The sequence below is a fragment of the Noviherbaspirillum sp. genome, from assembly GCF_035254685.1.
Lineage (GTDB): Bacteria > Pseudomonadota > Gammaproteobacteria > Burkholderiales > Burkholderiaceae_D > Noviherbaspirillum.
The window spans coordinates 226,028-283,698 of sequence record NZ_DATFAI010000023.1 but is presented as its reverse complement, the minus strand read 5'-3'; the positions used below and the strand labels follow the sequence as shown (position 1 = coordinate 283,698).

Below are 57,671 nucleotides of genomic sequence, written 5' to 3'. Positions count from 1 at the left end.
CGGGTATCTTTGGTCAGAAGGCGCTGGCTGGCGTCGGAGGCGTGTCGTTCATGTCGCAACTCGTAGGAACCGTCATGGGAGCCTCCATCGCATTCGCCGGAGCGTTCATCATCTACGGCACTCTGAAGAAGCTTGTTGGCATCCGGCTCGATCCCGAGCAGGAGTTCGATGGTGCGGATTTATCGATTCACAAGATCTCCGCTACTGCGGAACGTGAAACGAGCTGGTAATAGGCATCGACTGTTTCGAGCTAACAAATTCTTGAAAAAGATAATAAATTCTTGAAATTTTGGAAACTCAAAAATAATAATTTCTTGAAAACGCAAGCGCGTCGCTATCAATTGACGTGCTTGCATTCATTGCCAAGCAGGTACAAACGGCATTGGAGAAAAATTTCCAGATGGCTATTGATTTCTAGCAGTTAGACCAAATATCGCGTCTAACTGACTTCAGAGTCGATCGCCAAAGGATATTCCGATGCGCCTGCTTAAATATCTCGTTACCGATTTTCGTTCAGTGGAGAACAGCGGGTGGATTGACGCTGATTCTGCCACTGCATTGGTTGGGGTAAACGAGTCCGGTAAGACCAACCTCCTACTGCCGCTCTGGAAGCTCAACCCCGCAAGAGAAGGCAAGCTGGAGCCGACGTCGGATTATCCAAAGAAGAAATTTGCCGAGATCCGTTCGAACCCGGGGAATTACCGGTTTATTCGTGCCCAGTTTGATACCGAGGAATTGGCGGGCAAGCTAGCAGAACTGACTAAAGCCGACTTGGCTGCACTGTCAGTTGTCACCGTCGATCGCTACTTCGATGGCAAACACCAGATCTCGTTTCCAAATCATGTTCAGGAAAGGGATCTTGATCCAACTGTTGTCAAGGAAGTGCTGGCGCATGCAACCGAAGAGATAAACGCGCTGGTCACGCTCAAAGCCGAAGAGAAGCTGAAGGCTGATTTGCTGGACAAGTTCAACGCATTTCAGCTCAGCATATCAACAGGATATCGGGTCAATGCCGACCAGATTCATAGGTTCCGTGAAGAAATTTCGGCGCTCGTACCAACCCCCCCAGCCAAGACCAGCACGATTGTTCCTCGGGTCGAGCTGGTGCTTGAGTGGCTGGCGAATCAGCATGCCAAACTTGTTGCGCCACCGCTTGAGAAAGCCGAAGGCGTCGAAAAGGCCGTGTTGGACGCATTGCCGAAGTTTGTCTACTACTCCAATTACGGCAATCTCGACTCCGAAATATATTTGCCGCACATAGTCCAGAACCTAGAGCGGACTGACCTTGGCGAGAAAGAGGCAGCTAAAGCAAGAACGCTGCGAGTGCTCTTCAAGTTCGTTGGCCTGCAACCAAAGGAAGTCCTTGAGCTTGGCCGTGATTTTAAAGATCCAGGCAATCCTGGCCGCGAACCGACACAAGCGGAAATCGAAGCCATTGCCGATAAAAAGCGCCAACGCTCGATCTTGTTGCAATCGGCTAGCGCAACGCTGACAACAAAATTCAAGGAGTGGTGGAAGCAAGGCGACTACCGGTTCCGCTTTGAAGCAGATGGCAATCACTTCCGGATTTGGGTTTCCGACGACCGCCGACCGGAAGAAGTCGAGTTGGAAAGCCGCAGCACCGGATTGCAATGGTTTTTGAGCTTCTATCTGGTATTTCTGGTTGAAAGTGAAGGTGGTGAGCATCAGAGTGCAGTTTTGCTGTTGGACGAGCCGGGGCTCTCTTTGCATCCGCTTGCGCAGCGGGATTTGTCTGCTTTCTTCGAAGGGTTAGCCCGAACGAACCAGCTGGTGTACACGACACATTCTCCATTTCTGGTAGATGCCGACCGCTTGGAGCGTGCGAGAAAAGTCTATGTTTCAGAGAACGGCACAACAAAGATCACGGCAAATCTTCGCCACGGCGAAGGGCAAGCAAGCCAAGCCGGCGCGGCCTATGCCGTACACTCAGCGTTAAATCTGAGCGTTGCGGAAAGCTTACTGCTAGGCTGCCAGCCAATCATTGTTGAAGGTACGTCTGACCAACTGTACCTGTCGACAATTAAAACGTTGTTGATCGGGGCTGAAAAGATTGCGCCGAAACGCGAATTAGTGTTCCCGCCTTCAGGTGGGACAAAAACGGCCCGCGTGGTCGCCAGCATACTGACGGGGCGTGATGAGAAACTACCGGTCATGTTGCTTGACGGGGACGAGAGCGGCAAACGCATGGCGAAAGAGCTACGTAGTAGTCTTTACGCAACCCATGCAAATAAGCTGATTACCTTGGATTCGGTTCTCGAATTCGATGGTGCCGAAGTGGAAGACCTTTTTCCGGGAGCTTTCATTGCCCAAGTGGTCGATCGCTGGGAGCGCAGGCCAGAAGAACCGTTTTCTGATGTGTTCCAACCCAAGCAACCGCTGGTCAATCAGGTCGAGTCTTGGGCGAAAAAACACGGTGTGATATTGATCGAGGGGTGGAAGGTTGAATTGGCCAAGCGTGTCAAACAATATGCCATTTCGAAAGGCATTGCCGCTTTTGACGATGACACGATCCTACTATGGACCAAGTTATTCAATGCCTTGATTGCTGCTGACGCTGGTGAATGACGCATAATGGCGTCAATGCGATCTTGGAGTGATTTTCGGCCAACGCCTGCAAGGGCGCATCAAAGGATTGGGAAGTGCCGTCTGCGTATTCCGGGAAAGGTATGCAGTATTTCCAGTAAAGTCTTCACCGCTCCGGCTACGTCTCCAACCGAAGCAAGTCATTAGCAGATTCCGTAGGGGGACAGAAGCGAATGGCCGGCAACGCGCCAGAAAGCAGTCGTAGATGACTTTCAGTTGACCGGCGGAAATCGACCCATAGCGGCCACTGCCTTCATTTAAGGCGCGCGATTAGCGCCCAGCTTAGTCGCACCGATTTTTGCCGAGGGGTTGAGAACATTGTCAGACGACGACCCAGAGGTGATGAATAGTGCAATCCCGATAGCGATGCGGGGTAGCTCTCTAGCACTTTCCCTGTAGCGCCTTCTTCATCAGAATGATGAGGTCATCGACCCCGAACGGTTTGCGGAGATGGCAATTTACCCCGACCGATAAAGCCAGGTCTCTTATTTCATAGGCTGCCGAAACGAGTACTACCGGCACGCGATTGCCGCTATCACGCAGCCGCCGTATAACCTCCGCACCGGTCAGACGTGGCATGCGGTGATCAAGAACCACGACATCCGGCTTCACTTTGCTTGCGCAAACCAGTGCTTCCTCGCCATCGGATGCCTCCCATACATGCCACCCCTCAAGGGCAATAATCTCCGCCAGTGCTTGACGAAACTCATCATCATCGTCCGCAACAAGGACCGTCGTTTCCTGCAGCTCTTCAGCCTTATCAGCCTGGATGTTCATTTTTCGCTCCCACTTCGAAGTTGCCTACGCCTTTCACGAGAAGCGCAGCTGGATGCTGACTTACGGTAACGACCACATCCGGAAGAGTCGGGAAGCGTACGATGCCCATCGCCAAGCCGTCGTCGACCACGACGTCGACTGGCAAAGTGGTTTTTGGTGTCGCTGATTCGAACGCACGTAAGAACGCCCGGAACAAGGTACGCTGTAAATCGAACCGATCTGCATAGATCTGCACAGGAGTAGCACAACGGACTTCAATATCAAGTCCGTGCACGGCTGCCTCCGTCGCCAGCAACGTCGACATTTCTTTGACGTGGCGCCCAAGATCATGAAAATTCGGTGCTTCGGCACTAGGCGAGGCGATCTCGCGCCACAACCGGGATTGATTCTGGAACCGCATGATCAGTTCGTTGGCCGCTTCGATTTGCTGCGACACTTCGGACTGGCGCGTGGCGCGTGCCAGACGGATTGCCTTTTCGAGCCGCAAACGTGCCGCGCCTTGGATCTGAACAATATCCTGCTGCAATCGATCCAATAGGGAAGCGTCCGGGGCGCCAGCCATCAAGTCTTGCAATTCCGACGACAGTTGGCGACGAATCAGCTCTGCTTCGATACCGCGTGCAGCACAAAACAGGATTTCCCGGATGCGGTGCGACGCTTCGACACGGCGCACGGAAGTGCTTAAGACGCCGGCAGTCTCGCCATCAGGCCCCTTTAACGGCAAGCCTTGGCATGTGAAGAGATGGAATCCTTCAATGAAATGCTCCGGACCGACCAGTTCAATATAACCACCTTCGGCGAGCGGGCTGCCAATGCCGTTTGACCCTGCTTGCTGCTCCGCGAGCAGAGCACCGGGCCCCGGAACGCGCTGTGGGCCATGCACGCTTTCTTCATCGCCCAGCACGTCAATCACAATGGCGTTGCGGTCGCCCAGCATTGCCGCATGTCGCTCGTCTCCCGCCGATTTCGACAGCGCTTGCATGTACGGGCGAGCAGCTTCAATCAGATTGTTTTCCCGCGCAAACAGCGCACGCGCTTGATAGGTTCGCAGCTCGCGCGCCTGCATGACAAACGGGCTCGCACCGACCTGGTCGCAACGTCGCCACGCTCGCTCAATCGGCTTGCGCAGCACGTCGTCGGGGATCGATTTTGTGACTACGTAATGGCGCCAGACTTCCTCGTTGGTATACCTGTTTGGTTGCATGTGGTCCTCCGTGCGATCTAGCCTCCGTTGCGCCTAATGTCCGAACCGGTGCAACAGAAATGCGTGGATTATGGCTTCGAGGCTGCCCTTTTGTTCCACCAGTCAATAAAGTTAACTCCAGGCATCGGCCGCCCAATTAGGAAGCCTTGCACCTGATGACAATTCCGCTCACGCAAGAATTTCAAATCGCTCTTGGTCTCAACGCCTTCGGCGACAACTTTTAGGTTCAGGGTACGCCCGAGGGCAATGATTGCTTCGACAATGGCTGGGCCTGGCCCGCCGTGTTTAATGCTTTTTACAAAGGCGCGGTCAATCTTGAGTTTATCGAGCGGCAAGCGGGCCAGTTGACTCAGGCTGGAATAACCGGTCCCGAAATCGTCCAATGCGACAGAAACCCCGGCGTCCCTCAAGGTCGAGAGCGCTTTTACGGATTCGTCGATATTCGTCATTAATGCGCTCTCGGTGACCTCCAGCGTGATGCATTCCGGGTCAACGCATGTGTCGCGCAATATATGAATGAGTGCGGGCAGAAAGTCTCGATGCCGGAATTGAATCGCTGAGACGTTGACCGCTACCGAAAGTGGTGGCACGCCATTTTCTCGCCATTCGTGGAGCTGGCGACAAACCTCTTCGAACACCCATTGCCCCAAGGGCTGGATGACCCCGACAGATTCCGCTATGGGAATGAAGAGATCAGGGCCGATTGCCTGGACATCGGGGGGCTGTGGCCATCGCAGCAATGCTTCAGCTCCACTTAAACTTCCCGTGGAGGCGTCAAGAATTGGCTGATAAAACACCTGAAACCCTTGTCCTTGAACGCCCCTGCGCAAACGCTGTTCTATCGAAAGCGCTACCGGGGTGCGGTCGCTCGGCGACATCGTGTAAAAGTGGTAATTATTGCGACCGCTATCCTTTGCCTGGTACATCGCCACATCCGCGTTCTGAATCAACACGTCGAGAGATTGGCCATCTTGCGGAAACAAGCTGATACCAATACTGGGGGAGCAGTACAGTTCCGTATCTCCGATCCAGTAAGGCTGTCGAAGCTGCTCCAGCAAATTCGTCGCAATGTGAGCGGCGTCAGTTGCGCTGTTCAGGTTTGGCAGCACGGCCAGAAATTCATCTCCGCCAAGACGCGCCATCAAATCTTCCCCTCGCAACGCGTGTCGAAGGCGCTGCCCCAACTGCTGCAATAGCTGATCGCCCATATCATGGCCGTACGTGTCGTTGATCGACTTGAAACGGTCAAGATCAATGAACAGCGTAGCCAGCATCTTCCCGGAGCGGCGCGTCGCGGCCAGCAGAAGTCCACCAAATTCAAACAGCGATGCGCGATTATGCAGCCCGGTTAATGGGTCGTGGTGCGCCATATGGCGCATGCGTTCTTCCGCCTCCTTGCGCTCTGTGATTTCGCTCGCCAACATGACAAGCCCCTCTGGCGATGGAAAAATCCCTATATTCCACCAGCGTTCATTTCGAACGTACTCCAGTTGCGCGGTACGGCGCTGTCCCATTGCATGTTGCAAAGCGATCCGCAGATCACCCTGCATACTGTCGGGGAAAAACTCTCCTAGCGGTTTTTGAATCAAGTCTTCCACTGCCGATTCGAGCAAATGCGCCGCTTTACCGTTCACATAGGTAATTCGCCATTGTCGATCAACTGCAATAAAGGCTTCGCTGACACTTTCCAGTACCATCCGCATCCGTGTGCGCGCCGCTTCCGCCTCCGCCCTTAACGTCCGTTCATGCCGGTTGCGCGCGGCCTGTTCCACCAGGATGGTGACGCGCGCCAGCAGTTCCCGTGCGCTGAATGGCTTCACAAGAAAGTCATCGGCACCGGCTTCCAACGCAATGCTTCGTTGCTCATCGTCAGCCTTGCCGGACACGATGATGATTGGCAGAGCCGAGACCATTGGATCGGTTCGAATCGCACGTACCAGATCGAGGCCGCCAAGTCCGGACATCAATAGATCAGTGACAAGCACGTCCGGCGGTTTCTGATACACGCTCTCCAACGCACGCGCACCCACCGTTTCTGTCTGGGTCTCAAAGCGCTCACCTAGTAGACGTGCGATGTAATTGCCCAAATCTACATTGTCATCGACGACCAGCACACTTGCTCGTTCCTTGGTCGCACCAGGAACGCTGGGTTCATTGTGCGTTTCGGTGTCAGTCTCATCAATCCAGTGCTTGATCTCTTCGACATAGCTATTGGCTTGCCATGAATCGTTGGCCGACGCATCTTCCAATACTGAGCTGGCCGGCAAATGTGTACACCCGAGGGGAATCTCCACCGTAAAGGTACTGCCCTTGCCAACAGTGCTCTCAACGTGCACGTCGCCGCCATGTAAGTGGACCAGTTCCTTGACCAGCGCCAACCCAATGCCGGTGCCGTCTTCACCGCGTGCTGCGGCTCCCTTGGCGCGGAAAAAGCGGTCGAAAACCATCGGCAGATCTTCGGGCGAAATCCCGCTGCCAGTGTCTCGCACCGTCAATTCCGCACGGCCGTTGCGCTCCTTGAGCTGGACCTGAATTTCCCCCTGTTTTGTGAACTTGAAAGCGTTGGAAAGCAGGTTGAGGACAATTTTTTCCCACATCTCCCGATCAATGTATACCGGTTCCTGCAGTGGCTGTGATTCAATGGAAAAACGCAAGCCCGCCTGTTCCACTGCCGTACGGAACTGGCTGGCCAAGTCATTCGTAAAAGAAACCAAGTTTGTTGGTTGGTATTTGGCCCTGATGCGGCCGGAATCTGCTCTGGCGAAGTCGAGCAACGTGTTGACCAGATGCAGCATCCTTTTCGCGTTACGTGTCGCGGTCGCAAGCGCCTTTTGCCGGGCCGGCTCGCTTTGTTCGCCGGAGCGCTGCATCTGTTCCAGCGACCACAGCAACAGGGTCAGGGGAGTTCGAAACTCGTGACTGACGTCATTAAAAAAATCCGTTTTCGATTTGTCTAGTCTCGCAAGGGCATCATTAGCCTCCCGCAACCGCGTATTCATCGCCTCGATCTCCCGGCCACGGCGAAACAGCTCTACCGCGAGCGCTTCAGCGCGCATATCGCCGGCGCCTTGCGGTGGATTTTTGACGAGATCCGTGACGTCTTCGACGCGGTGGATGATGCAGCTGATTACCCCGTCCTCATCAAGGACGGGGACATTAACCGGGCTCCAGTGGCGTTCTTCGAACTCGCCGCCAGGAGTGGGAATGTCGTACTTCTGCAGCGGCATCGTATCCGGTTTTTTTTTCGTCAACACACGTTCCAGCGAGGCACGCAAGCGAGCGACGCTGTTGGACTTTGGATCGGAGGGATTTTCGGGGAAAACTTCGAAAATGTGGCGGGCAAAAATCGGCACACCTTCGGTATGCGTGGCTTGGCGGTACGCCTTGTTCGCTGCAATAATTCTTAGGTCAGGTCCAAGGATCAGGCACGGAGATGGCGTAGATTCGAAGATTTTCTGAAAGTCCAGGGAGGCGATGGCTTTCTTATCCATCATCAGTGTTCCGGTGTGGCCTACGGGTACGGTAGACTGGCCGACACCTCCTAAGTTCATTGCCCAATAAGAAATTGTTCGCCAGCCTCACTGTTGAAAATTCACTTACTCTGCATTGAATTGGTCGGCTGCGGCAATAGCTACTTCTGGCCGTTATTGCTTTCTCGGCACTCTTAAGGAGCCGGCTGCTATCGGCTGCCTTTCAGACGATCAAAGAGGTGGGGTGAAGGAGAACATCCGACCCGTTGCCGTCATTCACCTCCGTGATTTAACGGCAGATAACACAGTGGAGCAACCACCCGGCGGCGCCACTCACGGATAGTAGTCGGCCAAAGCGCCGTCAACGCACCTGCCTCTCCCGGCACCACTGTGCAAATTCCGTCGCTGGCAAAGGCTTGCTGAACCAGAATCCTTGGGCTTGATCACAGCCATGATCTCGAAGGTAGCGCAGAGCGTTTTCAGACTCGATCCCCTCGCCAACGACTTCCAGGTTGAGGCTGCGGCCTAAAGCCAGGATTGCGTCCGTCACGGCCCTGCTGGCGTGGTCGCTTTCGATGCGTTGTACGAACGATTGGTCGACCTTGAGCTTGTCGAAGGGCAAGCTGCTCAGCGTGTTCAGACTCGAATAGCCGGTCCCAAAGTCGTCAATGACGGTCTTCACGCCGATTGACTTTAGCTTGTGAAGAATCTCCACCGCTTCGTCGACGCTTTCCATCACCGTGCTCTCGGTCACTTCCACCTGGAGTGAGCAGGAGTCAACACCCGCAGCGGAAATGATAGCGCCTAAGCGCTCTGCAAAATCACGCTGCCTGAACTGCAGGGCTGAAACATTGATTGCAATCGGAACCAGCAGCCCATTCTTGCGCCAAGCCTCATACTGGCGGCAAGCTTCGGCCGCCACCCACTCACCCAGTTGACCGATCAAACCTGCCGCTTCGGCTATCGGGATGAAAGTGTCGGGTCCGACTTGCTCCCCGGCGTGGTCGGCCAGTCGAACGAGCGCTTCCGCTCCGACCAACCGGTTTTGCGTGATGTCCATCACTGGCTGGTAGTGCAGGATAAACCCATTGTTCTTGAGCGCACTTTTGAGCCTGGCTTCAATTGAATACGCTGCGTCCGCACGATGGTAAAGATCGGGCGTGAAGAACTGGAAGTTAGCCCTGCCAGCCTGCTTAGCCTGATACATCGCCAGATCCGCGGCATGAATCAGTTCGCTGACGTCGGTGCCGTGCTCCGGACAATAGCTGACGCCGACCGATGGAGAAAGGGATAGCTCCAGGTTATCGATAAGGAATGGCTTGCTGACAGTGTCAATCACGTGGCGTGCTACTGCCGCTGCCCGATGACGCTCTGTGTCAATATGCGGCAGCACGATCAAAAATTCATCACCACCAAGTCGCCCAACCAGATCTTCCCGCCGCGTGCAGCCGACGAGGCGCTTGGCAACCTCCTGGAGCACCCCGTCGCCGACTTTGTGTCCATAGAGGTCGTTGATCTGCTTGAACCGGTCGAGGTCAACGAACAAGACGGCGCCGCAGCTGTGGCGGCGCCGAGCACCGGCAAGCAGGTGTTCTGTGTACTCGAAAATAAGCGCCCGATTGGGAAGGCCGGTTAGCGGATCGTGCAGTGCGGCTTCCCGGACTTGGTGCTCGGCGAGCTTGCGATCATTGATGTCGGTATGTGTTCCAACCAGCCGCCGGGGTCTGCCTCGCGCATCGCGATCGGCACCGACCGCCTGGCACAGGATCCATCGCCAGGAACCATTCTTGTCGACGAACCGCAGCTCCACCCAGTAACTGTCACGCTTGCCCTCAAGCACGTCATCGATCAGTTCATGCGCGCCGGGGCGATCTTCTTCATGAATGATTGAAAGCCAATTGGCTACTGTGGGAAGTTCGCGCGGGAAGTAGCCAACCATCGTGAAGAGTTCGTCATCAGGACGAACTATTGTCATCGTCTTAACGTCGACTTCCCAAACTACTGAACGGCCAGCACGCAAAGCTAGTGCGAGCCTAGTTTCGCTTGCGCGCAGGGCCTCTGCGGTCTTCCGCAGCTCGTCAGCTTGCTCGCGAAGCTTCATCTCAGCGTTCCGCCGCTCCGTGATGTCGGCGGAGAACACGACCAATCCGTCGGAGGACGGAAACACGCGAATGTCCCACCATCGCCCTCCGACCGTATCGCGCGCTTCCACGCATTCAGAGGTCCGCCCGCTCATTGCGCGTTGGAGAGCCTCGGATACTGCCCCGTTCGGATCCACGAAATAGGCGGTTCGTACATCCTCTCCAATCAGTGCTTCCCTGATTCTGCCCACCACACTTGCCGCCTTGCTGTTCACGTAGGTGATTCGCCAATTCCAATCGGCTGCGACGAACGCATCGTTGACACTTTCCAGGACCATCTCGAGCTGGGCTTGCACCGCCTCCGCATGGGTGCGCAATGCCTGCTCGCGACGGACGTACTCAAATTGCGCGAGCTGCCCCGCAATTCTCGCCAACAGCTCGCGGCCGCTGAACGGCTTGACCAGATAATCGTCGGCGCCCGCCTGGATGCCTTCGATCCTCGCTTCTTCCGTGGCGCTTGCGGAGAGAATGATGATCGGTAGCGCGGTTAGCCGTGGATCCTTGCGGATTTCGCGCACCAGCTCAACACCGTTCAGGCCGAGCATGAATACGTCCGTGAGGACCAGATCTGGAGGCGCGGCGCGTACCGCAGCCAGTGCCGCGTTGCCGTCAGCTACCGCCTCCACGTCGTACTCCTTGCCGAGCAGCCGCGTGATGTAGCCGCGCATGTCGGTGTTGTCTTCTGCGAGGAGAATTCTTGGCCGGGGCTGCGGGGAACGGGCAACGTTCTCACCGCGCGCCTCCTCCGGGAGCCAGCTGAGTGCTTCCTCGGCGTATAAGCCCGCGTTGCTGGGATGTGCCGACGGAGATACCCCATCCCATACCCTGTCGGGCGGCAAATGCTCCCGCCCGAAAGGTACGGTAACCGTGAAGATTGTCCCCTCACCTTGTCTGCTTGCGACGCGAACTGTTCCGGCGTGCAGCCGAACCAGCTCATGCACGAGCGCCAGGCCGATTCCAGCTCCTTCGGCAGTGCGACCGTGTGTCCCCTCGATACGGTGGAAGCGCTCGAACAGCCGCGGCAGTTCATGTTCAGGGATGCCGGTTCCGGTATCACGCACCACCAGCTGCGCGCCTTCGTCCGTCGGCCGCAATGACACTTCGATCTCTCCCCGCAGGGTGAACTTGAAGGCGTTCGAGAGCAGGTTGAGAACAATCTTCTCCCACATCTCACGGTCGATAAAAACCATCTCAGACAACGGAGGGCACTTGATGATCAACAGCAGCCCGGCCCGCTCGATGGCACTACGAAAGACGCCGGCTAGCTCGCTGGTGAAGCTTGCCACATCTGTCGGTTCGTACGCCGCATCGAGCCGGCCAGCCTCGATGCGCGTGAATTCGAGCACAGCGTTGACCAGCTTATGCAGGCGCTGGGCATTGCGGTACGCGAGCGAAAGGTCCTGGCGCTCCTGCTCGTTTAGTTTTCCGGAGGAGTGCATCAAGTCCTGCAAGGGGCCGAGCATAAGCGTCAGTGGGGTGCGCAACTCATGATTGACGTTGCCGAAGAACGTTGTCTTGGCACGATCCAGCGTAGCCAGCGCTTCGTTTGCCTCGCGCAGTCGTTTGTTCGTTTCCAGCCGTTCACGCGAACGCTGGAACATCTCCGTTTCCAGTTCCTGGATTCGCTTGCTCAGCGCTACCGCGTCCTGAACGCCTTCCGCAAGCTGCTGCTTCATGCGGACGAAATCCGTCACGTCTTCGACCCGATGAATGATGTACGCCACCTCGCCTTCGTCATCAAACACCGGAGAGTTGACCGGGCTCCAGTAGCGCTCCTCGAAACCGCCTCCCCGTTCAGCCGGTTTCTGGATATCGTACTTCTGGACCGGCATTGTGTCGGGCGCCCGTGTTGCCAGGACGCGTTGCAGCGATGCCGTCAGTGCAGCGACGCCTTGCGCCTCCGGGTCCTGCGGGTTGTCGGGGAAAACGTCGAACATATGGCGACCGACGATCTCCTCTCGCCGGGTGAGGGTCGCATGCAAGTAGGCATCGTTCGCAGCAACAATGGTGAAATCCGGAGACATGACGAGGTATGGTGCAGGTGTGGCGTCGAAGATCTGCAGGATTTCTTTGGCCGGCAGGGAGGGAGGAGGATCCGAACGGTTCATGATATGAATGGGTAACTTCAGACGAGTTTGACGTAAAAGGCCGGCTGGCTGAAGTAATTGACGCCAGAATTCTTGAGACAGCGAACGTCTTCCCCTTGTTCATATTTCCCAATGCATCGAGATGGACTGAGTAACCATATGGACGATCCGTATTGTCAGACCCGGCATGCCTCGCTGTCCGCTTGAGACGCCCCCAACGTTCTCTTTGGCCGAACTTTCAACCCATAACAGTTTTTCAGTATGGGCGCTGGTTAAGACTGCAGTGAGTACAAAACAGTCATTTGCCGATTACGGAAAAACAATGGCAAGACAAGTTGATCATTTCTGCGACGTAAAAGTCACAATACGACTGGTTTGTCGAGGATCTCTCGGATCTTCCTTGCCAACTCTTGCATCCGATACGGCTTCCCAATGAAATTCGTGTTGACCGACAGCCCCTCTGCGGGGGTGCCGGCCTTGAGCGCAAAAGCCGAGGTGAACAGGATGCGAGCCTGCGGACGCTTTCTGGATATTTCTTCAGCCAGTTGAAAACCGTTCATTCCGCCGGGCATGACGATGTCGGTGAAAACGATGTCCACTTTTTCCTGGCCCGCTTCGATAAGGTGGAGAGCATCTCGCGCAGTCGACGCTTCCAGAATTTTGTAACCCATCTCGCTTAACTGAAGCTTTGCCACGCGGCGAAGCGCGTCGTTATCTTCAACAATAAGTATGGTTTCCGAACCAACAGGTGGTGTCGATATCGTGATCGCTTCACGTTCCGGGGCATGCACTTTTGCAGTTGATTTCGGTAGGTAAATCTTGATTGAAGTCCCGTACCCGACCTCGCTGTAGATCTTCACATGCCCACGGGATTGCTTCACAAAACCGTAGACCATGCTTAAGCCGAGGCCGCTTCCTTTATCCGGCGTTTTCGTCGTGAAAAATGGTTCAAACGCACGGCTTAACACTTCTTTTGGCATGCCGGTTCCGGTGTCCGTCACCGCCATCATCACGTAGTCACCTGGAACGACTTCCACATTTTCAGCACAGTAGCTTTCATCAAGGGAAATATTGGCAGTTGCGATCATGAGAGATCCGCCGTTGGGCATCGCGTCACGCGCATTGATGCATAGGTTGAGCAGCGCGTCCTGGAGTTGCGAGGGATCAGCTTCGGCCAGCCACAAGTCCTTGTCGAGATTCAATTGCACCGCGACGTTGTCGCCGAGCGTTCGCTGCAGCACCGGTGCCAATTCCGAAATCAATATATTCATACTGATCATTCTTGGCTGCAGCGACTGTTGTCGTGCAAAGGCAAGCAGCCGGTGCGTGAGTTCCGCACCACGTTGCGCGGCCTCAGCCGCTTCCGCAAGCATGGCAACTACTTCCGGGTTGTCCCTGGTCTCCTCGCTCGCCATGTCCACATAGCCGAGAATGACGGAAAGCAGATTGTTGACGTCGTGCGCGATACCGCCGGAAAGCTGGCCTATTGCCTCCATCCGTTGCGCTCTTCGCAGCTGATCCTCCAACTCTTGTTGCTTTTTCATTGCTTCAGCGATTTCGGAGGCGTGCTTTTCCGCAGCTTCTGCGCGGGATTTGGCTGCCGCGGCTTCAGCCATGTCGTCCCGAGCCTTCACGAGAGCGTCATAAAGCATGTTGATTTCATGTATCGGTGTCGACTGGTATGACGAATGTATGCCGGCGGGCCTGGCTTCGGAAGAACCGCTGGCAAGGATGCTGATGGCTCTCGTGATTCGGCGCGCGTAGAGCAACGCAAGTCCGCCTGCGACGGCAGCAAGGAGAAATCCTGCTCCGAGTGTGAACCCCGCTGCTTCATGCAGAGGTTTCTCGAACACGGAAGTGGGTGCTGCAAATGCCACTGTCCAGCCGCTTGCAGCCGAACGGCTGAATACCAAAGCGAGTGGTTGCCCTCAAACGCTGGCCCTTCCAGCTTTCCTTCGCTGTACTTTACGATTCCTTCACGCACCCATCCTGGAGCCGGCTTTCCGACAAACTGCTCGGCACCCCGCGACCGGGCGATAACAATTCCTTGCCGGTCAATGATTCCCGCTACCCAGCCGGGAGGTATTGCCCGCGATTGCAGGAAGCGGGTCCAGTAAGTACTTTGTATGAGTGCTCCGATCGTACCGCGAGATTTGTCATTCGCGTGGTCCGGCACAGGTACATAGACAAGTGCCGCCGGCGCGCCAAATACTTCTTTCCGTAGAAAGTTGGAAACAGCCAGTTGTTTCGCTTTGCCTTCCGTTGTGACCGCCACAGGTTGTCCGGGGTTTAGAGCCCTTTTTCCCGGCCAGATGAACCAAACGGACTTCCCATCGTCGCTTGTACGCAGAATAGCCGACCAGTTTTGATGATTGGCCCCCATCGCCCTTGCCTGGTCCTCGAATTGGCGCTGTCCAGATTGAGCAGGTGAATCCAGAAACGCCAAGCTTTGCAGCGCAGCAGCACTGGCCTGAAGTTCCTGGTCGAGCGCATAGGTGACCGCATGTATCGTCTGGAGCATGCTTTCTTCGACGTACTTGCGCTGAATCTGTGCATTCCAGTATATAAGGCCTAATGCCAGCGTCACCATTGGCAGAAGTGTAAGCAGGACAAGAATGAGCAGATGCCAACGGAGTTTCAAATTCCACCTGTGTTGCATCAATACATGCCGAACCATTTTAGACAGTGCTTTCCTGACCTGATTCGACAGCGCAGTTTCAATCACATCACTGGCGGAGATATTCTGAACAGCATCTCCTTTTACCGGTCAAATCAGCTCACTGCTTAATGAACTGTCAAATATGCTTGGCACACTGCCCCAAAGGCACATGAGCATCGGCGCAGTTCCACCTTAAGGCAAAAAATGATTCATGAGAACCGCCTGCTCATTCTCGACGATGACACGGAAATGGGGAAAATGATTGGCCTGGTTGCACAAAAAGCAGGGTTTGTCGTGCGCATATGCGTTGATGCCGAACAGTTTTTTGCAGAACTCGGCTCGTGGGCACCATCCCATATTGCACTTGATCTGGTGATGCCCGCTGTTGACGGAGTGGAAGTGCTGCGTCGCCTGGCAAATCATCGCTGTCGCGCACGCATTATTATCACCAGCGGTTTGGGGGTCAGGGTACTTGAATCAGCCAGTCGTTCGGCTGCCGAGCGTGGACTTGATATTGCGGGCGTTCTCCCAAAGCCCTTCAAGCCCCAGATCCTGCGCGAACTGTTGCAGATGCCGGGGAAGGAGTCAGGGGCCATCGATGCGAGATCGCCGGATCCAGGCTTGGCGCTCGCTGCGAAGGATTTTGATCGCGCTCTCGCAAGGGAGGAGTTCGTGGTCCATTACCAACCGAAGATCCAGTTAACCGATGGCCGTGTCATGGGGTTTGAGGCACTCGTGAGATGGCAAGTCCCTGACATCGGCCTTGTCTACCCAGATCACTTTCTTCCGGCTGCCGAGTCATTGGGAAAGATCGATGACATAAGTCAACAGGTCATTTCGACAGGCCTAGACTGGCTGCGTAACGTACGCACCCGGCATGACATCATTCTGGAAGTCAATGTATCGGCGAAAAGTCTGAGAGATATCGGTTTTGCGGATTTCATTGCGAATGAATGCGATGCACGCCAGGTCGACCGAACCGCAGTCGTAGTGGAAATCACGGAATCGAGTGCTATAAAGGATACTCATGAGACAGCAGACATCCTTACTCGACTGCGTATCAAGGGATTCCAGGTGGCTATCGATGATTTTGGCATTGGCTACTCGACTCTGAGCCAACTATCGCAACTGCCTTTTTCAGAGCTCAAGATCGACAAGTTCTTCGTTGCGCACCTTTTCCATTCAGATGACGCGCGCACGCTGGTCGGTTCGACGGTTAGCCTGGCGAAAAATCTTGGTCTCACGACCGTTGCAGAAGGTGTCGAAAATCAGTCGACAGTCGAAATCCTGAGCGAGCTGGGATGCGACACGATTCAGGGTTATCACATCTCCAAACCGCTTCCGGCCCATACGGCCAGCGAGTGGCTGGATCGGTTTACTGTCATTTGAAAGGATGGGGAACCGACAAGAAGTTGGAATACTGGACCAGCATTGCCATCCCCCGCCCGATTCAACCAAACGAACGTGCATCCATAGGCGATATGAACGGCATTGGTATATGGTGGCATGTTTAACCTTGGACAATCCAAATCTTCCCTTGGAAAACAGCAAACTCTGTAAGAGTGCCGAAACTAAATTGATTTACCAAGTAATGCCAGAATACGAATGGCTGTGTTTTGTCTGAACCGGCCGGTTATGCTGTCGCAACGGATGTCCGCTCATGGCCGATTGTCGCCAGTCAATATACTTCAGCGACTGGCAGCTTTCGTAAACAAGCTTCCGTTCACAAAAACTTGCCGGCGTGCAGTTATAGGCCAGAAGCGGCAGTCCTTGGCTTTTGCAATATCCTCAAAAGCAGTCGCTGCAGGTTGGGCCGTTACTTCATCCGGTCAAACGGTGAAACAACGCTGCGGCAACCAAGTTTCAGTTATCGGTAGCAAAGCGATAGCTATCAAGTCGCTGATACCGTCAGCAAAGTCACAATTGAAATTTATCAAAAGTAGCGAGATTCAATCGGGATACATTCATTTCATTGGCTGACCATTTGATTCGTACCGGCTCATTTGTGCGTATCCGGAAGATTATCGAATTCCCTATCAAAATCACCGTGAGGTCAACGCATGCAAGCGTCGATCAATGCCCACGTAGCTATACAGTGCTTTGGTGCCAGCTCTTTGAATTCGGGAAATCCGGATGGCGCGGGAATGCCAGACTTCCAACCGCTCGAACCAAAAGAAAAAGCTCGTCGTATACGCGGCATGACATACGAGAAGCTATATCAACGATTGTGCTTGGATACGGTCAAGGCAGCGGACCTCACTATCAGCCGTGGCTGCAAATACGCAGGAAGAATCCGTCGCCAAATTCCAATCAAGTCGTCACAACATTGGCACCGCTAGGTCGTGTTGGGCACTTTTTCTCACGAGGGGAATACCACACAGCATTACTTCTTCTCTGGTTGGGCGTGAAGGATCTGCGAGAGCAATATCCGATTTGGCCAACTGCTCACCCTCATCCGCTCGACAGTAACGAATATAGCGGCACAAGGCCTTGGTCCAGGGGGCTGTTGGCAATTGCCGATGAGGCGGGAATTGACCATGGATGCGAGATCGGGTCCCGTCAGCCTTACGTTGCTACGATAGACATCGCGGCTACTATAGAAGTCGACCGTCAGGAGAAGCTGCTGATGTTGTCATCAAAACCGATTACTAATCCAGATGACGATGTCAAATGGAGAACTCTTGAGCGGCTTGAACTGGAACGCCGCTATGCCGGGGAAATCGGTGCTGCATACCGGGTTTCGACTTCGGCGTTGATTCCGACGTTCATGGCTGGATATCTTGAATGGTGGATGGACGCGGCTTGTCTGCCAGATTCAGCTTTGGTTGGGCGAGCGCCGGACTTTTCGGACATCGTCATGGCCCAATCTTCGGAGTCGGTCTCCGATGCTGTACAAGCCGCCGCCTCTCGCCTGCGCCTCGACCTCGACTCAGCGTGGCTTCTATTCCAGCACTGCTGTTGGACACAAGCCATTGACATTGATCCTACCAAACCATTACTTGTTTCCTATCCGATTAAGAAAGGAGGAAGAGCATTGCGCACGGCCCTACAGAAAGAAATTTTCCTGTCTTAGTATGATTCAGAATGGCGCCATTCTCTCAATACTGGCCGGCAAAGTAACGACGCCGGTTCTTTTTCGTTTATTGGCTCATTGTCCACTTACCGACAGAGCGGTCCTCATTGAAATTACCAGCGGTCCACGAAAGCGGGAAGGCAGCAAGCAACCCAACTACTACTGTCCTGGATTCGTTGAAAAAACTTGGTCCAAATTGTTGCAAGAGATCGATGAGGGGACGATACGTGAGACCACTATTGCTCTGCCGGGATGGTGGAACTGGAGTGACGACGATATTAGAAAGTCGTATCCGCCGCGAGACGCTGACAAAGATTCTCCCATGTTGGAATCCAGGGAAAGCAAGTTAAAGCTGATTCAACCACTGATCAAGCGTGCAGAAGAGGAAGATGTAGACGTTTTCCTTCAGCTGGATAGGGAGGCGACGAGGTTAGCCAGGCAGCTTAACGAGCACCCGGTAAAAATGAAGGATGCGCTTCATCGATATCTCGCCTTCGGCAGCGTCCCCAACGCGCTGTTGTCCAACACGCCGCGACAGGGCGCTCCTGGAAAACCACGTATAGCTAATGAAAAGAAACTCGGTCGAAAAAATGCTGCTGCCAAAGCGGGCAATGAGGCGTTGGCGGGAAAAGCGCTTACATGGGAGGATCGGCAGAACCTAGCTGACGGATGGTTGTTATTTATGCGATCGGGAACCAATCGTGAAGAGGCATATCTGGCGACGATGGGCGTCTTTTACAGCAGCGGTTACGAGCTCAAACATGGTGTATGGACGCCAAATCTTTTGCCGGCCGAGGTGCGACCAACGTATGCAAACTTTGTTTACCACGGTCCAAAAAATGACGAACAACTCGCCGCGGCACGGCGATTGATGGGCGAAGGTAAATGGGAACGAGACTATCGTCCTCTTATAGGATCCGCAACTGATGGAATCGTTGCTGCAGGGCAGGTCGGCTCCATTGACGCGTCTCCCATCGATGTGAATCTCAACGCTATTTTCAGTCGTATATGCCCAATTGGAGTGGGGCGTGGCATTCTGGTACGCGACGTCCGGACAGGAATATATTGCGGGTGGCATATTGCCATCGGTGGCGTCAGCACTGCAGATGCAAATCTGGCCATCTTGTGTGCCGCGACCGATAAGACAGAGCTGCTCAAGCGATATGACCTGCCTTATCTCGATCCACAAGCCTTTCCACCATTATTCTTTCAGAAGTTATATAGCGATAACGGCGAACTGCGAAGCATCGAGGGCATCGACGCGAACGTGAAGACGCTTGGCGGTTCGATTGAATTTGTACAAAGCACCCGTGCGGATCGCAACTCGGTCTCGGAGTCTGGTCATCATCAACGTCACCGGCGGCTGGATCACCACCTAGAAGGAGCCACGTTCGGACGAGCCGCACGGCGTGGAGAAGTATTGCCTATCAAGAACGCGCTGTTGACGCGTTTCGAGTACGTGCGGCTCCTGTTACGATGGATGTATTGGGCTAATACGCAGCAACGGGTTCCTCACTTACTGACGACAGAGATGTTGCGCGCCAACGTTGAACCGACACGTATTGCAATTTTCCGGTGGTATGAGAATAATCGCCTTGTACGCCGCAGAAGAATTGACCCTGTACTGTTGCAGGCCAAGCTACTGCCCAGTTTTACCGCATCCGTCCAACGAAACGGGTTGGTACTCCATCGACCGGGAACGGGCAAGGCAGTGGAACTGCTGCCCCATGCACAGTTCAATGACAGTTACCTGGCGACGTCTGGTTTGATTCGCAGAGCATTAAGCGGCGGTAACAAGCATGTTACGGTCAAAGCCCACCCAGAGGATCTATCGAAGGCCTACCTGCTGGACATTCATGGCGTCCACGAGCTAAAAAACACGTCTGACGACGTAATAATGATCCATGAGGGCAGCATCCCTGATCTGTGCGCGTTAAGGGATTCGAATCGCCTTCAAACCGTCCAGACCGCTAGCAAGATAGACCAAGATCTGTCTGACATGCGCGCGTATCGGGAGGAAGAGCAGGAACGCGCCAGGCAGGAGCGTAAGCGCGAACAGATGCAACAGGCGGTTCAGAAGAAACCATCCACCGACCGCAGCAGTGTGCGCAAGAATCAGGCAGAAGAAAAGCGTAGGAGCCTTGAAATTGCCGCGGAGCGCACAGTAAATAATAGAGAAATTGACGAGCCTGCTCGCTCAAGCGCGTCTCACGCAGCGCACGCACCTACTGACGATACGTCGAGTGCCGCTCGCACAGGCGAGGCAATCAAACCCGAACTAAATCTAAGCAACGTCATACCGCTGGACCGTCAACAGGTGCTCAGGAAGCGTCTGAGCCAATATCATCGAAGCAGGAAATGATAATGGATAGTCCACTGGCAGAACCGCGGCGCGTCAAGCAAGCAAATCCATTCTATGAATGTGTCAAGGATTATTTGCAAACCTCCTCCTTGGAAGAGCGGCTGAACTCGTCTCCTTTGGGGCAAACTCCAATCCAAAGTTTGTCTATTCAGGAGCGGTTTGAACTGCTTGATCGAATGCAAGACGAAATGTTTGAGCCGACGACCACCGCCGTCGATATCGCAAGCAGGATATGCAGAATGTTGAGCCGTGGATTGCAGTCGATGGATCCAACCAATGCGGGTGTACGCAAATTCACAATGACGTTGGCACGCAACTCTGGCGTAGAAATGAGTAAATTACCGTGGTTTTCGACCTACGCTATGGGCATGACCGTGAAAGGCCCGACGGGTGTCGGCAAAACATACGAAATCCAAAGGGCACTGAAGCTCATACCGCAGAGAGTAGACCACAATGCCTCTGAGGCTGCGGGCTGGACGCATATTCGTCAGGCAGTTTGGTTATTTGTGCCGATGAGCCACGACGGCTCGCTTGGCGGGCTACTGTTTCAAATACTTTGTAGCCTTGACGAAGCCATTGAAACTGGCTACTCGTCGGATAAAAGCTTGACGAGTCTGACCAATGAAAAATTGGCGGTACGCATCGGTATTCTTTTACGAAAACATGGTGTTGGCTTGCTAGTTATCGATGAAATTCAGTCTCGGAATTTCTCGGATAACCCTAGAGGAACGCTTGCCGCCACTTTTTTCCTTCGGCTGCTGAACTTCGGTATCCCCACTGTGCTGATTGGCAATCAGCTGGGATTTGCCGCACTTGAAAAGTTTTCTCAGGATATTCGGCGCTTGAGCGCAGGCGGCGTCATCTCAATGGATCCGCATTCGGTCGACGACTGGGACTGGGAGGAATGCCTGACGCCTGCAATCTGGAAATTTTGCGTCATGCCGAATCAGGAAGACAGATCGTTTATGCGGCCGGACGTATTGTTCAAATTTTCGGGCGGCATTCGTGACTATGCGTGTAGATGCTGGATCGCAGCGCAAAGGCTAGCACTCGAAGCGGAGCGGAATGCAGTGTCTGAGGCAGACTTGGAGATGGCGTTCATTGGATCGGATTTTGGGGAGCGGGATCGACAGATTATTGCTGGGTTTCGTGACAAGAATCATCAACTGCTGAGTCATTTTTCCGACATTGACTGGGAATACTACGGCAAAAAATGGGGCCATCTGAAAGAGCCGAAAGCGTCTACTGCCGGACGGTCAGGTAAGCAGGTCACAGAAAGTGGCGAAGCGAATCAATTTACGGAATCGGGGAGCGCAGCTGAGCAACGCCCCAAACCGGAAAGGGATAAGAGCCGCATTCAGCGCAAGCGTACTCAAGAGAGCCGTCAAAAGGAGAGGCGCAAGCAGGCAAAGCAGGACTTGAATCCTGATGACATTCGTGGCAATGGATTACAAAAGTCTCTCATTTCCGGGTTCGAAGCAATTCGGAAGAAGAATGCTTGACTCGCCAATTTGAGCACACTCTCAGGAGGCTTGATGACCGCATATGCTGGGGCTCAACGCAACGGGCCGTCAAATAATTTGGACCAAACATCTCAGTCTTCAAGTCACGGCGTCACCTGTTTTCCGTATGGCGAAGCTGACGAGCGGATTGATTCACGGGTAGGTCGTTTTCATGTGCTCGAAGGCTACCGCGGGGAAGATATGACATACCGTCGCATCTTCAATTCAGCACCTTTCGTGTTGGGAGTACCGCTTCCATCTCGGCTTGACCGGTTGGCAAAGAAGCTTCCTGGTGATTATTTGAGTCAGTTGGTAGATCTCTATCAACGCAGCACCTTGATGCCGCTATACCAGCAATTTGGCGGTTCACACAGTGTGTCTAATGGTAACAAAAAGGTGTATGCCGCCATCTCCAGCAACGCGCAGTGGAAGCAGAACGCCCCCGAGACCCAGCTTTGCTTGCAGTGTCTCGCTGAGGATGAGGAAACTTTCGGATGGCCGATCATCCGTCGGTCACACAACATTCCGGGTGTTGCTGCCTGTTGGAAGCATCGAACTTGGCTAGCCAATAAGTGCTCGCACTGTGGGTGCCCATATCAGCCTCCTCATGGATTCTCGTTGACCCCGTGGAAGGGGTGCGTCAGTTGCAACGCATTCCCGATACAAGGGGCAGGGCAAGAACACGGTGTTCCTCCGGAGATTGAGATCGAATACGCGGTCTTCGCGAAAACTCTGCTAGATGCTGCGCCGATTGAAGTGCCGTCACAAAAGTTGGCCCAGCTATATCGACACCGAGCAGTGTCAATGGGTTTTTCTAGAAAGTCGCTGGTAGATCGTGCAATGCTTGCCGCAGCCATCAGCCAGCGATTTGGTAAAACAGTCCTCGGTCGGGTTGATCCGGATTTCGATCCTGTGTCACGCAAGCATAGCTGGTTTCACATTATTCAGATGCAATGTAACGAGGCTCCGTTCACTCGTCACCTACTGGTTGCGATGACGCTTTTTGAGGATGCGCCGTCATTTATTGAGCAACTCCGTCTCTTGAAGGCAGGGAAGCTGGATGATCAACTGGAGCGTCGCCGCACCGAGGTAAGTAGTGATCGTTCGATTAAGGAGTTGCGGAAAGCTGCCGCTCAAGAACGGTTCAATGAACTTGTTACGTATGCCGTTGAGCAAGATCTCGACGTCGAAAGCCTTTGGAAGCGCCGTTACGGCGACATGAAAATTTTGGCGAAGCACGCCACAGATAGCGTGCAACGGTTGCGCGACGCAATTACCAAACGGCGTAAACGATTGAATTCCAAGCAGGGAACAGCGTCACGGTCATGTTCGCTGAACAAAGCAGATGGGGAGTGGGCCAGTCGAATTACGGAGGAGGCGGTAAGGCTGTACGCAAGTGCGGAAAAGCCGTTTCGCATATCAATGAATCGGCTGAAAGCTGAGGCAGGAATCCGCCAGAACATTGACAGTGCTACATGTCCGTTGGCCTATGCCGCTCTTCAGTCCAGTATCGAATCAGTCTGGCATTTCTATGCCAGGAGACTGATATGGATGGCGCGGCTGTATCGCGGAGATTTGGCTGCGTCAAATAAAATTCGTCGTGGCGTTGACTACTATCGGATGACCGAAGTGTATCGATATTTTGAGCCGAGTCTACCGGCTTACGCCAGTATTGACACTCCAATAGATAGTCTTCTTACTGCTCTGGGAATTGCGCGGGATTGGGAGGGGCCTTGCCCAGGAAAGTATATTCGACCTGTCGGACGTGCATGCTACAGGGAGAACACCTTGCGGCTGGTAGCAACTGGTCCCGGGTCTGACCATCAACGGGAGAACAATGGGAATGCGGATTTATAATGAACCCCATCAGCCTCCCGGCATCCTTGTCGTACTTGCCCGCGTTTTATGGAAGCGAAACGCTGTATAGCCTGGTCTGTCGTTTCCATTTTCTGAGCGGCCATCTTTATTCCACCGATACAAGCTTGCTGCTATTTGCCGACCGTGTCGCCGGGTTTCGTACTGATTTCCCCGGCAATCTACAGCGATTTTCGAAGGCAACGGGCGAGCTGCTCGGTGATGCACCGAAGCTGTCCCGCGAACGCACTGTGTGGGGATTTTACCGGCCTTTTGTTAGTGAAACAATGCAGGTACACATTGAAGCGCAGATGCAGGGGGTGTTGAAGCGCGACCTTGGACATTCCCTTGGAATCATGCCAAGCCGCGTAAGCTTCCCGCATTTACTGAAAGCATGTAAGAAGTGCATGCGTCGCGACATTCAGAACTATGGCGTAGCGATTTGGCGTGTAGAGCATCAATGGCCCTCGTCTTGGATCTGTGAACGACACGGCTCGGTGCTCCAGTACGTACCATTGCGAGTCAAGCGGGTCCGGGCACAAAAATGGGTGCTGCCAGAAGACGTTCAGAAAGATGAGTGGAGTGCTTTTCGGCTAGCTCAGAGCGCAAAACATAAGCTTAGAATGCTTTTCAAGTTGTCTTCCGCCATATGCAAATCATCCCATGGCCATTTCAGCTCTGGAGCACTGAGGGTCTGTTATCTCATCGGCGTCCAACGCCGTGGATGGATGGCTCCAGACGGGTCGATCCGTTTCTCGACATTGCGGAAAGCGTTCTATGAGTATTACCGAGAGCTTGCCAAACTGCCTGGTTTTGACATCGTTCTTGGGGCGCAATTGGAACACGGAGGAATGCTCGGGGTATTAATGCGACAGTACCCGGGCACTCGCCATCCTCTGAAGCACTTGTTATTAATTGCGTTTCTTTTCGAGTCGCCTGAATTGTTTTTCGCGTCCTATGCCGAAGCCTTCTGGCAACTTCAGCAGAATGATTGCGATGTCCGTCTGGTCGGGAAGGAAATTGGCGGGGCTTGGAAAGATGCACTCCGCTACCTGGTGGAATCGGAGAAACTGTCTGTAAGCGCTGCCGCCAAAAACCTTCGTATTCCTCTGTCGCAAGCAGTAAGACAGGCACATAAGGACAAGCTTAGCTTCGCGGCTCGGCCACGTGTACTGAATACGGAAGGAACCCGTGCGATACAGGAATTGGCGCCAAAGGGAATGTCCTATTCGGAAATGTCGCTCCGACTGGGGATAAAGGCGAGTTCGATTCGTCGCTACATGGCGAGTAACACCGATGTGCGGGAACTTTGGAAGCTTGCTGGAAAGCTGGAGCGTTAGGCTAACGGTGCACCAGCACTATTACCGCAGCGCCGAAAAGCAAACCTCTTCTGAAGACACCTGCTGGCCCGTTGCATGCATTCGACATGGGACAAATCCAGGAAAGTAGATCCAAGGGGCAAAATCAACTTAGGTTATTGGCTGAGCACCGAGGGGCGACGCACCACTTCGATCACGCTCGGCAAAGAGTTTGTCTGTTCAGCATCCATTGCTTATTTCCTCCTTTCAAAAGTATTTGTATTTATGCGCATCATTCAGCAACAAAGGCGAAGGCGTTTGAGAAAGGCCAAGAATTAGTGCTTCGTGTATTGCCGGACAGGTGAATCGATGCCGGATGCAAATCAATACCTATATAAATTATAGAAAAAGCAGGATATTGATTTTCTGTTCAGAGCGGTCAGTTTTCTTGAAAGGAAATAGCCACTAGGGGAGCGATACGAAAATTTTTAAGAAATTATTATTTTTTCGATAAATTATTATTGTTGCTATGTGCGATAGCTTTCCAAAGCCCAGTTTTTCAAGAAATTATTTCATGCCTCAACGACTAGTCTTGCCTGGAACCGGCCAAAATACGTGATATTTTTTCAAGAAATTATTAGTTCGAAACATCGACTTCGGCAGTAGCGAAAAAGGGCGGCGTGTTGCCGCCCTTTTGACATTTGCGGGGTCTCGGAAGGGGGGGGGTTATTCGCCCGATCGCATCGGCTTGAGGATATCGCGTGTGTGCAATGCGTATTCGCCGCCGTCGCGCCGGATGCGCGCGAGGTCCGAGAAGAAGAATTTCAGGGTGTGTGCAACCGTGGGAAAGGCAATGTCGTCCCATGGTATCTGCATCTCTGAGAACAATTCCACTTCCAGGCTCTCGGTGCCCGCCTGGTAATCAAGATCAAGTAGTGTGGCGCGATAGAACATATGCACCTGGTGCACGTGCGGGACATTCAGCAGCGAGAACAGGTCATGCAATTCAATCCTCGCGCCCGCTTCTTCCAGCGTCTCGCGCATCGCGGCCTCGCCGGTGGTTTCATTGTTTTCCATGAAACCCGCGGGCAAGGTCCAATAACCGTAGCGCGGTTCGATCGCGCGCTTGCAAAGGAGGACACGCGTCTCGCCGCTTTGTTCCCATACAGGGATCGAACCAATCACCATCTTCGGATTCTGGTAATGAATCGTGCCGCATTGTTCGCATACATAGCGCGGACGATTGTCATCGGGCGGAATCAGCAGCGAGACGGGATGCGCGCATTCAGAACAGAATTTCATAGAAAGATAGTTTGCGAATAATGATCGTGTTGTATGGTCGATACGTTGATTGCCCCGGTTTTACTGCCTGTCGCGCATGGGAAATCAGCATCACAAGTGTATCATCGAGCGGAGCAACCAAGATTGCATTTGCGTTGATCGCGGATACCGGATATACTTCATGCCTTCAGACGCGGGGTGGAGCAGTCTGGCAGCTCGTCGGGCTCATAACCCGAAGGTCGCAGGTTCAAATCCTGCCCCCGCAACCAAGTCTTTAAGTCTTATAAATTCCCGCCCGCCATTAGACCTCCAATAAATCGGGGCGCCGGAATAGTTTCAACGGGTTCTCTAACCGGACGACATCGTCGGATGTCTGTCGTTGACAAAATTTTCTGCACATTGTTAGTAAAAAACAAGACGCATAAAAATGAATACTATTGAGGCGAAGAAAGTCCTCGAAACGGCTTTGCTTTGTGCCCACGAGCCATTGTCGATCAACGACATGAAAAAGCTCTATGCAGAGAATGGCGAAGCCGGTGATGCAGTGATCGGCGCGGATATGATCAAGTCGCTGCTTGAAGAATTGCGCAATGACTGGGTCGATAAGGGTATCGAGATTGTCAGTCTTTCTACCGGATGGCGGTTCCAGAGCCGCCCGGAAATGAAGAAATATCTCGAAAGACTCAATCCGGAGAAGCCTCCCAAGTATTCGCGGGCGACGCTTGAAACGCTTGCAATCATCGCGTACCGCCAGCCCGTGACGCGCGGCGATATCGAGGAAATCCGCGGCGTGACAGTCAATTCGCAAACCATCAAGATGCTTGAAGACCGTGGATGGATTGAAACGATCGGGCATCGCGATGTGCCCGGGCGCCCAGCGTTGTTCGCCACTACAAGGCAGTTTCTTGACGATCTCGGGCTGACTTCCCTGGACCAGTTGCCGCCTTTGCAGGAAGTGGCAAAGGATGACGTGCAAGGCGGCATGCTGGCTGAAATGCAGGCGCTGGAAGAAGGAATGCAAGCCAGCCTCGACCAGGGCGTGATTGTGTTGGAAGAGCAGTCACAGCAGCAGGCAGCAGACCTGCCGATCGATGCGCCGACGGACATCGCAGAGGATTCCGGTGCGGGCCCTGCGGTCAATGCTGATATTGAGAGCATGTCGCTCGATGCCCCGGAAGAACCGGTTCCCGGCGACACGGAACCCGTCCTGTCCTCTGCTCCGGAATCCGAACCGGAAAATATACCTCCCGCAATAGCTGTAGACCAGGCGCAGGATGGCGCCGTATCAAGAAGCCAGCATGATCAAGAATCGAACGATGAATCTGCCTAACCACGATGAAACGCCAGTCCTCATGACCACCAATACCTCAGCAAGTCCGGAAGCGAGGGAAAGCCAGAATCTGTCGCAGGACAGCGCAGCGTCAATGGCGAGCCCGGCCGAGGAAGGCAAAAAGAAGCCGACCAAGCGTGGTGTGCGCGGACCGCGCAGTCTTCGACGCGCAAGGCCTCCGCGCCAAGCCGAATCCGAGGTTCCGGCAAACGGCACGACCGAAGGCAGCGACCAGCAAACCGATGCCGTGACCGCGCCGGATGCGGGCAAGACGCAGCGCAAAGCGGGCGAGGCTCGCAAGCGCGATGACCGTCAAAAGGGAAAGGCTGGTGGCCAGAAGGCGAAGGGCAAAGCTGGCGGAGCGGCGGTGGGCAAAGGACAGCAGTCGCGCGCCAAGGGCGATAGCGCCGACGATATTTTTTCCTTCGTGACCTCGGACGCGTTCGACAGCACGGTTGCCGAGGGCGACGCCGCGCGCCGGGCGCAGCCGCCGGCGAAAACCGTGCGCCGGGATCTGACTGCCGAAGATGATGCGCCCAAGCTGCACAAAGTGCTGGCAGACGCGGGCCTTGGTTCGCGTCGTGACATGGAAGAACTGATCATTGCCGGACGCGTCTCGGTCAACGGCGAGCCGGCGCATATCGGCCAGCGGATCCTTCCGACCGACCAGGTTCGTATCAATGGCAAGCTCATTCAGCGGAAGGTCAGCAAGCGTCCGCCGCGAGTGCTCATATATCACAAGCCGGCAGGTGAGATCGTTAGCAACAGCGATCCGGAAGGCCGTCCATCGGTATTTGAGCATTTGCCCGCGATGAAAGCGGGCAAATGGCTCGCCGTTGGTCGTCTGGATTTCAATACCGAAGGCTTGCTGCTCTTCACGACTTCCGGTGACCTCGCAAATCGACTGATGCATCCGCGCTACGGCATTGAACGCGAATATGCGGTGCGGACGCTCGGCGAGCTGGAAGAGGGCATGCGCCAGAAGTTGCTCAGTGGCGTCGAACTGGACGACGGCGCGGCGCAATTCTCGAAGATTACCGACGGCGGCGGAGAGGGGGTCAACCGCTGGTACCGGGTGACCATTGGGGAAGGGCGCAACCGCGAAGTGCGCCGCATGTTTGAAGCGGTTGGCCTGACAGTGTCGCGCTTGATCCGCACCCGTTATGGGGCGTTGACCTTGCCCAGCAACCTTAAGCGTGGACGTTGGGAAGAACTGGACGAACATGCGGTGCGCAGCCTTATGACCTTGAGCGGGCTGGAAAAGGCCGCGGGTCAGCCGCAGCAGGGCAAGGGGCGCTCCGAGCGCCAGACCGGCGACCGCAATGGTTTTGACAAGAGCCAGGGAGCAAAACGCGGCCAGGCACGCGGCACTGGTCGCAGCCAAGGCGCACAACGTAGCCGGCAACCGGATCCGTTGCAGACGGCGCTTGGCTTCCCTGATGTCGGCCAGTCCCGTCGTGGGGGGCAGGCGCGTACCGGAATCGGCATGCATGCCATACCGCGCCGGCGAACGCGCGGATAAATCCGGGGTAATCCGACTTTCTCGATCGAAATTATTTGGCCCTCGCCGGGCGGCGAGGGCTTATTGCCATTGCGATGCGCCAAATAATTGTTTATAATTAGAGAGTTAACAAAAGTCGGCCCGCAAGAACGCTTGTCGGGGAAACACAACCCGCATGGGCTGGAGCGATAAAAAGATGGGCAGATGCCCATTTTTTTTTTCTTGAACGCTTTTTGCAGTTGTTCCGGCTTGGGTCGATTACGGAGAAATGTTTTGCGGTTGTTGGATTTGATAGAAAAAACCGTCGTTGGCATGGGCTATGAACTGGTCGATTTCGAACAGGCTGCCCGTGGCCTGTTACGCGTGTATATCGACTTTCCGTCCGAGGCGGCGGACAAGGGAAATATCACGGTGGACGACTGCGAGAAGGTGAGTCACCAGTTGTCACACGTGTTGACCGTGGAGAGCGCGAACTACGAACGGTTGGAAGTTTCGTCGCCAGGGTTGGATCGGCCGTTGAGGAAGTTGGCTGATTACGTGCGTTTTGCTGGGCAGGAAGCGGTCGTGAAGTTGCGCACGCCCATGCCTGGCGCGGCAAACCGAAAGTCGTTCCAGGGCATTCTGCATGCGCCGGAAGGCGACACGCTGAAACTGGAATTTGAAGGAAAAGATGGGCCGGCGATGCTGGATTTCACGCTCGCCGATGTGGACAAGGCACGCCTGGTGCCGAAAGTGGACTTTAGGAGTCGCAAAGCATGAGTCGTGAAGTATTGTTGTTGGTCGATGCGCTGGCACGAGAGAAAAACGTAGATAAGGAAATCGTCTTCGGAGCGCTCGAGCACGCGCTTGCGCAAGCGACCAAGAAACGTTACGAAGGCGACGTGGACGTGCGCGTCTCCATCGATCGCGAGTCCGGCGAATTTGAGTCCTTCCGCCGCTGGCACGTCGTGCCGGATGAGGCCGGCCTGCAGTTGCCCGACCAGGAAGTGCTGCTTTTCGAAGCCAAGGAACAGATTCCTGACATCGAAGTCGATGACTACATTGAGGAGCCGATCGAATCGGTGGATTTTGGCCGCCGCTTCGCGCAGGACACCAAACAGGTCGTGCTGCAGCGTATTCGCGACGCCGAGCGCGAGCAGATCCTGGCGGACTTCCTGCAGCGCGGCGATTCGCTCGTTACCGGCACCATCAAGCGCATGGAGCGCGGCGATGCCATCGTCGAATCCGGCAAGATCGAGGCACGCCTGCCGCGTGACCAGATGATTCCGAAGGAAAACCTGCGCATCGGAGACCGCGTTCGGGCGTACATCCTGCGTATCGACCGCAATGCCCGCGGCCCGCAGGTGATCCTGTCGCGCACTGCTCCGGAATTCATCATGAAGCTGTTCGAACTGGAAGTGCCGGAGATCGAGCAGGGCCTGCTCGAGATTAAGTCGGCGGCGCGTGATCCTGGTGTACGTGCGAAGATTGCGGTATTCACCAATGACAAGCGCATCGACCCCATCGGAACCTGTGTCGGCATGCGAGGTTCACGCGTGCAGGCGGTGACCGGCGAACTGGGCGGCGAGCGCGTTGACATTGTGTTGTGGTCAGAAGACCCGGCACAGTTTGTGATCGGCGCACTGGCACCGGCGAATGTTTCGTCCATTGTCGTCGATGAAGAAAAGCACGCGATGGACGTGGTGGTCGACGAGGAGAACCTCGCGATCGCCATCGGGCGCGGCGGGCAGAACGTGCGCCTGGCTTCCGAGCTGACCGGTTGGCAGATCAATATCATGACGGCGGAGGAATCAGCGGACAAGGCGGCGGCCGAAACCGCGGCGACCCGCGTGCTGTTCATGGAGAAACTCGACGTTGATGAAGAAGTGGCCGATATCCTGGTGCAGGAAGGCTTCTCCAGCCTGGAGGAAATCGCTTACGTGCCGATCAACGAAATGCTCGACATCGAAGCATTCGATGAAGATACGGTCAACGAGTTGCGCAGCCGAGCACGTGACGCGCTGGTGACTGAAGCGATCGCCTCGGAAGAAGGCCTCGAAGGCATGGAAGATGCGCTAGTGAACCTGGATGGCATTGACCGTGTTACGGCGGGTAAATTGGGCTTGGCTGGAATCAAGACGCTGGACGCGTTTGCCGGTATGGCCTATGACGAATTCGGCGCGGTCCTGGCATTGCCGATCGAACGTGCGCGTCAATTGATTGAAAACGAATTTGAAGATGTGACAGATGATGAAATGCGGCTCATCGACGCCAAGTACGATGACCGCGCGCGGGGGCTGCAAGCCAAAGCGCGGGAGCTGGCCGAGGCCAAATGATCTGCACCGCTCCAATCTCATCTGAGTCACATAGAAAAGAGGACTGAATGGCGAGTAACAACGTAGCCCAATTTGCCACCGAACTGAAGATGCCCGCAGACTTACTGTTGACGCAGTTGCGCGCTGCCGGGGTCGACAAGCGTTCGGCGTCCGACTCCTTGTCGAAGGAAGACAAGGACAAGCTCTTGAACCACCTGCGCCGCGCGCATGGCGCTTCGCCCGATGGTGAAAAGAAGAAAATTACCCTGACGCGCAAGGAAACGACCGAAATCAAGCAGGCCGATGCCACTGGCAAGTCGCGCACGATCCAGGTCGAAGTTCGGAAGAAACGCACTTTCATCAAGCGCGACGAGCCGACGATGGAAGAGGCACCGCCAACGGCTCCTGTCGCGCCAGTCGTCGACGAGGCAGAAATCGCGCGCCGCGCGGAAGAAGCGCGCCGGCAGGCAGAGCTGATCGCGCGGCAGGAAGCCGAACTGCGCGAGAAGCAGGAGCGTCTCGCGCGCCTGGAAGCCGAAAAGGAAGCGCAAGCCAAGGCTGAGCGTGAGCGTGAGGCGGCCGAAGCAGCGGCGCGTGCTGCTGCCGAAGCGCAGGCACAGAAAGCGGAATTGACCGCTACCGAGGAAAAGAAACGGCAGGCGGACGAAGAGGCAAAGAAGAAGGTGGCGGAACAGGCTGCGAAGGAGGCGGCTGAACGCGCTGCCGCAACGGAGCGTGCCCGCAAGGCCGTGGCTGATGAGGTTGCGCAGATCAAGGCGATGATGAATGCGCCGCGCAAGGTCATGAAGGCACCGGAACCTGCGCCGGCGGCACCGGTAGCGAAGGCGGCCGAGGGCACCTTGCACAAGCCTGCCGAAAAGAAACCGGTCGAGAAGAAAGAGGAAAAGAAGCCGGTGGGCGGAGACAAGAAGTCGATCAAGTCGGCCAATGTTTCCTCGACATGGCAGGATGACGCTGCGAAGAAGCGCGGGGGAATCAAGACCCGCGGCAACGGCCCCACGACGCCCGGTGGACGCGATGCATGGCGTGGCGGTCCGAAGGGACGTCGCGGGCATGGTCATGAAGATCAGCGTGAATCGAATTTCCAGGTGCCGACTGAAGCCGTGGTGAAGGAAGTGCACGTGCCGGAGACAATTACCGTTGCCGAGCTGGCGCACAAGATGGCGGTGAAAGCCTCGGAATTGATCAAGCACATGATGAAGCTTGGCCAGATGGTCACCATCAACCAGGTATTGGACCAGGAAACCGCGATGATCCTCGTGGAAGAAATGGGGCACAAGGCGTTCGCCGCCAAGCTCGATGATCCCGAGGCCATGCTGGAAGAAGTCGGTGCGATGCATGCGGACGTGGAAGCGTTGCCTCGTGCGCCAGTAGTGACTGTGATGGGTCACGTCGACCACGGCAAAACATCGCTGCTTGACTACATCCGCCGCGCCAAAGTGGCTGCGGGCGAAGCGGGCGGCATTACGCAGCACATCGGTGCTTACCACGTCGAAACGCCGCGTGGCATCATCACCTTCCTCGATACCCCGGGCCACGAAGCGTTTACTGCGATGCGCGCACGTGGTGCGAAGGCGACTGATATCGTCATCCTGGTGGTGGCGGCTGACGACGGCGTGATGCCGCAAACCAAGGAAGCGATCGCCCATGCGAAAGCGGCAGGCGTTCCAATCGTGGTTGCCGTAAACAAGATCGACAAGCAAGGTGCCAATGTCGAGCGCGTGACGCAGGAGTTGATCGCCGAAGGCGTGGTACCGGAAGCTTACGGTGGCGATGCACCATTCATCCCTGTGTCTGCCAAGACCGGCCAGGGCATCGACGATCTGCTGGAAAACGTCCTGCTGCAGGCGGAAGTGCTGGAACTGAAGGCGCCGATCGACGCGCATGCCAAGGGCTTGGTCATTGAAGCGAAACTCGACAAGGGGCGCGGACCTGTGGCGACTGTGTTGGTGCAGACCGGTACATTGAAGCGCGGTGACGTGGTGCTGGCGGGTTCGTCCTACGGCCGCGTGCGCGCGATGCTGGACGAAAACGGCAAGAACATTGCTGATGCAGGCCCGTCGATCCCGGTCGAAATCCAGGGCTTGACCGAAGTCCCGGCTGCTGGCGAAGAAGTGATGGTCATGGCAGATGAGCGCAAGGCGCGCGAGATCGCCCTGTTCCGTCAAGGCAAGTTCCGTGATGTGAAGCTGGCCAAGCAACAGGCCGCAAAGCTCGAGAACATGTTCGAACAGATGGCCGAAGGCGAGGTCAAGAACCTGCCGTTGATCATCAAGGCAGACGTGCAAGGTTCGCAGGAAGCACTGGTGCATTCGATGCAAAAGCTTTCAACCAACGAGGTCCGGGTGCAGATCGTGCATGCAGCGGTGGGCGGCATCAGTGAATCCGACGTCAACCTGGCGATGGCATCGAAGGCCGTCATTATTGGCTTTAATACGCGCGCGGATGCCTCCGCTCGCAAGTTGGCTGAAGCAAACGGCATCGACATTCGCTACTACAACATCATTTACGATGCTGTGGACGAGATCAAGGCCGCAATGTCCGGCATGCTGGCACCGGAGAAGCGCGAGCAGACCCTGGGCCTGGTGGAAATCCGCCAAGTGTTCCACGTCAGCAAGATCGGCGCGATTGCGGGCTGCTACGTGCTCGACGGCCTGGTCAAGCGCGGTGCTTCCGTACGTTTGCTGCGCAACAACGTGGTCATCTGGACCGGCGAACTCGATTCGCTCAAGCGCTTCAAGGATGACGTGAAGGAAGTGAAGGCCGGCTTTGAGTGCGGCCTGTCGCTGAAGAACTTCAACGACATCAAGGAAGGCGACCAACTGGAAGTCTTTGAAGTCCAGGAAGTAGCGCGTACGCTGTAAGCCGTTGCGTCAGGGACCGCCTGAATCGCAGCGCAACCGTTAACCGGGGTCTCCGTGCGAGATTCCGGAGGACGGCTTGCCTTATCACCGGCTTAAAGGTTGCATCATCATGGCTAAACACAGCAAATCCATTCCGGGGCGCGGCGTGCGGGTCGCGGACCAGATCCAGCGCGATCTGGCGGAAATCATCGCCTATGAATTGAAGGATCCGCGCGTCGGTATGATTACTATCACCGAGGTGCAGGTGACGCCGGATTACGCGCATGCGAAGGTGTATTTCACCACGCTCGCCGACGATGAGCAGGCGGTGCAGAATACGCTCTCCGGGTTACACAAGGCGGGTGGATTCATTCGTGGGCAGTTGGGACGCCGCCTGACGATTCATACCATCCCCGAATTGCATTTCGTGCATGACACGTCAACAGCGCGCGGCATGGAATTGTCGAAGCTGATCGACGAAGCGAATGCCACCCGCTCCAGGGATTCGGAGCAGGGCTGATTGTTCATGCCGCCGTTGTGCGGCACTTCTCTCCTCACTATGGCGCAGAATTTGCCCAGGAAAATCCGTGTGCCTGTGCATGGCGTATTGCTTCTCGACAAGGCCGCCGGCCAGTCGAGCAATGATGCACTGATCAAGGCCAAGCGGCTGCTGAACGCTCAGAAGGCTGGTCACACTGGCACGCTCGATCCGTTCGCGACGGGCTTGTTGCCATTGTGCTTTGGCGAAGCGACAAAGTTTGCCCAGGACCTGCTGGATGCTGACAAGACCTATGAAACGGTAGTCCATCTGGGCATCACCACCGAGACGGGCGATACGGAAGGGCGCTCGATTTCCGAGCGTGAGGTGGCTGTGACGCACGAGGAAATTGAAGTGATACTGGCGCGATTTCGTGGCGATATCGACCAGACTCCTCCCATGTACTCTGCCCTCAAGCGGGATGGCAAGCCCTTGTACGAATATGCCCGCGCCGGCATCACGCTGGAGCGAGAAGTTCGACGCGTGACGATCCATGAACTGGATCTGCTCGACTACAGTTCCCCATTCCTGACCCTGCGTGTGAAGTGCAGCAAGGGAACATATATCCGCGTGCTGGGCGAGGACATCGGTGCCGCGCTTGGATGCGGAGCGCATTTGCAGGCATTGCGTCGCATCGGCGTGGGAAACCTGTCGCTCGACGGCGCCATCACGTTGGAGACCTTGGCGGATATGCCGGAAGCCGAGCGCAGTGCACACCTTGCGCCGGTGGATGCGCTGTTGTCTTCCTTTCCATCTGTGAACTTGCCGGAATCGTTGGCGAAGCGTTTCCTGCATGGCCAGCGACTTGCACTTGGCAAGGAGAGCATTGCATTGCCCGAACGGACCGGCCGCGTCCGGGTCTATCGGGTAAGCGACGGCTGCCTGCTGGGAACCGCCCAGCTGGCCGACTACGGCATACTCGCGCCGGAGCGCCTGATTGCGGTTGTGTCCGCTTCGAACGTATAACGCAACTCTTTGAAAATTCAATACTTTTGAAGAACTTTGCAGGGCATCGTGCTATACTGTTTGGTTCCCCGAATCTTGCAATTCTGCACTTAACACCACTATGCCAAATACCAAACGCGCTCTGCGCAACATCGCCATCATCGCGCACGTCGATCACGGCAAAACCACGCTGGTCGACCAGTTGTTGCGCCAGTCGGGCACCTTCCGCGAAAACCAGCAAGTCGATAATCGCGTAATGGATTCCAACGACCTGGAAAAAGAGCGCGGCATCACTATCCTGGCCAAGAACTGCGCGGTCGAATACGAAGGCACGCACATCAACATCGTCGATACTCCTGGCCACGCCGACTTCGGCGGTGAAGTGGAACGTGTGCTGTCGATGGTCGATTCGGTGCTGCTGCTGGTCGATGCGGTTGAAGGCCCGATGCCACAGACACGCTTCGTGACGCGCAAGGCGCTCGGCCTCGGCCTGAAGCCGATCGTTGTGGTGAACAAGATTGATCGTCCTGGTGCGCGTCCGGACTGGGTCATCAATGCCACGTTCGAATTGTTCGACAAGCTGGGCGCAACCGAAGAGCAGCTGGATTTCCCGGTGGTGTATGCATCCGCGCTGAACGGTTATGCGAGCCTGGATCCGAATGTGCGCGAAGGCACGATGAAGCCGCTGTTCGATGCGGTGCTGGAACACGTGCCGGTGCGCGATGACGATCCGGATGGTCCGTTGCAATTGCAGATTTCCTCTCTCGACTATTCGTCCTATGTCGGCAAGATCGGCATCGGCCGAATCAAGCGTGGCCGCGTGCGCGCGCTGCAGGACGTGATGGTCATGAACGGCCCGGATTCCACTCCGTTCAAGGCGCGCGTCAACCAGGTGCTGAAGTTCAAGGGCCTGGATCGCCAGCTGGTGGATGAAGCGCAGGCCGGCGACATCGTGCTGATCAACGGTATCGAAGAGCTGAACATCGGCAGCACGGTATGTGCCCCCGATACGCCGGATGCCTTGCCGATGCTGAAGGTGGATGAGCCGACGCTGACGATGAACTTCCTTGTGAACAACTCGCCACTGGCGGGCCGCGAGGGCAAGTTTGTGACCAGCCGCCAGATTCGCGAACGCCTGGAGCGCGAACTGAAATCCAATGTGGCGCTGCGCGTTACCGATACCGGCGACGAAACGACTTTCGAGGTGGCGGGACGCGGCGAATTGCACCTCACGATCTTGCTGGAGAACATGCGCCGCGAAGGCTATGAGCTGGCCGTTTCCCGTCCGCGCGTGGTGTTCAAGGAGATCGATGGCGTCAAGTGCGAACCGTATGAGCTGTTGACGGTGGATGTCGAGGAGCCACACCAGGGCGGCGTCATGGAAGAGCTGGGCCGCCGCCGTGGCGACCTGCAGAATATGGAACCGGACGGCAAGGGACGCGTGCGCCTCGAATATCGCATTCCGGCGCGCGGCCTGATCGGCTTCCAGTCGGAGTTCATGACGCTTACGCGCGGCACCGGCCTGATGAGCCACATTTTCGACGACTATGCGCCGGTCGATTCCACCAAGCCGGAACTCGCCGGCCGCCGCAACGGCGTGCTGGTGTCGCAGGACGACGGTGCCGCAGTGGCCTATGCGCTGTGGAAGCTGCAGGACCGCGGCCGCATGTTCGTCAGCCACAATGACCCGGTCTATGAAGGCATGATCATCGGTATCCATTCGCGCGACAACGACCTGGTGGTCAATCCGATCAAGGGCAAACAGCTGACCAACGTGCGCGCGTCGGGCACCGACGAAGCAGTGCGCCTGGTCCCCCCGATCCAGCTGACGCTGGAGTATGCGGTGGAATTCATCGAGGACGACGAACTGGTCGAGATCACGCCGAAGAGCATTCGCTTGCGCAAGCGCCACCTGAAGGAGCATGAGCGCAAGAAGGCGGCGCGCGAGGCGGCATAACACTGCGCACCATGCAGTTTTCGGGCGGCTGGATAGGCCGCTTCGAAAGCCTGATCACATCAGCCCGGTCGCCTCTGTGGTAGCCGGGCTGTTTTTTTGCCGATTGAACATGCCTTTGTTGAACACGCACCAGCGGGCGATCCTGCTGATGATCATCGCACCGACCCTGTGGAGCATCGCCGGCGTTCTCACACGTCATCTCGATGCCGCGCGCGGTTTTGAAGTCACTTTCTGGCGCAGTTTTTTCTCGGCTATCTTCGTCGCGGGCACATTGCTGGCCACGCGCGGCTGGAGCAAGGCCGTCGCGACCGTGACCGCGGTCGGCCACCTCGGTGTATTGAGCGGGGTGATGTGGAGCATCATGTTCATGTGCTTCATGATTGCGCTGACCAAGACGACAGTGGCGAATACCTTGATCGTCATGAGCGTTTCGCCGTTGCTGACGGCATTCCTCGCATGGATGTTCCTCAAGCAGCGCATCGCGCAGCGTACCTGGGTGGCGATCATCGCCGCGTTCATCGGCATCCTCTGGATGTTTGTTCACGGCCTGAGTGCCGTGCAGGGGCAGCACCTGGTCGGCATGACGATCGCAATGGCGGTCCCGGTGGCGGCGGCGATCAATCTGATCGCGATCAAGCGTACGGGGCACGGCGTTGACCTGGTTCCCGCCGTCCTGCTGGGAAGTGTGTTCTCCGCCGGCATGATGCTGCCGCTTGCATGGCCGCTGCAGGCCTCGCTGCATGACATCGTCATCCTGGCCATCCTCGGCTTTTTCCAGCTTGGGCTTCCCTGCATCCTGATGGTGCGCGCGGCGCGGAGCCTGACGGCACCGGAAGTGTCCCTGCTGGCGCTGCTGGAAGTCCTGCTCGGGCCGTTGTGGACCTGGCTTGGCGCGGGCGAGGTGCCGGCACGGGAAACGCTGATCGGCGGAGCCGTTGTCATGGCGGCATTGGTGTTCAATGAGCTGGCGGCGATACGCAGCGTTGCTGTCAGCAGGAGTTGATGGAGATGGAGCCATCAGGCAACCCGGTAAAATGCGATTCATGATGACTTCCTCGCACCAACAAACGAAATTGCCGCCGCGTCGCGTTTCCGTCGCGCCGATGCTCGACTGGACGGATCGGCATTGCCGCATGTTCCACCGTCAGCTCACGCGGCATACTTGGCTCTACACGGAAATGGTCACGACCGGTGCCTTGCTCTACGGTGATGTCGCGCGCCATCTCAATTTCAATGAAGAAGAACATCCCGTTGCGCTGCAGCTTGGTGGCAGCGAACCCGCTGATCTCGCAAAATGCGCGAAACTGGGCGAGCAGTGGGGCTACGACGAGATCAACCTGAACTGCGGCTGCCCGTCCGAGCGGGTGCAGAAGGGCGCGTTCGGCGCATGCCTGATGGCCGAGCCGCAACTGGTGGCTGATTGCGTCAAGGCGATGCGCGATGTGGTCGAGATCGATGTGACCGTCAAGCACAGGATCGGCATCGACCGTGTCGAGTCTTTTGATTTCGTGCGCGACTTCGTGGGCACGGTTGCGGAGGCCGGATGCCGGACTTTCATCGTGCATGCGCGCAACGCGATCCTCAAGGGATTGAGCCCGAAAGAAAACCGCGAGATCCCGCCGCTGAAACCCGATTATGCCTATCGCCTCAAGCGCGATTTCCCGCAACTGGAGATCATCATTAACGGGGGCATCAAGACGCTCGAGGAAATCGACGCGCATTTGCAGCAGGTCGATGGCGTGATGATCGGGCGCGAAGCGTATCACAATCCCTATCTGATGGCCTCGTTCGATGCGCGTTATTTCAACGATGCGACGCCGGTGAAATCACGTGCAGAAGTGCTGCGGGCAATGCTGCCCTACTTGCAGGACCAGCTTGCGCGCTTTGGCAAGGCTGAAGCGGGCGGTGGCCTGCGGCTGAATAGCATGACACGCCACATGCTGGGCCTCATGGCTGGCATGCCGGGCGCACGCGCCTTCCGTCAGATCCTGTCCGATTCCAGGAAGCTTGCCGCCGGCGATCCGGCCTTGCTGCTGGAAGCACTTGCGCATACACAGCCGCTGGCTGCCTGATCAATAGCTCCTGGCGATACCTCATGCCATCCGTCATGCCATCCTGCCGATGGCATGGATGCTGCTCGCATCATTCTGTTCCGTGCAATGGCCGATGAGTGCATTGGATAGACTTTCTTCAAGCAACGCAAGCGGTCCTTGCCTGCCATGCGTTCAGGAAAGGATGATCATGTCGAACCAGGAAGCCAAACCCGATATCCCTCCCCAGCACCAGGAGCATCAACCCGGTAGCGAGGCGGCAATGCAGCCGAAGCCCGAAGCGGAAATGAAGAACTACAGGGGCAGTGCAAAGCTCAAGGGCAAGGTCGCGATCGTGACGGGCGGCGATAGCGGCATTGGTCGCGCGGTGGCGATCGGCTTCGCCAAGGAAGGCGCGAATGTCGTGATTGCTTATCTCGATGAACATGAGGATGCGAAGGAAACCCAACGTCACGTCGAGGCGGCAGGACGCGAATGCGTTCTCCTGGCGGGCGATGTCGGCGATGCGGAATTCTGTCGCCAGGTGGCGGACACCGCGATATCCGCCTTCGGGCGCCTGGATATCCTGGTCAACAACGCCGCGCAACAGTATCCGCAGCAGAGCATCGAAAATATTTCGGAAGAACAATTGCTGAAGACCTTCCGCATCAATGTGTTTTCGATGTTCTTCCTGGTCAAGGCTGCGCTGCCGCACATGAAGCCTGGTGCGCGCATCATCAACACCACTTCGGTTACTGCCTATCGCGGCAGCTCGCACCTGCTGGACTATTCATCGACCAAGGGCGCGATCGTGGCCTTCACCCGCTCGCTTTCTCAGCAATTGATCCAGCGCGGCATCCTTGTAAATGCCGTTGCTCCGGGACCGGTCTGGACGCCACTGATTCCCTCCAGCTTTCCGGAGAAGGCGATCGAACACTTCGGTGAGAAGGCGCCGCTCGGCAGGCCGGGGCAACCGGATGAGATTGCGCCATCCTACATCTTTCTCGCGAGCGATGACGCTTCCTACATGGCGGGGCAGGTGTTGCATCCGAACGGCGGCGAGGTAGTGAACGCCTGAAGGTGCGCAATGACCGCGATCAATACTCCTTGAGTCGGTTGTACAAGGTCTTCAGGCTGATGCCCAGTGCCTCTGCCGTGAGGCGCTTGTTGCCGCTGTAATGCTTCAGCGTGGCGAGAATGATTTCCTTTTGCGCATCGGCCAGCGGCGTGCCAACGAAAAAATTCAAGTAGCCTTCATGCTCTGTCGGCTTTCGCGTTGACAGGTCGGAGATGCATTCCTCGATGTTGAGCGTATCCGTTGCGAGGATGAAGGCGCGCTGCATCACGTTCTTGAGTTCACGCACATTGCCGGGCCAGGAATAGGACCGGATGACATCGAGCGATGCGCGCGAGAACGTCTTCTGTGTATTCTCCTTTTCATTCAGCAGCTGCAGGAAATGCTGCGCCAGCAGTTCGATGTCGGTGCCGCGCTCGCGCAAGGGTGGAATACGGATCGGAAAGACGGCGAGACGATACATGAGGTCCGCGCGCAGGCTGCCGTCTTTCACCGCCGCATCCAGGTCGCGGTTGGTCGCTGCGATCAGGCGCACATCGACCTTGACCTCCTCATCGCCGCCGACGCGCAGGAAAGCGCCCGATTCAAGCACGCGCAGCAGCTTGACCTGCATGTCGACAGGCATTTCCGTGATTTCGTCGAGGAACAGCGTGCCGCGCGAAGCATGTTCGAAATAGCCGATGTGCTGCCGCACCGCGCCCGTGAAGCTTCCTTTCTCGTGACCGAACAGCGCGGCCTCGATGAGGTGCGCCGGAATCGCTCCGCAGTTGACCGCGACGAACGCTTCGTCCTTGCGCGCGCTCTCCTGGTGGATCGCGTTGGCAATCACTTCCTTGCCGGTGCCGCTTTCGCCGACCAGCAATACCGTAGCATCGGTCGCGGCGACTCTCTCCACCTGCTGGTACAACTGCTCCATGACGGGCGATGATCCCTTCAGGATGCCGAGCTGGTTGAGCGATTTGTCGAGAGTCATTTCCTGTTCCGGCCGGCTATCGGACGGATCGTCGGATCCAGCCATGAGCGTTTGATGTGATGCCATGATTCTTACATCAATGTCTTGAAGCGCGCTTGCGCAAATTCAGTTACGTCATGCAAACGCATGCGTGTTTCGAGGTAGGTCAAATGCTGTCCGCGGCATATTGGTGCGCGGCGCTTCGATGTGGGTCTTCACTTAACAATACACGATATCGCCATCGTTGTGTTCGCGTCTCGCGGCGTGCGGGTGTGGTCGGCGCAGCGCAGCAGGGAAATTTTTCGCTCCCTGTTTTCCGAGGGAAAATCATTGACAGGAGAGACGACGCGGAGCCTTTCCCTGGCGACTCTTTGCAGCGCCGGGCGTGATGAAAAGCCAAGAACTTATCGCGTATGCCATGGTCAAGTAGCAGGGCAGCGTTCACTTTTCATGAAAGGAACAAGAATGAATTCACTCAAGACTACTTCAAAAATCTTGTTGATCCTTGCCGCGCTGAGCATGACAGCGGTGGGTTGTGAACGGCGTGGCGGCGAGAGCTCCGGATCGAGCGGCGCGTCGGGCGGTACCAGCTCGTCGGGCAGCTCCGGTTCAATGGGGTCAGGTACGTCGGGTACTTCAGGCAGTTCGGGCACTTCCGGCAGCACTGGATCAAGCGGAAGCTCGAAGTAGCAGATCTGTTTCATGAAAGACGTTGCCGCAGCCTCAAGCGCGATGCCGTTCGGTATCCGATGAATGTGGTAGACGCTCGGTGCCGCCGCGAGGAAGCGACTCACGCTTCCGCTGCGGCCGGCGCACGTGACAGGGACGCATAGGTACGCACAGGGACGCACGTAACAGGGAGACCGATCGCAGGTTGAACATCACCAGGTAGTCCAGCAATCTACGCCATTCCGGTGGGCGCCTCACGCAAGCATATGAGGTGATCCGCCACGTCCTCCGCTGCCTTGCCAGCGGTTTTTTCATGTCTGCCAGGCTTACATCACGGCAGACTGTTTTTGCTCAATATAGAAGTGAATGCCGGCTTGGACAATCCCAGCCAGAGGCATATGCTGTGGAATAGTCTGTTGAAGACGTAGTCTGAGCATCGCCCGACATCAAAAACATCATCGCACAACGACGCGGGTGTCCGCGCGGAAGCCCACTGCGGCAAGGAGCCGTGGAATGCATTCGAACCCCATCCGATCGTCCATTGCCTGCGCCGACATGGTTGTGCCGTGCACGCTTGTCGCCACCACCTTTTTAAACCGGAAAGAGACTGTTTATATGCCGCATGTATTGATCGTCGATGACGATGAAAATACCCGCGAGGCACTCGCGGCGATTACTGCTGAAGAAGGATTCTCAACTGCGGTCGCGGGAACCATCCGCGATGCGCAGGCGCAGATCGTCCGGCAACGCCCGGACGTGGTGCTGATCGATATCAAATTGCCCGATGGTAGCGGGATGGATCTGTTCAACGATATCGAGTCGCTCGCGACGACGGAGATCGTGCTGATCACTGGCCATGCCAGCGTTGAAACGGCCGTGGAAGCATTGCGCCTCGGCGCGGCCGATTACCTGACCAAGCCGATCAATTTCCGCCGCCTCAAGGCGCTGCTCTCGCGCATTCCGCGCACCGTCGACCTGAAGGAAGAGATCGGCGTATTGCGCAGCGAATTGCGCAGGCTGGGGCATTTCGGCCAGATGCTGGGTGCCGCGCCGGCGATGCAGAAGCTGTACAACCACATCGGGCGGGTCGCACCGACCGAGGCGACAGTGCTGCTGCTGGGCGAGAGCGGTACCGGCAAAGAGCTCGCCGCGCAGACTATCCATGAACTCAGCCTGCGCCAGAAGCGGCCGTTCCTGCCGGTGAACTGCGGCGCCATCTCGCCACAGCTGATCGAGAGTGAAATTTTCGGACATGAGAAGGGCAGCTTCACCGGCGCCGACCGGCAGCACAAGGGCTATTTCGAACGCGCCAACGGCGGCACCCTGTTCCTCGATGAAATCACCGAGATGCCGCCAGAGCTGCAGGTGAAGCTGCTGCGCGTGCTGGAGACTGGTTCCTTCATGCGCATCGGCAGCAACCAGGAGATCGAAACCGATGTACGCGTCATTGCCGCGAGCAACCGCGCTCCGGAAGCGGCGGTCACCGAAGGCAAGCTGCGGCTTGACCTGTATCACCGGCTCAATGTCTTCCCGCTCAAGATCCCGCCGCTCCGTGAGCGCGGATCGGATATTGAACTGCTGGCACAGCATTTCCTGGAGGAGCTGAATGCCACGCAGGGGACCAGCAAGGTGCTCACGCCTGACGGCCTGGCGTGCCTGTCGAATTATCACTGGCCCGGCAATGTGCGCGAGCTGCGCAATTACATCCAGCGAGCATTCATCCTTTCCGACCAGACCATCGACGCGGCTGCGCTTGCGCCGGTGATCACGACGCAGTCGCCGGTGGGGCTGACCCTGGCGATCCCGGTCGGGACCTCGCTGGCGGATGTCGATCGCAAGCTGATCTATGCCACGCTGGAATTGTGTGGCGGCGTGAAGAAGCGGGCGGCGGATATCCTCGGCATCAGCCTGAAGACCCTGTACAACAGGCTGGAGGAATATGGGCCGTATGAAGGCATGCCGAAGAAGGAGGACGCGTCGCCGGTGCATGGCGGGAGCGACTCCTATCACTAAGCCCGGCGGGGCAGGGATCAGGGGATCAGGGCCGCGCCGCCATCGCGTCGATCACGACGATCAGTTCCTCCGGTGCCACTGGCTTCGTGACATGCATCTGGAAGCCAGCCGTCAGGGCCTTGATCCTGTCTTCTCGTTGCGCAAAGGCGGTGAGGGCTAGCGCCGGCATGCGTTGCAGCGGGGTGTCTCCGCCTGCCGTTTTCCATGCGCGGATCTTGCGCAGTACGGAATAGCCGTCCTCGCCGGGCATGGCGATGTCGCACACGAACACATCCGGAAACTCGCTGCGCGACAGCGTGCACAGCCAGTCGATCGCTTCGCGCGCGGAGCTCGCCGCGTGCACCGAAGCGCCGGCGTCCGTGAGAACGACCGTGAGGGATTCGCGCGCTTCTTCCTGGTCATCGATCAGGAGAATGTGCACGCCGTTGAGCGAGGGAAGTGGCACGCTGCTGGCCACGCCGTCGTCGACCGGCCCGATGGTGAGGTACTTGTCGGAGCGTACGCGCAGGGGGAAATACACCCGGAACGTGGAACCCTTGCCTTCGCCTTCGCTTTCCGCAACCACGCGGCCGCCGTGCAGTTCGACCAGATGCCGCACCAGGAACAGCCCCAGCCCTAGGCCGCTGTGGTCGCGCGTACTGGAGGTGTCTTCCTGGCTGAAGCGGTTGAACAGGTGCGGCAGGAAATCGGGCGACACGCCTATGCCGTCGTCGCGCACCGTCACGCAGATTTCGCCGTCGCGCTGTGCCGCGCTGAGCCAGACGTTGCCACCATCCGGTGTGAACTTGACTGCATTCGACAACAGGTTCCAGAAGATTTGTTGCACGCGGTCAGCGTCGCCCTCGACCTGTTCGCTGGTGATGCGGTAGGTGCAGCTGACGCTGATGTGCTTGGACGCTGCCATGGCGCGCACGCTTTCGACAGCGGCCTGCAGCGTCGGCAGGAGCGCGAGCGGTTGCTTCACCAGGCGCAGCTTGCCGCTCATCATGCGCGTGACATCGAGCAGGTCTTCGATCAGGCGCACCTGCTGGCCGACGCCGGTCTTGATACCCTGCAGCGCGCGTTGCGCCAGCGGCGCCGAGGCGATGTCCTTGACGTAGTTTTCGAGTACATGCGCCCAGCTCTGGATGCCGTTCAATGGCGCGCGCAACTCGTGCGAGACGATGGCGAGGAATTCGTCGCGGGCGCGTGCCGCGGTTTCCGCCTGGATGCGTGCCGTGCGCTCGCGGGCAAGCAGTTCGTCACGCTCCTTTTCCATCCTGGCGCGCTCGGTGACGTCGTAGGCGATGCCGATCACCGACTCGACATGTCCATAGCGGTCGGTTTCCGGAATGATGCGGCCCGAGAAATAACGCATCTGGCCGGCGATCACATGGTCGAAATCCAGACGCTGCTCGGCGCCGGTCTCGAACGCTGCGCGTGCCGCGTTGTCCCAGGCCTGAACGACGGAGGTAGGCAGGCCGAGCTCGGCCTTGGTCTTGCCCAGATAGGCTTCGGGCGCGATGCCGGCAAGCTTCTCGATGGCAGGATTGACGTAGATGTGCCGCATGTTGCGGTCGATACGCGAGATGATGTCCGGCGAATTTTCGACCAGCGTCTTGAACTCTCGCTCGCGGCGGTGCAACTGCTCTTCGGCCTCGCGCAGCTGTGTAGTGTCGCTGACGGCGGCGAACAGCCCGCGCACCTCGCCGTGTTCGTTCAGTTCCGGCGTGAACATCATGTGCAGATAGCGTTCATCGTTTTCCGGCAGGCGCACCCTCGCTTCATGTTCCTGGGGGGTACCGCACAATGCGGCATCAATGTATTGCCGGATGCTGGCAAACAGTTCTTCGCCCACGAGGTCGGGAATGCGTTTGCCGATCATGTTTTCGGGACGGTGACCGAAGCGCGTGGTGTATGCCTTGTTGATGAAACTTAGCCGGTATTGCGCATCGCATTGCGCGATGAGCACCGGGAATGCGTCGGTGATCAGGCGCAACTGCTTTTCGCGCTCGCGCAGCGCCTGCTCGGTGTTGCGGCGCTCGGTGATGTCGGTCGCCATCGCGGAAAAACCCCGCACGCTGCCGTCAGGATCAATGTCCGGCGCATAGGTGGTCATGACATGCCGCTCGCCGAGCATGTTGTGCACGGTGATTTCATAGGTGACCTGCTCGCCTGCGAGCGCGCGCGTGATGTAGGGATAGGCCTGGGGATAGAGCGGACCGAGCACCTGGTTGAGGGTCTTGCCAAGAATGTCGCCGGACGGCTGGCCGAACCAGGCGCTGTAGGCGTTGTTGGCGAAGCGAAACCGTTCCTCCGCATCAAAATAGGCAATCATCACCGGTGCCGTTTCTGTGATCAGGCGCAGGTAGCGGTCCTGCTCGTGCAGCATGCCGGTCACCTGGCGATTCTGCTCTTCGTTCCGTTCCGGCCCATCATTTGAGGGTGGTGTGCGCATGGCATTCGACGAGGGGTCCGTCGGCCCGGTGAATAAATGCTGTTCATTGCCAAGTATCGTCACGACCTGATCGGTTGAGACCGCCATGTGGAAACGCGCTCCTGTTCTTCAATGTCGTTACGGATGCGGTGCGAGTTGTGCAAACCAGCGGCGCAAACGGGCGACGCCTTTTCCCTAGCCCGGCATATCATACGTTGCCCGTGTTGGGCACCTGGCGCGGGTATGAGTAGCCTACTGTATGTTTACCTGCAGGCACATCGGAATGCGCAAGCATGTTGTCTCACCATCCCGAGGTACGGCAAGTGCGTGACGGCAATACATTTTCTTCAGCATGTCATGCAAACTTCGTGCGCACTGCCGTCGCCCAGGTGCTCAAGCTGTCTTGCCGCCGAGCTGCTGCTTGAGGCCGGTCAACTGCAACTCCGACAGGAAGCGGTTGAAGTCTTCCGCAACGGCGGGATGCCGCAAGGCATGTACCACGACCGCTTCCAGGTAGCCGATCTTGGAACCGCAGTCGAAACGATGCCCCTTGAACTCGTAGGCCAGCGCGGGATGGGTGGCGAGCATGGCCGCGATGGCGTCGGTCAGCTGGATCTCGCCGCCTGTTCCCGGCTGCACGTTTTCCAGGAAGTCGAAGATCTCCGGCGTGAAGACGTAACGGCCAACGACACCAAGCGTGGAGGGCGCGTTTTCCGGCTGCGGTTTCTCGACGATATCGCCGATGCGGTGGATGCGCACGCCCATCGATTGGGGACGGACGATGCCGTAGTGGTGCGTCTGGTCGAGGGGAACATTCTGCACGCCGATCACGGAACTGCTGTGCTGCTCGTACAGGTCGATCATCTGCTTCAGTACCGGCACGTCGGCATCGATCAGGTCGTCGGCCAGCACGACGGCGAAGGGCTCGTCACCCACCAGAGGGCGGGCGCATAGCACCGCGTGCCCGAGCCCGAGCGCTTCGCACTGGCGCACATAGGAGTAGTGCAGCTTGTCCGGCAGCAGCGTCTGGACTTCCTTGAGCAGTTTCATCTTGCCATGCGAGGCCAGTTCCGATTCTAGTTCATAGGCCTTGTCGAAGTGGTCTTCAATGCTGCGCTTGCCGCGCCCGGTGACAAAGATCATTTCGGTAATGCCTGCTGCCGCGGCTTCTTCCACTGCATGCTGGATCAGGGGCTTGTCGACGATGGGCAGCATTTCCTTGGGTGATGCCTTGGTCACCGGCAAAAAACGTGTGCCGAGTCCGGCGACGGGAAATACTGCTTTGCGAATCCTGGTCATTGTCATCTCTCTTGTTGGGTGTTGATCGTGGTCGGACGCGAGCACGCGGTGAACAGGTGTCTGCTCCGCATGAAAATGCCTGCCGGCGACGTCCTCCTGTCGTGCCGCAATCGTGATGAAGCATGGGTAACGATTACATCCGTGAGCCGTTTTTACATGTCGTTACATGTGGCTTGCGCGCCTCATGATGGAGTCCTGCGCGTCGCGCCGGCATGGAAGCTGATGCGAACGGCCTGTCCTGCATGGCGCCTCCGCGCCGAAAGTCTCACGAAGCAGGAAGCGTACCGGGCGCTCTGCTTGATGAGCGGAAACAAGCGGCACCGACACGCTCGTTGACGGTGGAGCGTCCTCCTTAGCGCAGCGCCTTGCGCGCGATCATCACATTCTCCCCGGCCAAAAACTATGCTGGAAGGAAGCCGAGAAGGACGCTGCAGGCGTTTTCCGGTGAGTGGTTTCAGCAAGATCTGCAGGGCCAGCGGAGCCATCGGCCGCAGCGACCGATGATGTCAAGCTGCCTCGGAAATTCATGGCCGCCGATCAACAATGCATCTGTGTAGCTTTTACCAGTGGCTGTAAAAATGACGGAAATGAAATGCTTTCGATGCAAGCATTGGCATGGCCGAATCGATCTCAGTTCGATGGGCACGGCTCTTGCGTCGAAGACGCATTGCATTCGCCACGTGCACAGCAGCGAAATGCCTGCGGCGAGCACGGCTTTGCATCGATGTACTCCGATTTTGCATGCGGACGCCCGCTATCCGCATGTGCCAGCAGGTTTCTTTCGATATCCGCACGTCGCGCATCAAACGACGACCGCGTCCATCCGACTGCGTCGCGCACGCCTGTGCGGCCCGGCGCACGCGGGCTGGCCACATGCCGGAACCTGCGCCAGCAAGAAGCACCAACAATTTACGGCAAGGAGATAGCATGCCTTCTGCAATCATTGTGTTCTCGCACCTGCGCTGGGATTTCGTGTTCCATCGCCCGCAACACCTGTTGTCGCGCCTGGCTGCGCATTATCCGGTGGTCTTCATCGAAGAGCCGGTCCATCACGAGAGCAAGTCCTTCTTCACGACCTGGTCGCCTGTGCCGAACGTGCTCGTGTGCCAGCCGCACACGCCGGTGAACATGCCCGGCTTCCATGACGAGCAGTTGCCCTACTTGCAGAAGCTGTTGCGCCAGTTGGTGCGCGACTACCATGACCACATCGCCTGGTTCTATACGCCGATGGCATTGCCGCTGCTGCAGGAAATGCAGCCGGGCCTGGTGGTGTACGACTGCATCGACGAACCCTCCGCCTTAAGCAATGCGCCGAAACAGCTGGTGCAAAGGGAGAACGCATTGCTGAAGATGGCCGACATCGTATTTGCCTCGGGCCAGAGCCTGTACCGCGCGAAGCGCGACCGCCATCCGAATGTGCATTGCCTTCCCTGCAGTGTCGATGCGGCGCACTTCGTGCCCGCGCTCGACCGCAGCAATTCTCATCCGGCACACAAGGACATTCCCGGGCCGCGCCTTGGCTTCTACGGCGTGATCGACGAGCGTTTCGACGCGGACCTGATCGCGAAGGTGGCCGATGCGCATTCATCATGGCAGGTGGTGCTGGTCGGGCCGGTTGCAAAGATCGATCCGGCCAGCTTGCCGCAGCGGGCGAACATCCATTACCTCGGCCAGCAGCCGTACCATGCCTTGCCGAATTTCCTGGCCGGGTGGGACGTCTGCCTGCTGCCGTACGCATTGAACGAGTCGACGCATTTCAGCCATCCGGCCAAGATGCTGGAATACATGGCGGCGGAGCTGCCGATTGTGAGCACTCCGGTTCCGGACGTGGTGGAGGCCTACGGCGATATCGTCAGCATCGCGCCCGACGCGCCGTCCTTCATTGCAGCCTGCGAAGCGGCGCTGCTCGCTTCGCCCGAGGAGCAAGATGAAAAGATCGGCGCCATGCGCCGCGTGCTGGCTTCGACTTCCTGGGATGCGACAGTGGAAAAAATGCGCGCGCTGCTGGAGAGCATGCCGCGCCGTCAGTCGCGCCCGGGCAAGGCTGTGGCGCCGGACGAGATCATGGCGAACGTGAATCGCCTGCGCCAGCATGATGCAGTCAGATTCGCCACCACTGCCATCATCGGCGCCGGGCCGACCGGCCTGAGCGCTGCCTATCATCTGGGGCATGATGCCGTGCTCCTCGAGCGCAATTCGATGGTGGGCGGCTGGTGCCGCTCCATCCGGGAAAAAGGCTTCACCTTCGACCATGCGGGCCATGTGATGTTTTCGGATGACCCCTATGTGATCGAACTGTACGATCTGCTGCTCGGCTCCAACCTGCACTGGCAGGAGCGCGAGGCATGGGTGTACAGCAAGAACGTGCATACCCGCTATCCGTTCCAGGGGGCGCTGCATGGCTTGCCTCCGGAGGTGATCAAGGAATGCATCGTGGGAGCGATCGAGGCGCGCTACGGGGCGCAGGGGCGGCCCGGGACCTTGGCGGGAACAGCAGTGGGCACAGTAGTGGGCACGACCCCGGCGCGCGCGCAAGACTGCTGCGGCGACAGCGGCATCGCGCTGCCGGAGTCGAAGATCGCTGTGCTCGAAAATCGGGGACCATCCAATTTCGAAGAATTTATTTACCAGACCTGGGGTGCGGGCATCGCGAAGCATTTTGCGATTCCCTACAACCGCAAGCTGTGGGCCGTGCCGCTGTCGGAAATGGACACGTCATGGCTGGGCGGGCGCGTGCCGCTGCCAAACCTGGACGAGATCATTGACGGTGCGTTACGTCCTCCGGCGCGGCCGATGGGGCCGAATGCGCGATTCGGTTATCCGCTGCGGGGCGGATTCCAGGCGCTGATGTCCGCCTTTGTGCCGCACATCAAGGGCACGATCGAACTGAATGCGGAGATGACGTGGGTGTCGCCGGAACAGCACCTCATCGCGCTTGCGGACGGGCGTCGCTTCCATTACGACAACCTGATCAGCACCATGCCGCTGCCGGACCTGATCAGGATGATCGGCGACGAAGCGCCGGAGGAAGTGCGGCGCGCGGCGGCCGGGCTGCGGCATATTTCGGTGCGTTGCGTGAACCTCGGCGTGGCGCGCGAGAAGATCACCGACAAGCACTGGATCTACTACCCGGAAGACACGATCTTTCACCGCATCTTCGTGCAGGGCAATGCCAGCCCGGAATGCAATCCGCCCGGCGGCTTCGGCCTTACCTGCGAGATCAGCTATTCGCCGCAATGGAAGCCCTTGCCGGCGAGCGGCAAGGAGCTGATCGACCTCTGCATCCAGGATTGCATCAAGGTTGGCATGCTGCGCCCGGACGACAAGATCATCGTCGCCAATGAAGTGGACATACCTTATGGCTACGTGGTGTGCGACCATGCGCGCCTGCAGAATGTGGACACCATCCGTTCCTGGCTGGCGAGGTACGACATCATCCTCGCGGGGCGTTACAGCGAGTGGGAGTATTACAACTCCGACCATGCCTTCATTGCCGGCAAGAAGGCGGCCGAGTCCATCAAGTGGCTGACGCCGAAGAAAAGCGCGCTGGCTGCTGAATGAAGTGGTGGCAATGACGCGATGGCACGGGGCTTGCTGCATCGTTCGGGTTGATGGTTGCATGCAACGGAGGAACGATGAAAGCCATGCTTCGCGTCGCGCTGCTGTTGCTTGCCGGCGTGGGCGCCGGGGCTTATGCGCAGCATCCTGTTGGCGCGGGAAGCATGATGGCCGCGCAGGCACAACACGGAAATTCCGCGCGCCAGCAGCACTTGTACCGGGCCAGCAAGATCGTCGGCGCCAAGGTCAGGAACCAGCGCGAGGAAAAGGTCGGCGTCATCAAGGACCTTGTGCTCGACAGCCGGCGCGGCGAGATCGCCTATGCCGTGGTTCGCTTCGAGGGCAGTGTCGCTGCCACCGGCGCGGGAAAGAAATTGCACCCGATACCGTGGCGTGCCTTGCAAGCGAGTGACGACGGTACTTATTACATCCTGCAGACAGACCGGGAAACGCTCACCCATGCCCCCGGCTTTGACCGGAAGCACTGGCCGGACATGGCCGACCAGCGCTGGAGCGATGATGTGGATCGCTTCTGGGACCGCATGGTCGGCCGCGGCAACTCCGGCAACAACAATTTGACATCCGGCGGCACGTTGCCCGCCGCAAGAGGGGCAGGGGCGGGCGCCCCGTCCGCCCCGGCACGCTAACAGGGAGCAAATCTAAGCGCACCCGCACCGGTGAACCGGACAAGGTATCAACAAGCCGGCCAGCGGGATGCAAAGATAGTCTTTGAAAGGAACACTTATGAGCAATATTCCTTCCTCCTCCACCAGCGGCGGCGCACGCGTTGTCGGCGGACGTGCCAACTATTCCGGACCCGGTCCGGAAGTGATGGCGGCCGACACCCTGCAAGGTGACAAGGTAGTCAACCGGCAGGGCGAGAGCCTCGGCGAAATCGAGGACATCATGCTCGATGTACCGAGCGGGCGCGTTGCCTACGCGGTGCTGTCCTTCGGTGGCGTGATGGGCATCGGTGACAAGTTGTTCGCCGTGCCGTGGAGCGCACTGACGCTGGATGCCGACCAGAAGTGCTTCGTCCTTGATGTCGCCAAGGACCGGCTCAAGAATGCGCCGGGCTTTGACAAGGACCACTGGCCCTCGATGGCCGACACCAGTTGGGCAACTGACGTGCATTCCTTCTACAACGCGCAACCCTACTGGCAGTAGGAGGCAGCAGGCGGCGGTAACGCGTTCAGGGTAAACCGTCGCGGCGGGACGGACGGCCATGGAAGGGCGGCCGTCCACCGCGGCGGCGGTTCTCCCGGTACACGAACCGGAGATGGAAAATGGCGCCTGCAGTCGGCGCCATTTCCATTTGTGCGCCTGATTTACGGATGAGAATCGGATGAGAAAAGACCATGGAAAGCCTTTCTTCCCTCGACTGGGACGAGATGTTCAAGATGAGCGTGCCCCTTGGTGAAATCCTGATCCGGGGCACCGTGATGTACTGGTTCCTGTTCCTGATGTTTCGCTTCGTTGTGCGGCGGGAAGTCGGCGCTGTCGGGATTGCCGATATCCTTATCCTCGTCATTGTCGCCGACGCCGCGCAGAACGCGATGGCGGGGGAGTATACGAGCGTGAGCGACGGCATGGTGCTGGTGGGCACGCTGATCGGCTGGAACATGGTGTTCGACTGGCTGAGCTACGCGTCGCCATTATTCCGTCGCCTGGCCGAGCCGGGGCCGCTGCGCCTGATCGAGAATGGCGTGATACAGAGGAGGAATATGCGCAAGGAATTCATTACGGTCGAAGAGCTGTGGGGCAAACTGCGCGAGCAAGGCGTGGAATCGCTGTCCGAGGTGAAGCTTGCATTCATGGAATCCGACGGACAGATCAGTGTAATCAAGCGAAAGAAGTAGCGCCCATTCTCCTGCCCAAAAAGCGATGCAGGAGGACGGGCGCCGGGGGCGCTCAGTGCAGAGTGCGGCGCGTGCGTATCCGTGCCGGATGCGCTGACGGCCTGCGGCGCGATCCCGCCGGGCGCCCCGCGGCCCGGGGGGCCGCCTTGTGCGGGTTTCCCGGTATGAAAAACGCCAGGGAAATGTCATCGGCGGCATCGCCTTCCAGCCAGCCGTCGATGTCTTCCACCTCGATGGCGGCGCCGCGGCCGACCGCGAGCATGCTGCTCAGCCAGGCGGAGGCTTCTTCGAGAAGAGCGTCCTCGTCATCCTGCGCGCCGGGAACTTCTTCCTCGCTGGGTATTTCAATGCCGCAGACCGAAGGCGTGAACGCCGCGCCGCCCGGCTCCGCGTCCACCTCGACGAGCCGCTGGTCCACCTGGAGTGCAGCCGGCTCGCTGGCCCAGCGCAGGGTCTTGAGCACGAGCGATTCGCCTTGCGGCATCAATGCCGCAAGATGCTGGCGCGCCTGGATGATGACATAAGCGATACCGACCTTTCCGGTGTCGCGAAGGGTTTCGCGCAGCATCGTATAAAGCTTTTCGCCGCCCGGCGCGGGCGTCAGGTAGTAGGGTGTTTCAAAGTAGAGCGATGGGATCTCTTGCGCTTCGACGAACGCGAGAATGTCCACCGCGTGGGTTGGTTTCGTATGGATCGTGCATACGTCCTGGTCAGGCAGAGTCACAACGAGCCTTTCTTCAAAATAGGGTAGGACGGCATTCCGGCTGCCTTCATTCCTTTGTCGGGAAAACCTCGTGAGAGTCAATGCAGATTCTTGCGCGACCTGCTGTTTGCAAGGGCATCTTCGTCATCCTCCGGTTCGGATTCCTCCGGGGAGACGCCGAGTTCTTCGCGCAATTCCATCTTGCGCTGCTCGATCTCGTCACCGATTTCATCGAGGTCGATGTCGGCCTTCTTCAGCTTCGGGAACAGCTCCTTCTCTTCTTCTTTGATGTGGTGCCTGACATATTCGCCCAGCACCGTGAACCTGGCGTCATACAGATCATCGTCGGGCTCCATCGCGGCGAGCTCCGTGATGAGCTGGCGGGCGGCGGCGTGCTCGACTTCCGCTTCATCGAGCAGGTCCATTTCATCGATCACGTCGCGTGCTGCCGGATAGAAGATTTCCTCTTCCACCTGCGTGTGTATCGTCAGCTCGGCACAGGTGGCTTCGACCAGTTGCTGCTTGGCTTCCTCGTCCGGATCGTTCTTGAGTTCCTTGAACTCGTCAAACATGTCGAGCACCTTCTTGTGATCGTCCGCAAGGATACGCAGAGCGTCATGCGAAGATCCCTTGGAAGAGGCGCGGGGTGATGTCCTTGAAGATTTGGACGTTCCCTTGGGCGTCGCATTGCGTGGCATGGTGTTCTCCTTCATGGTTCGTCGGGTGAAGCTCGGTCGCAAGCTCCGTGCCAATTGCGCCATAGGGGGAAAACGCATGCACAGGCGTTCTGCGCGCGCTCGTTTTTGCAAGGCGGTGTAAAAATTGCAGCGGGAAATCCCGACAGGAGGCTCCGGATGGATTGGCCGGGCGCGTCGCGCTGTATCGTCGCGGTGACGCGGATCATGAAGAATGTCCACGGAGAACTCGGAAAACACGAAAATCAAAAATCTTTTCCGTGCTTTTCGTGTTTTCCGTGGACAGGAATTGATCAACTGCTTACAGCAGTTCTTTCGCAGCGGAGATCACGCGTTCCGGGGCCAGTTCCGAGAGACAACGATGATGTCCCTGTGGGCATACGCTCTTGTAGCAGTAGCGGCAGGGCACGTCCTGGAAAAGCACACGGTGCGGCACCTGCCATGGCGTGTGTTGCGGGTTGGTTAGTGCGTAGAGATCGACTATTGGTACGCCGACTGCCGCGGCGATGTGTGCAGGGCCGGTGTTGTTGCAGATGAGGAGCGGCGAGAGCGACAACAGGGCCGCTAGCTTGCCGAGATCGAGCTGTCCGGCGAGCGAGTGCGTGCCCGGCACCTCACGGCGGATATGTTCCACCAGCTCCGCCTCTTCCTGATTGCCGGTGAAGATGAGCGGGCAGCGCAGGTCATCCACCAAGCCGAGTGCAGTGGCCTTCCAGTGCTCCGGCGGATAGCGGCGCGAAGGTGCGGTCGCGCCGGGGTGCATGACGATCCATGGGCGCGTCAGATCAATGTCGAGCGAAAGCAGCCGCGTCTTGACCCAGGCAACGTCAGGCGGCGCAACATGAAAGGACAGGCGTTCATCCGACGCGTGCGCGCCGACGCTCGCGACGAGGTCGAGCTGTCGGCGCACCTCGTGCCGGATCTGCGTCTCCGGCTCGGTCTCACGTACCCAGTTGGTGAGGAGCTGGTACGGATTCTCGCGGCAATGCGCGAGGCGCAGCGGGATGCCGGCGAGATGGCAGAGCATCGCTGCCGGCAATGGATTCTGGCTGTACACCGTGAAAATCACGGCGGCATCGAAGTGCTGGCGCGCGAGCCGTTCGATCAGCGCAAAATCCGTACGTGGCTCGTGTTGGGCACTGCTCTTCATCCATGGCGCGGCGTAGCCGATCGTGTCGTCGATCTCCGGAACGTGGCGTGCCGCAGCGGCGCCACTGGCCGAGGTCAGCAGGGTGATGCGGCTGCCGGGAATCGATTCCTTCAGCGCGCGTATGGCCGGCGTGCTCATCAGGACATCGCCGAGGTAATCCAGGCGAACGCACAGGATCCGTTCGGCGTGCTGCCACTGTGGGTCGATCATGGTGCGGCAACTCCGCTGTCGGATTCCTGCTGCGCGAGATGCCGCTCGTCGGGGCAGGATGCAATCATGGTCGCTGCTACGTAGAGGTCGGGTGCGGTCAGGTGCGGGGTGCGATGCGCCGACATCTTCCACTCGGTTTCATTGCCGTTGTCTATGAGCACGGTACGGCATCCCGCACGGCGGCCGGCCTCCACGTCATGCAGGATGTCGCCGATCATCCAGGACGCGGAGAGGTCGATGCCATGCTCGTGCGCGGCGCGGAACAGCATGCCGGGCATCGGCTTGCGGCAGGTGCAGGACACGGCATAGCGCTCGACTGCGCCATCGGCGCTGTGCGGACAATAGTAGAAGCCGTCGAGCGCGACGCCATACTGCACGAGCAGCTCAGACAGGCGCTGCTGCAGCGCGCCGAGCGCCCTCTCGGTGAACAGGCCGCGCGCCAGGCCGGGCTGGTTGGTCACGACGATCAGGGCATAGCCGAGCTCCTTGAGCAGCTGCAGCGCCTGGCCCGCCTGCCAGGTCAGTTCCAGCAATGCGGGGTTGACGTTGTACGGAACGTTTTCGACAAGGGTGCCGTCCTTGTCCAGGAAGATGGCGCGCATGTTTATGCCTTGTTTTCGTTGTGCCACGTTCATGGCCAGGAGGTTTCCTGCATCGGGATCACCATGATCTCGGGGATCACCGTCTGCTCGGGCATCAGCAGCACTGCCTTGACCGCCGTCGCCACATTGGCCGGGTCCTGCAGCGTGGACACATCGATGCCCGGGAAGCGGTCAAGCAGGAAGGGCGTGCTCATGCCGCCCGCGATGACTGCGGTGACCTTGATGCGTTGCGGGCGCAGTTCCGCATGCAGAGCGTGCGACAGGCCGAGCAGGCCCCATTTGCTGGCATGGTAGGCCGATGCATTTGGCCAGGCGCGCTTGGCGGCGGTGGAGCAGATGTTGATGATGTGGCCGCTGCCTTTCATGTGGCGTGCCGCGAATTTCGACAGCAGGAAGGGGCCGTAGAGATTGGTGCGGATCACGCGGTCCCAGTCTGCATACTCCAGCTCGTCGATCGGGCTGGTGACATCGGTACCGGCGTTGTTGACCAGGATGTCGAGGCTGCCGAAGCGGGCGATGGCGTCGTTGACGGCACGTTCCGCTGCAACCGGATCGCCGACATTGAAGCCGATGGCGTGCGTCTTTCCGCCGGAAGATTCGAGCAGCGATGCGACCGTCTGTGCCTTGTCCATATTCAGGTCGCCCACCACGACATTGGCGCCGCACGCGGAAAACATGTGCGATAGCGCAGCGCCGAGC

At 57.4% G+C, this 57,671-nt stretch carries 40 protein-coding genes and 1 tRNA gene (2 of these 41 running past the window's edge); 25 read left to right on the top strand and 16 right to left on the bottom strand.

Annotated features, from left to right (window positions below; all coding sequences use genetic code 11):
- Both VJ698_RS11440 and VJ698_RS11435 read left to right on the top strand, forming a co-directional pair.
- On the top strand, positions 1-230 hold the 3' portion of the coding sequence (locus tag VJ698_RS11440; protein ID WP_324102892.1) for an ammonium transporter. It extends 973 nt beyond the left edge of the window; only the last 230 of its 1,203 coding nucleotides appear in the window; its start codon lies off the left edge, out of view; its stop codon occupies positions 228-230.
- A gap of 247 nt (positions 231-477) precedes the next feature.
- Positions 478-2,586 carry an AAA family ATPase gene (locus VJ698_RS11435; protein ID WP_324102877.1) on the top strand — a complete coding sequence of 703 codons (2,109 nt, stop codon included), beginning with the start codon at positions 478-480 and terminating at the stop codon, positions 2,584-2,586.
- 399 nt (positions 2,587-2,985) lie between these two features.
- Here the strand turns inward: VJ698_RS11435 and VJ698_RS11430 are convergent, their stop codons facing one another.
- From VJ698_RS11430 to VJ698_RS11405, 6 genes are all read right to left on the bottom strand, one after another.
- A complete protein-coding gene (locus tag VJ698_RS11430) occupies positions 2,986-3,381 on the bottom strand; it encodes a response regulator (RefSeq protein ID WP_324102876.1) in 396 nt (131 codons plus the stop codon).
- A complete protein-coding gene (locus tag VJ698_RS11425) occupies positions 3,365-4,585 on the bottom strand; it encodes a hypothetical protein (RefSeq protein ID WP_324102875.1) in 1,221 nt (406 codons plus the stop codon). Before VJ698_RS11425 ends, VJ698_RS11430 begins: the two co-directional genes overlap by 17 nt.
- Before the next feature lie 68 nt (positions 4,586-4,653).
- A complete protein-coding gene (locus VJ698_RS11420; RefSeq protein ID WP_324102874.1) occupies positions 4,654-8,079 on the bottom strand; it encodes an EAL domain-containing protein in 3,426 nt (1,141 codons plus the stop codon).
- 337 nt (positions 8,080-8,416) lie between these two features.
- Positions 8,417-12,304, bottom strand: coding sequence for an EAL domain-containing protein (locus tag VJ698_RS11415; RefSeq protein WP_324102873.1), 3,888 nt, complete (start codon positions 12,302-12,304; stop codon positions 8,417-8,419).
- Between the two features lie 338 nt (positions 12,305-12,642).
- Entirely contained in the window at positions 12,643-13,935 is a 1,293-nt protein-coding gene (locus VJ698_RS11410; protein ID WP_324102872.1) for an ATP-binding protein, read from the bottom strand.
- A complete protein-coding gene (locus tag VJ698_RS11405; RefSeq protein ID WP_324102871.1) occupies positions 13,914-14,924 on the bottom strand; it encodes a hypothetical protein in 1,011 nt (336 codons plus the stop codon). The genes VJ698_RS11410 and VJ698_RS11405 overlap by 22 nt, the downstream gene beginning before the upstream one ends.
- A 222-nt stretch (positions 14,925-15,146) precedes the next feature.
- Between VJ698_RS11405 and VJ698_RS11400 the strand changes: the two genes are divergently transcribed.
- From VJ698_RS11400 to VJ698_RS11375, 6 genes are all read left to right on the top strand, one after another.
- Positions 15,147-16,331: an EAL domain-containing response regulator gene (locus tag VJ698_RS11400; RefSeq protein WP_324102870.1), complete on the top strand. Its 1,185-nt coding sequence runs from the start codon at positions 15,147-15,149 to the stop codon at positions 16,329-16,331.
- 1,117 nt (positions 16,332-17,448) lie between these two features.
- Positions 17,449-18,015 carry a hypothetical protein gene (locus tag VJ698_RS11395; RefSeq protein ID WP_324102869.1) on the top strand — a complete coding sequence of 189 codons (567 nt, stop codon included), beginning with the start codon at positions 17,449-17,451 and terminating at the stop codon, positions 18,013-18,015.
- A gap of 1 nt (position 18,016) precedes the next feature.
- On the top strand, positions 18,017-20,377 hold the full coding sequence (locus VJ698_RS11390) for a hypothetical protein (RefSeq protein ID WP_324102868.1): 2,361 nt from the start codon (positions 18,017-18,019) through the stop codon (positions 20,375-20,377).
- Between the two features lie 2 nt (positions 20,378-20,379).
- Positions 20,380-21,879, top strand: coding sequence for an ATP-binding protein (locus VJ698_RS11385; protein WP_324102867.1), 1,500 nt, complete (start codon positions 20,380-20,382; stop codon positions 21,877-21,879).
- Positions 21,880-21,912: 33 nt separating this feature from the next.
- Entirely contained in the window at positions 21,913-23,736 is a 1,824-nt protein-coding gene (locus VJ698_RS11380; protein ID WP_324102866.1) for a TniQ family protein, read from the top strand.
- On the top strand, positions 23,736-25,073 hold the full coding sequence (locus tag VJ698_RS11375) for a TnsD family Tn7-like transposition protein (RefSeq protein ID WP_324102865.1): 1,338 nt from the start codon (positions 23,736-23,738) through the stop codon (positions 25,071-25,073). The genes VJ698_RS11380 and VJ698_RS11375 overlap by 1 nt, the downstream gene beginning before the upstream one ends.
- A gap of 684 nt (positions 25,074-25,757) precedes the next feature.
- Here the strand turns inward: VJ698_RS11375 and VJ698_RS11370 are convergent.
- Positions 25,758-26,333, bottom strand: a complete 576-nt coding sequence (locus VJ698_RS11370; protein WP_324102864.1) for an NUDIX hydrolase — start codon at positions 26,331-26,333, stop codon at positions 25,758-25,760.
- A 171-nt stretch (positions 26,334-26,504) separates the two neighbouring features.
- On the opposite strand from VJ698_RS11370, the gene VJ698_RS11365 reads away from it, so the two are divergent.
- The 12 genes from VJ698_RS11365 to VJ698_RS11310 all read left to right on the top strand — a co-directional run bounded on the left by VJ698_RS11365 (position 26,505) and on the right by VJ698_RS11310 (position 40,849).
- Positions 26,505-26,581, top strand: a tRNA-Met gene (locus tag VJ698_RS11365).
- 158 nt (positions 26,582-26,739) lie between these two features.
- On the top strand, positions 26,740-27,642 hold the full coding sequence (gene scpB / locus VJ698_RS11360; protein WP_324102863.1) for an SMC-Scp complex subunit ScpB: 903 nt from the start codon (positions 26,740-26,742) through the stop codon (positions 27,640-27,642).
- Entirely contained in the window at positions 27,611-29,164 is a 1,554-nt protein-coding gene (gene rluB, locus VJ698_RS11355; protein ID WP_324102862.1) for a 23S rRNA pseudouridine(2605) synthase RluB, read from the top strand. The genes scpB and rluB overlap by 32 nt, the downstream gene beginning before the upstream one ends.
- A gap of 252 nt (positions 29,165-29,416) precedes the next feature.
- The gene (gene rimP, locus VJ698_RS11350) at positions 29,417-29,902 is read left to right on the top strand and encodes a ribosome maturation factor RimP (protein ID WP_324102861.1); all 486 of its coding nucleotides are present in this window, start codon (positions 29,417-29,419) and stop codon (positions 29,900-29,902) included.
- Positions 29,899-31,458, top strand: coding sequence for a transcription termination factor NusA (gene nusA, locus VJ698_RS11345; protein ID WP_324102860.1), 1,560 nt, complete (start codon positions 29,899-29,901; stop codon positions 31,456-31,458). The genes rimP and nusA overlap by 4 nt, the downstream gene beginning before the upstream one ends.
- Before the next feature lie 47 nt (positions 31,459-31,505).
- A complete protein-coding gene (infB, locus tag VJ698_RS11340) occupies positions 31,506-34,322 on the top strand; it encodes a translation initiation factor IF-2 (RefSeq protein ID WP_324102859.1) in 2,817 nt (938 codons plus the stop codon).
- Positions 34,323-34,431: 109 nt separating this feature from the next.
- The gene (gene rbfA / locus VJ698_RS11335) at positions 34,432-34,821 is read left to right on the top strand and encodes a 30S ribosome-binding factor RbfA (RefSeq protein WP_324102858.1); all 390 of its coding nucleotides are present in this window, start codon (positions 34,432-34,434) and stop codon (positions 34,819-34,821) included.
- Between the two features lie 39 nt (positions 34,822-34,860).
- Positions 34,861-35,805, top strand: coding sequence for a tRNA pseudouridine(55) synthase TruB (gene truB, locus VJ698_RS11330; protein ID WP_324102857.1), 945 nt, complete (start codon positions 34,861-34,863; stop codon positions 35,803-35,805).
- Positions 35,806-35,905: 100 nt separating this feature from the next.
- On the top strand, positions 35,906-37,741 hold the full coding sequence (gene typA / locus VJ698_RS11325) for a translational GTPase TypA (protein ID WP_324102856.1): 1,836 nt from the start codon (positions 35,906-35,908) through the stop codon (positions 37,739-37,741).
- A gap of 109 nt (positions 37,742-37,850) precedes the next feature.
- The gene (locus VJ698_RS11320) at positions 37,851-38,744 is read left to right on the top strand and encodes a DMT family transporter (protein ID WP_324102855.1); all 894 of its coding nucleotides are present in this window, start codon (positions 37,851-37,853) and stop codon (positions 38,742-38,744) included.
- Between the two features lie 43 nt (positions 38,745-38,787).
- Positions 38,788-39,813: a tRNA dihydrouridine(20/20a) synthase DusA gene (dusA, locus tag VJ698_RS11315; RefSeq protein WP_324102891.1), complete on the top strand. Its 1,026-nt coding sequence runs from the start codon at positions 38,788-38,790 to the stop codon at positions 39,811-39,813.
- A gap of 169 nt (positions 39,814-39,982) precedes the next feature.
- Positions 39,983-40,849 carry an SDR family oxidoreductase gene (locus tag VJ698_RS11310; protein ID WP_324102854.1) on the top strand — a complete coding sequence of 289 codons (867 nt, stop codon included), beginning with the start codon at positions 39,983-39,985 and terminating at the stop codon, positions 40,847-40,849.
- 19 nt (positions 40,850-40,868) lie between these two features.
- Here VJ698_RS11310 and VJ698_RS11305 read toward each other — a convergent pair whose 3' ends face one another.
- Positions 40,869-41,885 carry a sigma-54 dependent transcriptional regulator gene (locus VJ698_RS11305; RefSeq protein WP_324102853.1) on the bottom strand — a complete coding sequence of 339 codons (1,017 nt, stop codon included), beginning with the start codon at positions 41,883-41,885 and terminating at the stop codon, positions 40,869-40,871.
- Positions 41,886-42,220: 335 nt separating this feature from the next.
- Positions 42,221-42,502 carry a hypothetical protein gene (locus tag VJ698_RS11300; protein ID WP_324102852.1) on the bottom strand — a complete coding sequence of 94 codons (282 nt, stop codon included), beginning with the start codon at positions 42,500-42,502 and terminating at the stop codon, positions 42,221-42,223.
- Between the two features lie 580 nt (positions 42,503-43,082).
- On the opposite strand from VJ698_RS11300, the gene VJ698_RS11295 reads away from it, so the two are divergent.
- A complete protein-coding gene (locus VJ698_RS11295) occupies positions 43,083-44,480 on the top strand; it encodes a sigma-54 dependent transcriptional regulator (RefSeq protein ID WP_324102890.1) in 1,398 nt (465 codons plus the stop codon).
- A gap of 25 nt (positions 44,481-44,505) precedes the next feature.
- Here the strand turns inward: VJ698_RS11295 and VJ698_RS11290 are convergent, their stop codons facing one another.
- Positions 44,506-47,004 carry a hybrid sensor histidine kinase/response regulator gene (locus tag VJ698_RS11290; protein ID WP_324102851.1) on the bottom strand — a complete coding sequence of 833 codons (2,499 nt, stop codon included), beginning with the start codon at positions 47,002-47,004 and terminating at the stop codon, positions 44,506-44,508.
- Positions 47,005-47,289: 285 nt separating this feature from the next.
- A complete protein-coding gene (gene galU / locus VJ698_RS11285) occupies positions 47,290-48,195 on the bottom strand; it encodes a UTP--glucose-1-phosphate uridylyltransferase GalU (protein WP_324102850.1) in 906 nt (301 codons plus the stop codon).
- Positions 48,196-49,122: 927 nt separating this feature from the next.
- Between galU and VJ698_RS11280 the strand changes: the two genes are divergently transcribed.
- The 4 genes from VJ698_RS11280 (at position 49,123) to VJ698_RS11265 (ending at position 53,612) form a co-directional block, all read left to right on the top strand.
- Positions 49,123-51,756 carry an FAD-dependent oxidoreductase gene (locus VJ698_RS11280; protein ID WP_324102849.1) on the top strand — a complete coding sequence of 878 codons (2,634 nt, stop codon included), beginning with the start codon at positions 49,123-49,125 and terminating at the stop codon, positions 51,754-51,756.
- Between the two features lie 74 nt (positions 51,757-51,830).
- Positions 51,831-52,400 carry a PRC-barrel domain-containing protein gene (locus tag VJ698_RS11275; RefSeq protein WP_324102848.1) on the top strand — a complete coding sequence of 190 codons (570 nt, stop codon included), beginning with the start codon at positions 51,831-51,833 and terminating at the stop codon, positions 52,398-52,400.
- A 97-nt stretch (positions 52,401-52,497) separates the two neighbouring features.
- Positions 52,498-52,920, top strand: coding sequence for a PRC-barrel domain-containing protein (locus tag VJ698_RS11270; protein WP_324102847.1), 423 nt, complete (start codon positions 52,498-52,500; stop codon positions 52,918-52,920).
- A gap of 191 nt (positions 52,921-53,111) precedes the next feature.
- Complete coding sequence (locus VJ698_RS11265; protein WP_324102846.1) at positions 53,112-53,612, top strand: DUF421 domain-containing protein; 501 nt, start codon at positions 53,112-53,114, stop codon at positions 53,610-53,612.
- Positions 53,613-53,664: 52 nt separating this feature from the next.
- Here VJ698_RS11265 and VJ698_RS11260 read toward each other — a convergent pair whose 3' ends face one another.
- The 5 genes from VJ698_RS11260 to VJ698_RS11240 form a co-directional block, all read right to left on the bottom strand.
- The gene (locus tag VJ698_RS11260; RefSeq protein WP_324102845.1) at positions 53,665-54,336 is read right to left on the bottom strand and encodes a Ku protein; all 672 of its coding nucleotides are present in this window, start codon (positions 54,334-54,336) and stop codon (positions 53,665-53,667) included.
- Positions 54,337-54,413: 77 nt separating this feature from the next.
- Complete coding sequence (locus tag VJ698_RS11255; protein WP_324102844.1) at positions 54,414-55,013, bottom strand: hemerythrin domain-containing protein; 600 nt, start codon at positions 55,011-55,013, stop codon at positions 54,414-54,416.
- 298 nt (positions 55,014-55,311) lie between these two features.
- Entirely contained in the window at positions 55,312-56,370 is a 1,059-nt protein-coding gene (gene waaF, locus VJ698_RS11250) for a lipopolysaccharide heptosyltransferase II (protein ID WP_324102843.1), read from the bottom strand.
- On the bottom strand, positions 56,367-56,972 hold the full coding sequence (locus VJ698_RS11245; protein WP_324102842.1) for an HAD family hydrolase: 606 nt from the start codon (positions 56,970-56,972) through the stop codon (positions 56,367-56,369). Before VJ698_RS11245 ends, waaF begins: the two co-directional genes overlap by 4 nt.
- Positions 56,973-57,001: 29 nt before the next feature.
- On the bottom strand, positions 57,002-57,671 hold the 3' portion of the coding sequence (locus VJ698_RS11240) for an SDR family oxidoreductase (RefSeq protein WP_324102841.1). The gene runs 95 nt beyond the window's last position; 670 of the gene's 765 nt are visible here — the last part of the coding sequence; its start codon lies off the right edge, out of view; it ends in the stop codon at positions 57,002-57,004.

What these genes read in the sequence shown, in the direction of transcription:
- rluB (WP_324102862.1), top strand. Translation starts at nt 27,611, where the DNA reads ATGATCAAGAATCGAACGATGAATCTGCCTAACCACGATGAAACGCCA.
- scpB (WP_324102863.1), top strand. Translation starts at nt 26,740, where the DNA reads ATGAATACTATTGAGGCGAAGAAAGTCCTCGAAACGGCTTTGCTTTGT.
- VJ698_RS11435 (WP_324102877.1), top strand. Translation starts at nt 478, where the DNA reads ATGCGCCTGCTTAAATATCTCGTTACCGATTTTCGTTCAGTGGAGAAC.
- VJ698_RS11265 (WP_324102846.1), top strand. Translation starts at nt 53,112, where the DNA reads ATGGAAAGCCTTTCTTCCCTCGACTGGGACGAGATGTTCAAGATGAGC.
- VJ698_RS11270 (WP_324102847.1), top strand. Translation starts at nt 52,498, where the DNA reads ATGAGCAATATTCCTTCCTCCTCCACCAGCGGCGGCGCACGCGTTGTC.
- VJ698_RS11275 (WP_324102848.1), top strand. Translation starts at nt 51,831, where the DNA reads ATGAAAGCCATGCTTCGCGTCGCGCTGCTGTTGCTTGCCGGCGTGGGC.
- rbfA (WP_324102858.1), top strand. Translation starts at nt 34,432, where the DNA reads ATGGCTAAACACAGCAAATCCATTCCGGGGCGCGGCGTGCGGGTCGCG.
- VJ698_RS11290 (WP_324102851.1), bottom strand. Translation starts at nt 47,004, where the DNA reads ATGGCGGTCTCAACCGATCAGGTCGTGACGATACTTGGCAATGAACAG.
- infB (WP_324102859.1), top strand. Translation starts at nt 31,506, where the DNA reads ATGGCGAGTAACAACGTAGCCCAATTTGCCACCGAACTGAAGATGCCC.
- typA (WP_324102856.1), top strand. Translation starts at nt 35,906, where the DNA reads ATGCCAAATACCAAACGCGCTCTGCGCAACATCGCCATCATCGCGCAC.
- VJ698_RS11310 (WP_324102854.1), top strand. Translation starts at nt 39,983, where the DNA reads ATGTCGAACCAGGAAGCCAAACCCGATATCCCTCCCCAGCACCAGGAG.
- galU (WP_324102850.1), bottom strand. Translation starts at nt 48,195, where the DNA reads ATGACCAGGATTCGCAAAGCAGTATTTCCCGTCGCCGGACTCGGCACA.
- VJ698_RS11370 (WP_324102864.1), bottom strand. Translation starts at nt 26,333, where the DNA reads ATGAAATTCTGTTCTGAATGCGCGCATCCCGTCTCGCTGCTGATTCCG.
- VJ698_RS11280 (WP_324102849.1), top strand. Translation starts at nt 49,123, where the DNA reads ATGCCTTCTGCAATCATTGTGTTCTCGCACCTGCGCTGGGATTTCGTG.
- VJ698_RS11255 (WP_324102844.1), bottom strand. Translation starts at nt 55,013, where the DNA reads ATGCCACGCAATGCGACGCCCAAGGGAACGTCCAAATCTTCAAGGACA.
- nusA (WP_324102860.1), top strand. Translation starts at nt 29,899, where the DNA reads ATGAGTCGTGAAGTATTGTTGTTGGTCGATGCGCTGGCACGAGAGAAA.
- VJ698_RS11400 (WP_324102870.1), top strand. Translation starts at nt 15,147, where the DNA reads ATGATTCATGAGAACCGCCTGCTCATTCTCGACGATGACACGGAAATG.
- dusA (WP_324102891.1), top strand. Translation starts at nt 38,788, where the DNA reads ATGACTTCCTCGCACCAACAAACGAAATTGCCGCCGCGTCGCGTTTCC.
- VJ698_RS11245 (WP_324102842.1), bottom strand. Translation starts at nt 56,972, where the DNA reads ATGCGCGCCATCTTCCTGGACAAGGACGGCACCCTTGTCGAAAACGTT.
- VJ698_RS11410 (WP_324102872.1), bottom strand. Translation starts at nt 13,935, where the DNA reads ATGCTTTATGACGCTCTCGTGAAGGCTCGGGACGACATGGCTGAAGCC.
- VJ698_RS11415 (WP_324102873.1), bottom strand. Translation starts at nt 12,304, where the DNA reads ATGAACCGTTCGGATCCTCCTCCCTCCCTGCCGGCCAAAGAAATCCTG.
- VJ698_RS11425 (WP_324102875.1), bottom strand. Translation starts at nt 4,585, where the DNA reads ATGCAACCAAACAGGTATACCAACGAGGAAGTCTGGCGCCATTACGTA.
- VJ698_RS11380 (WP_324102866.1), top strand. Translation starts at nt 21,913, where the DNA reads ATGACCGCATATGCTGGGGCTCAACGCAACGGGCCGTCAAATAATTTG.
- truB (WP_324102857.1), top strand. Translation starts at nt 34,861, where the DNA reads ATGGCGCAGAATTTGCCCAGGAAAATCCGTGTGCCTGTGCATGGCGTA.
- VJ698_RS11420 (WP_324102874.1), bottom strand. Translation starts at nt 8,079, where the DNA reads ATGATGGATAAGAAAGCCATCGCCTCCCTGGACTTTCAGAAAATCTTC.
- VJ698_RS11430 (WP_324102876.1), bottom strand. Translation starts at nt 3,381, where the DNA reads ATGAACATCCAGGCTGATAAGGCTGAAGAGCTGCAGGAAACGACGGTC.
- VJ698_RS11385 (WP_324102867.1), top strand. Translation starts at nt 20,380, where the DNA reads ATGGATAGTCCACTGGCAGAACCGCGGCGCGTCAAGCAAGCAAATCCA.
- waaF (WP_324102843.1), bottom strand. Translation starts at nt 56,370, where the DNA reads ATGATCGACCCACAGTGGCAGCACGCCGAACGGATCCTGTGCGTTCGC.
- VJ698_RS11375 (WP_324102865.1), top strand. Translation starts at nt 23,736, where the DNA reads ATGAACCCCATCAGCCTCCCGGCATCCTTGTCGTACTTGCCCGCGTTT.
- VJ698_RS11390 (WP_324102868.1), top strand. Translation starts at nt 18,017, where the DNA reads ATGATTCAGAATGGCGCCATTCTCTCAATACTGGCCGGCAAAGTAACG.
- VJ698_RS11305 (WP_324102853.1), bottom strand. Translation starts at nt 41,885, where the DNA reads ATGGCATCACATCAAACGCTCATGGCTGGATCCGACGATCCGTCCGAT.
- VJ698_RS11295 (WP_324102890.1), top strand. Translation starts at nt 43,083, where the DNA reads ATGCCGCATGTATTGATCGTCGATGACGATGAAAATACCCGCGAGGCA.
- VJ698_RS11320 (WP_324102855.1), top strand. Translation starts at nt 37,851, where the DNA reads ATGCCTTTGTTGAACACGCACCAGCGGGCGATCCTGCTGATGATCATC.
- VJ698_RS11300 (WP_324102852.1), bottom strand. Translation starts at nt 42,502, where the DNA reads ATGAAACAGATCTGCTACTTCGAGCTTCCGCTTGATCCAGTGCTGCCG.